Source organism: Candidatus Clostridium stratigraminis (genome assembly GCF_045310675.1).
Classification (GTDB): Bacteria; Bacillota; Clostridia; order Clostridiales; family Clostridiaceae; genus Clostridium_AT; species Clostridium_AT stratigraminis.
Genome location: NZ_JBJHZZ010000012.1, coordinates 1 through 57671 on the forward strand (window position 1 = coordinate 1; position 57671 = coordinate 57671).

Genomic DNA, 57671 nt, shown 5'->3' on the forward strand with positions numbered 1-57671 from the left:
CAGCAGCTTGAAGATGCTTTAAGAAAAACTGCATAAAAAATTCGAGTTTCTGTGTCTACTATATTGACTTAAATCCATATGCTTATAAAAGAGCAACACATAACACTATCAAGGCATCATAAACTCCATGTGCAAAAATTAGTGATAGTGTTGAACAACCTTTAATTTTATCCCTTAACAAGCAAAACATAACCCCCAACACCATAGTTGTAAATACTTGAATTATATTGCCTTGAAAAATATGAAACAAACCAAAAACAATTGAAGAAATGATTATTGCAAACCATTTTGAGTTTTTAATGTCCATCAATTTCTTAAACATATATCCTCGAAAAAAGAACTCCTCTGCTAAAGCAACTCCAAATATTGAATAAAAAAATTCAAATATGAATTGCCATGCCTTTGTATAATGCGTACTTGAAACCATATCTTTTAGCCCACATAAAATAGGAATAACAGTAAAAATAAGGCACATTGCAATTGCAATTCCTATACCACTTAAAATCTGTATAGAAATATTTATTCTTGTAAATCCAATGTCTTTTAATTTTTCCTTATTCTTTAACATAAAAAGCACAGGTATAATCAAAAAAATCCATTGTGTAGAAAACATCAAAAGCATTCTTTCAACAAGTGTAAAATTCATTAAAATATTTTGATTAAACAGAATAACCCCATATAAAATAACAAATTGAAAGACAGTGGCTATGGCCAATGTAAGTATACTTTTCTGTGTTTTTCCCAACATCGCTTCATCACTCCCCCTAAAATAAATAATGTTGTTTCATAATATTTTAATCTTGCTTAATAAATATAAAAATGTTAAGCAGCACGCTAACTATTAACTATACTAATGAATATTATTTTTATTAAGGTAATCAATCATTTCTTTATCTATTTTTTTCATTATTAGGTTGTTGGGTTTACTTAATTGATAATACTTAATAGCATTTGTCTTACAGTTTTCCCTAATATAATTAAGTTCGTTTTGTAAAATAGCCATTTTATCTAATGCCAATTGTTTAGTATCAAGTATCTCCTTTTCAGATTTTTTATTCTTCAAATCACTAGACATTCTAACTAAATCCATTCTTATCATATCTAAATAGGTTAATGGCATACCACTACTAAATATGATTCCATTTAGCAGTACTGTATCCTCAGAAAATTTTGCTGAAGTTTCATCAATATATTCTTTTTCTGGAATTTTCGTTGAAGAAAGGTCTTCTGAAACAATTTTAAGTTGAATTTGTAACCAGTCAATTTTATTTTCAGCAACTTCACCCTGTATAGTTTTAATTTTCGCATTATCTCTGTATTGCAGTGCTACGATAGCAATCAAAATAATAATGATAACTACCAAATATACAGACTTTTTTCCTTTCATACAATTATCCACCCCTTTTTAAGCAATATAAGAATATTCCTTATTGCTAATTCTTTTCAATTAATCTTATAAAACATCTCTCACAATTGTATTGATCAAAAGTTTTCTTTTGTCGTTATTTAAATTATGATATATTTCTTCTTCCTTGTAATCAGGTATAATAAAACTTTCACTAATATTCATTAGCCTTGCTAGAAATATGTTGAAATCATAATGATTTACTGGTCGTTCTCCCGATATATTTATTGTTCCTATAGTTTTGCTATATGCAAGTTCTATTATTGCATCTGCAAGGTCTTGTACATTAACAAAGCTAGAATACATATTTGCTGTTCTTGAATAATATTTACCTGTTTTGGAAATCTCAAGAAGTCCTTTCATTCTCGAATCCATTTTGCCATCATAATCATAACCATAGATGCTACCAGGTCTTACAATCACATAATTATCATGTTTCTGTGCAATAATTTCTCCTTCAATTTTGCCATTAATATATTTGGATAAATATTCGTCAGGCCTACGTCTATGCGGAATTACACTTTCATTCTGGTCTTTTCCTTTTCCTACTGTTGTAGAAACATAAATCAAGCGTACATCTTTTGAAATATTATTAACTATCTCATTCATACCTATTTGCGATAAAAGCATTTCTTGTTCCGTATCCATAATGCTCCAGATAATTGTATCTGGCTTAAATGAGAGCAATTTCTTTATATCTAATCTATTTAAAACATTAATTTGCAAGAATTCATGATTACTGGACCTACAGCAAGTTCCCCAAATTTCATCATTTGTGCACTCTTTAATTTTCTTATATATTGTATTTCCTAAATATCCACTTGCTCCTATTATCAATAATCTCATTATAATTACTCCTTTTTAAAAATGTACTCACTCTATGTTTCGTCATAATATATTCTAGTGGCAGAAATAAGCATATTCAGAATCTATTTAACTTTTTATTATTATAATTCTCTATAACTTTAAGATGTACTCTTTACCTATATATAGGTTTTTCCCTCTATTACATACATAAGGTATGTCCTTAATATATGTAAATCCTAACTTTTCTAAAACCCTGCCAGAGGCAAGGTTTTCTTTTGCATGCCTGCCAATTATCTCTTTTACATCCAATTTAACTTTAGCAAATTTTATAATTGCCTGCATTGCTTCTGATGTGTATCCGAATCCCCATGCTTTTTTCCCAAGATTATATGCTATTTCAAATTTTGTGTACTCTTCATCAACATAAATCAATCCAGTTCCAAGTAACTCTCCTGTTTCCCTTAATAAAATTGTCCACCTATACCATTCATCATCATCTATTTTGCTTAGTTCTTTTCTTACCCAGTCAATAGTTTTATTTATCTCATTATGACTTTCCCAAAACATATATTTTGCTACATCAGGGTCACTTTCCCAACACTCAAATACATCTTGTACATCTTCTATACAAAATGGTCGCAATACTAATCTATCTGTTTCTAATATTGGAGTTTTCATGCTATATTCCCCTTTGTTTTGAATCACATTTATGATATACCGTATTATACCAATTATAACATATATAGCATTTACATCATATGCTATGTCCCTACCTAATCTTAAATAAAAAACACCACAAACTTTTACTTGTGGCGTTCAGTAGACTATTGTGTATTATATTCTTTTTTTCATAAAATATCTTTTGTGTCCCTGAGGGCATTCTTCTAAAACTCCAAAGATTTCATATCCATGTTTGATATAAAAATCCTTTGCTTGAAAATCAAAGGTATCTAAATGAATTAAATAGCAACCTTTTTCTTTAGCGATTTTCTCAATTTCTCTTATAAGTTTTGTGCCTAACCCATCTTTTCTATACTCTTCTTTAACCCATAAAGAATCTATATATAAGCAATTCCAACAGTATATCTTACTCAGTATTCCAGCAATAATCTCACCATTAGTATCTTCAATGACTCTATTTATCCATAAAAATGTGACTACTTGCTTAGGAGGAACTTTAGATAAGTTGTATTCAACAATTCTATCAATAATAAAATCTGATTCCTTATTATTGCTTTCTGTGATAATGTAATTTTGCATATTTACACCTCATATTATTATTGCTTATTAATAAAGTAATAGTATCTAGTTGTTACTATTACTTTATAATAATAATAAATGATTTTCTTTTATTTAAGTAGTACCACAAAGGCATAAATATAATAAACAAGTGGTCTTATAACTATTTATGGTGAACTTAGAAATGGTCTTTTAATTTTTTCTATTTACTAAACCTGCTTGTACCCCATACACCAATTAATATCAAAGCTGAACCTACCAAATGATAAATACGAAAGCTTTCATTTAAAAATATAACCCCTGCTAATATAGATACTATTGTTGAAATATTTGAAAAGACTGTGGCTTTTGATGCTTGTAATTTAGCTAGGGAATAATTTAAAAGAAAATATGCAATTATAGATGACACAATTCCAAGATATATTACAGAAGTTAAAAATGTGAAACTAGTTAAAGGTTTAAAATAAGAACTTATATCTTTGTTTACTAGATGCATAATTATTGATAACCCATTAAAACTCACTGCCCCGGAAATCATCATAAAATAAGTTATTTCAAAAGCATTAAATTGTTTTGATATTTTTCTAGATATTATACTAAAGAAGGCGGCTGACATCACTGCACCGATCATTAATAACATTCCAAATAGTGAGCTTCCTGTATCCCCTGAACTATTCATCATTCCAATTATAGCTACACCAATGACAGAAGCAATAATAAATATTGTCTGTTTCATAGTTGGTTTTTCTTGTAAAAAGTATATACCTAATATAGTTACTGCTATAGGTATGAGTGAAATCATAAGGCCTCCTAAGGAAGAAGCAGTACGCTGAAGTCCATAGGTTTCGAAAATAAAATAAATTACAGGTTCAAAAAGTGAAAGTAACGCAATCAATCCTAAAGGCTTATTTTTATAGTTTACTTTAATTATCTTGAAAATAATCAATACTGACATAACTAGAAAAGCTATCAAAAATCTAAAAGCCACAATTGATATAGGAGTGGCAACACTCAATGCTCTTTTTGTAAATAGAAAACTTAATCCAAAAATCATAGAACTTATTATAGCAGCTAAATATGGAAGAATCTTTCCTTTGTTACTCATATAAATCCCCCTATGTCTATTTCTTATGCGTACAAGCTATTATAACATATGATATGAAAAAAAGCGTGGACTATCGGTCACATCATTAACTAACTCACTTTCAGTTGCCAGCCCCAATTTCTAATAAAGAGCTTTTGTTTACTGATTTTACATAACTACAAAATCGGGCTCTTTGCTCTATCTTCCACTCTTGCTTTTCAGATAAATTTCTTAGTTTAGCTTCTTGGTTATAATATTTTTTTGAATTTATTTTCACTTTGTTTAAACCTACTCATATCTCCTCCATAATTATAAAATATTTATATAACCGAGAATTTAACCCAGAGGGTTATTAAGCAGACATATGAGAAAAGGAGAAAAGGAGAATTAATTATATTTCTAATTCCATTATTTCGTTATTCCTTGAAAACCCTTGCCGTTCATAGAAGGCTACTGCTCTTTGGCTTGGCCAAACAAATAACAATTGAATTTTATTATTTATAGCCCATTGCTTTACTTTTTTCAAAAGTTCTGTTCCTACTCCTCTATTCCTAAATTCAGCCTTTGTGTGAACATTTGTTACATAACCTATTTCTGCAAATAGGTTTTGCGGCTTTGGTACCTTTCTTATTCTATTTATGTAAATGTTTGAGATAATTATATTATTTTCTTCTGCAATCCAATACTCCCAAGTGCTACTTTTAAGATCATTAACTAAAAATAAATTACACTCTTTAATAAAATCTTCTTTAGAAATATCAAATTGCCCTTCTTCTTCATATTCATGCTCCCATCTCATTTCTGAAAGCATTTGAATGTCACTTTCTTTTGCTAATCTGTATATCATATTACTATCTCCTTATGGCTATAATTTACGATTGTAAAATAAATTTTATTATTAATTTGAATGCCGTAAGATATGAAAAATATGAATTCACAATTTATAATTATATACTTTTAGTAAAAATTATCTCTAAAGGTTCATCATTCAATAGTATACTTCCAGAGTCTTTATATCCTAATTTTCTATAAAAATGCTGTGCTTGCTCATTAGATAAGGTCGAGGTCATAACCAATTCATAGCCTTTACTCTTCATTTTATTTTCCCAAAATTCAACTAATTCTTTTCCAATTCCCTGATTTCTATAGGTTTCATTCAAATAAAGCATATTCATAAATGGAGTGTTATCCCAAAAATAATTATATCTTAACCAACCTATAACTTTGTTATCTGGGTCTTTTGCTATCAAAATTTCTTTTTCTTTGAGTTTATTTTTTATTAATTGTTTTGATACATGTCTATCATTATCAAGTATAAATTGAAAATCTGATTCACTTGCATATTCAAATTTCATTATTGACACTCTCACTCTCTATATTTAAGTTTTAATTTCATCAATTACTTTGTCACATTTTCATACAACAGCGACACTTCTTAGATACTACTATCTTATAGTTTCCCATTATAGACATCAATTTCATAATATTAACTTAGTTTATATATTTATACACTATTATAATTCTACAATTCCTTAAAATTTTCCTCTTACTCAACAAAATTATAAATAAAAAGCACTAGATTTCTCCAGTGCCCGCAATTACTAGGACTTGCAATTTATAAATCAAAAGGAACCGTCCCTAATGATTACTTAATTTTTAGTTTAACTACTTGTTGTTGTAAGTATATGTATATAGTATCCTCTGTAATTGAGATTTTATCAATATCTTTTAAACTAATATAAATTCCGTGAAAGTCATAGTATGGCCTTTTTCCGTTTTTATTTATTAACCTAAGTCTTCTTCCATTCTGCTCCTCTAGCAGCTCATAATCAAACTCGTCAATACAGTATACTGTATCAAGTTCGTAGGCATTTACTATGGCTACTAAATTAGAATTTTTCATATCATCCAGCATCTTAAAAAGATCCTCTAAGGCAATTTGCTTCATAACTTCAATCCCCCCCATTCAAACATATCCCTTAATTGCTTACATTTTGTATTGTAATCATGAAGCTAGAAATACCATAACATTTATTTCAGAATAGTACAATATTTTGCTAATGTTTTAATTCTAGGTTAGTTAGTAAGCTAATAAAGTACTAAAGCAGCCTTATATGGCTGCTTTTAGAGAAAAACATAGCTTGGCTATTAAAATGTATACAAGCAATAATCACAATTTATATTAAACCTAATATCTTACTTAAGAAAATTATCTTTCTTTTCTATAATAGCCACTGCAGCTGCACAAGCAGGGCAATCACAATATTTTTCTCCGTAAGACTTTATTTCCTTTGCATGCGTCGCAATAGCCTTAGCTGTATCTGCTCCGAAAACCTGAATTCCATGATCAGATTCTGCAAAACTAATTAAATTGTCAATTGTTGTAACAGCTGCTTCAAGCTCTTCAATATACTTTTTTGTTTCTGCGGTTTCCTCTTCACTTCCGATAGCATCCAACCAGGTCTGAGCTGCTTTTTTTGCCTCACTGCTACATGAAGATGCACTCATTAATTCCTGTGTTTTTTCAATAACATAATTTAATATTTCTTTATCCATAATTTATATTCCTTCTTTTCAAATTTTTATATATTGTACCATAATTATTTAGCCTTTACAATTCAAATAACATGAATAGAGTTGACTAATCATTCCATTATTTACTGTCATTTTTATAGATTGATAAAATGGTTATTTTATCAATTATTTTGCTATTTACCTACACTATCAATTAATTCTTTAATAAAATCAATCACTACTTGAGGTTTATCATTCTGTATGAAATGTCCACTGTCTTTAACTAAAATATGTTTACTATTCTTAGACAAGCTTGACAAGTTATCTTGAAAAGCAGCCGGTTGTGTGGATGTGAGGACAGCTATTGGAATATTCCTTAATGCGTCCTTTTTTCTTATTTCATCTAATTGCTTGGCACTTTGCATAACATCAAACTTAGGTTCTGAACTATCTAAATTTCTATTTAATTGTTCTAAGTCAGTTGCGGTCAAACCATCAAATTGATATTCATGCGTACTATCAACAAATACAATACCCACCACTTCATTAGGATATGTACCAGCGAATAATCTTGCATTAAAGCCTCCAATTGAATGTGCTACTATAATATATGGGCCTTTAACTTTTGCATTAGTTAAAAGAGTATGCAGCTCATGAACTTGGTCTAAACTGGTTCTTGGTAATTTGCTTATATCGCTATTTCCAAGTCCTGCTCTATCATAAGAAAATGTTCTTGCAATTTTCGAGATTTCAGGTTGTACTAACGACCAGGTGCTGTTGGTGTAACCTAGTCCTGCTTCAAATATAACAGTTGGAGTTCCTTTTCCATAACAATTAACATTTAGACTATATCCTCCAATATCAACTTTTCCATTTATAGTTCTTGTAGCAAATGTATCTTCTCTATGTTTTAATACCCCTATTACTATACAGATTATTAGCAAAAGAATTACTATCAGTGTTAATTTTATTTTTTTACTTTTAATATCCATAATCAATCCCCCCTGTTTGCAATAATCATATTATATTGCGTATTGTTAAATATTGCAAACATGGTATTTTATTGAATTTGTCCAAACTAAGTGTGGTAGGATGAACAAACAAAAATGCTGCTTATTATCTTCTTTTTATATGCTTTTATGGAACTAGTCTTCTAACCTTTTATTATAAACCGATAATATTGTTTAAAGAACACTCCTTGCTGATTATTCAAATTTAGAACTTTTTACAAACTTTGAAATTTTATTAAGGTTATTAAAAAAAGCAGCCTAGATAAGTAAACTGCTCTTTCAAAAGAAGTAACTATGTTGTTATATTCTAAATAAATCTAATATTTCAATGAGTCCTTACATTTAGATAAAGTAGATACTAATGATCTATATGTTACATGAGAAAGCTGCGAACTAACTTAACTACAGAATTGCTTATTCTGCGAATTTGTTAATATTCATTTTGTTTGTTCTTGGATTTTTGCTCAAACTTCACATCTACCTAAATCATCCAACTGTAACGGCTTAAGTGTCCTTGTTAATTCTTCGTATATAACCCTTTTTCCCGAGTAGACATTATGGCGCTTGTCATTAGGAAATACTAAGAATATTGGAGTTAAAAAATAGTAAGGGTTCATGACTTTTTCTTCCTCTTTCAAAAATTAAATTTGTTACGCTTTTTTGTCAAATTGTCCGATGATTTGCAATAATCCATAAAACTATCTTCTAGTTAAGTTTAACATTTCCTTCTTTTATCAATAAATTCATCGAAGTGATATTATGAATATTAAGCGTATAGCTAAAAATGCTGCTAAGATATATATTTTTATTACCATTTGTAGTTGATTATTTTATTATTGTTAATGATTATATTATTTTTCGTATGTTTCAAACTTCCTTTAACAAACAAGAAAAGAGTCTTCTACGGCTGCCTTTACTTATATATTATTGTATAATAGTATATGAAAGTAGGTGGTAGGAATGAAAGTATTATTAATTAATGGTAGTCCAAAAGCTAACGGCTGTACTTATACAGCACTATGCGAAGTAGCAAAGGAACTTGAAAAAGAAAATATTGAAACTGAAATTTTTCACGTAGGAAAGAACCCTCTTCGTGGCTGCATGGCCTGCGGAGGCTGTTCTAGAGATAACTCTGGCAAATGCTCCTTTAATGATGACACAGTAAACATTGCTTTAGAAAAAGCAAAGGCAGCTGATGGTTTTGTATTTGGTTCACCAGTACACTATGCTGGTGCCTCAGGTCATATAACTTCCTTTTTAGATAGATTCTTTTATGCTGGATATGGCTTTGAGTATAAGCCTGGTGCTGCAGTAGTAAGTTGTCGTCGAGGGGGTTCCACAGCAGCCCTGGATCAGCTAAATAAATATTTTACAATTTCTAATATGCCAATAGTATCCTCTCAATATTGGAACATGGTACATGGAAATACTCCCGACGAGGTTAAACAAGATCTAGAAGGAATGCAAACCATGAGAACTCTAGGAAAAAACATGGCTTGGCTATTAAAATGTATACAAGCTGGGAAAGAAACTGGAGTTTTGATGCCAGAAAAGGAAACAAGAGCAGTAACTAATTTTATTCGTTAATAAAATTTAAAAGAGCAAATAACTCAAACCACCAATTTGTTTTCATTACTAATTGGTGGTTTATCAAACCCTAACTCACAACATAGAAAACCATAATTTCTTCTTAATAAAAACATTGATTTTTCGAAGGTGATATTTAAATGAGTTTACCAATAAATCTTTTTATGTGGACAATAGCTGTACTACCTATAGCAGTTCTTCTTATTTTAATGGTTCAGTTTAAATGTGGCGCGAATAAAGCTTCCCCAATTGGACTTATGATTGCTATAATAAGCAGCATTATATTTTTTAAAGCAGGAGTAAGCGTTATTTGTACTGAGCTTTTAAAAGCCCTATGGAATGCCCTTTCAGTCATAATTATTATGTTCACAGCCGTTTTAATCTATGAAGTTACCAATGAATCAAAGGCTTTTAATGTTTTAAAAAATGCTGTGGCAAAAATTGCACCAAATGAGCTTCTTAGAATTATTGGAATAGGAATTGTTTTTTCTAGCTTTCTTCAAGGAGTAACAGGCTTTGGAGTTCCGGTAGCAGTTACCGCCCCTCTTTTAATCGGTATAGGAGTAAGACCTATATGGGCTGTAATAATACCTTTAATAGGACATAGTTGGGGAGGAACTTTTGGCACACTTGCAATAGCTTGGCAATCTCTTATAGTACAAACAGGAATAAATGATATATCACTGATAAATCAAACTGCCATTTTTGCTGCTGGTTTTTTATTCCTTTTAAATTTTGTTTCAATTATATCTGTTTGCTTCTTTTATGGCGGGAAGAAAGCCTTAAAAAAGGGTTTCATTGCAATTTTATTAATCTCTTTAGCACAAGGCGGAGGGCAACTTTTATTTGGACAAATAAATCAAACTCTTGCTTGCTTTATTCCTAGCTTAATGGCACTTATTATTTTCTTTTTATTAAATAAATCTAAATATTATAAAAGTAAGTGGAATATTACTGACAGCCCTATAATGCAAAGAATTGAAAACAAAGCTGAAATAGCCTTAGATAATAAGGAAAATATGAATATTCATGAAGCTTTTTTACCTTACTATATAATGACAGGAATAACTTTAGCAGTGCTCTTAATTCCATCTATAAACCATTTTTTAGGGCACTTTAGTGTATCCCCTGCCTTCAATAAAACAGTAACTGGTTATGGCATCGTAAATGAAAAAGTTTCTTCTTATTCACCTATAAAACCCTTAGCTCATGCAGGAACCTTTCTATTTTTATCAGCTTTATGTGGGTTTGCATATTATTTTAAAAAAGGTTATCTCTTAAGTGGATCTTATAAAGTAATTTTACACAAGACACTAAAAAAAATGATACCTTCAAGCATAGCTGTGGTATCATTAATAATGATGTCTAGAATTATGTCAGGAACAGGACAAATTACAGTTCTTGCATTAGAAGTTTCCAAAATTCTTGGACCATACTATTCTATAATTGCCCCTTTTATAGGACTTATAGGTTCTTTTATTACAGGGAGCAACATGTCTTCAAATATTCTTTTTGGAGACTTTCAATTAGCAACTTCAAAGCTGCTTGTTCTTAACTCCTCAGCAATTTTAGGTGCTCACACTGCTGGAGGTGCCATAGGAACTGCAATTTCCCCTGGGAATATTGTACTTGGAACCACTACCGCAGATATTTTAGGCTGTGAAGGAAAGATTTTAAGAAAAATACTACCTATTGCTCTAATAATTGCTTTGATTTTAGGTCTAATTCTCTATATTTTAAATTAGTAAACTACCCCACTTATAGAAGTGGATGCTTCATGGTCAATACTACTTATGTAGTAAATTCACCCTAAATTTTTCGTGAGTTTTTAATAAGAACAAAAAAGACTGTCACACACATAAAAATAGTTATGTAACAGTCTTGAACTGTTAATGTTTTACAAATACGACATTAATGGCTTTTATAAGAGCCTCAACTTGATCTCCCTGTTTAAAACCTGCATCTTCTAAACTCTCTCTCGTCATCACGGACGTTACAATTGGGGAATTATTTCACCCATCAACAGTCATCTTGATTTGAGCCATAACATCGTCTGCCTTAATTTCCTCAACTTTTCCTACTAATTTATTTCTTACTCCAGCCTGCATTTTCTGTGCCTCCTATAATATTATTCCTATTATAGTTTTAATAATCACAATCTATTTCAAGCCTAACATCTTACTTAATGGCTTATCCTTAGTTACAATTGCACCTTGTGGACAGAGTTCCTGGCAGCAAAAGCATCTAATGCAATTATTGTAATTCCATTTTGGTATCATTTTGTTATTATGTTTTATAAAAGATATTACATTAGATCTTTCTGGACATACTTCATCACACTTTTTACAACCAATACATTTATCTTCAATTAAAACCGGATTAGGTGCCGTTAAGGAAGCTACAAAATTATTGAGGGACGGGGTCAGAAAATTAACAACCTTTGCACTTCGTGAAAGTTTGAAGTTCTTGCACTTCAATTCTTCAATTTTTTCACCCAATACATCTATATCTTCAGGAAGTACAGTTCCCCATTTTGTATCATGAGCCACCTTTAGAAATGGCACAGCTAAAACATTATCATATCCTATTAGCCTAACTGCTGTGGAATCAACTGCTGTAAGACTTTCCCCCATAATTATTGTGTCCATTTTCTTAGGAGTCCCATTTCTAGGCCCGTTTCCTGCCATTGCCACTATACCATCAAGAATTGCAAAGCTTGTTTTCACAACAGAATTTAGGTCAAATAGCATTTTACTAAAGTTTACTGCGTCAGGTAGTTTAGTATGCCATGATGCCTTTTTAGATCCAGGTACGCAGCCAAATTGATTCTTAACAGCCCCTGTATAATACATCATAGCATGGGTTTTAAGCTTTGGCAGTGTAATAACTACATCAGCCTCATAAGCTGCTTTGGCTACATTCCAATATTTATACATTAATGGATTATCAAGCTCCACATGTATTTCATCATTAAAATCAACAAACTCTACTCCGTATTTATTAGCAACTTCCATTAATCCGGATTTCTCAGCTGCTTTTCTAGTATCTCCAGACCCAGGTGAATCACCAAAAATTATATTGCTGGTATATTCCTTAACTATTCTGATAACGGCTTCAAACATTAGATAATGTGTAATGACTGGTGAGCCCTTTTCAATTACACTAAGGAAATTAGGTTTCAATAATACCTTGCTATTTTCAGGTATAAGTTTCCTCAAAAAAGAATTTCCACCTAAAAGCTCAAAGCCTTCTCTAAGCTTTTTTTCAATTTTATCAACATCATAATCAGTACATTTTAATAAAGCAACCTTCTCCATTTTATCCCCACCCTTATATTAGATACATCAATATATACATTGTACATATATTTTAGCCACCGAAGGCATTATAAAAAAATTAACTATTTAAAAACTTATAAATAGTACTATCATCTTTAAATAAGTTTTCTAAATCACAGCTATATTTTTGTTCTAAACTCTTTCTATCATATTTATAAGTTTTTACACCAATATTATCTACATGAAATTCTACAAAATCAGCATTTTGTAGAAGTGATAATAAGACTACAGCGTTCTTTTCCAAAAATTCATTAACTTTTTTACCATTCCAAAAATTATAATAATTATCTTCCCCTAAACCTTGATTTGCTTTATATTTTATAGTTATTCCATAGGGCTGTTTCTTAGTTTCTAAACTAAACCCTGCACCATACATATTAGCTGGTAGCTTTCCTATTACATTTCCTACAGAACTATTGTCTCCTACATAGGAACCTTTGTATTTCACTAAATCACTTGTCTTAACTTGGGAATTAATGTTTACAGCTTGATTTGATGTTTTAGAAGAATTACTTTCACAACCTATAAGGCTTAATGACAGAATTATTATTAGAGATACTAATATTTTAAATTGATTTTTCATATATCCTCCTATTTTATATAATATCATACGAACATATAGATTATATGATTTATATATAATAATTATAAGCTTTTATAAGAAATACCACTACCATTATAAATAAAAGTTCCTTTTATAGACCTAACAGAAAGAATAATGATACTTTTAAAAAAGTTGCTGATAAATCTAATCCTTTTAATAACATTTGGTTCTCAGAAGTTGCTTCTGCATCTCCTGTTAGAAGAAAAGATGTACTGCCATATGTAAGCTTAATTACTATAGAGAAATCATTAGCATCTTCATAACTACTGCCATTAGGTGCTAATATTGTAGCAATCACCTAGTTCAAAAGAACTACCTACCACTGGAGCAGTAAGCTGAAGTCCTTTATTTTTAACTGCTCATGTAATTTTAATAGGAATTGCTAATTATGAACGTAAAATGTTCCGTTCAGTTTTCAACCAGCTTATTAAAATTTTTACCAACGAAGCACATGTACTTTCTTTCAGCAAATGCGAAGCATACGATGAAATTATCAGTACAACAAAAGCTATATTGGAGGATATGTAAAAGAACCATTTCTTAAATGATTTTTTTCTTTCTCATCTATGTGGGTATGCATAAAAATAAAGCTAATTCTTATAAGCCCCTAGATTGATTTGGACAATTGACTATACATTTATAATTTAGAAAGTAATTGGTGGTAAGCCATGAGAGGAAAAACTTATACAAAAGAATTAAAAGAAGAAATATTAAGAAAGGCAAAAGGTGTAGGGAATGAATGTTTCGCAAGTATCAATTTGAATAATTCAAAATACCGGGAACATAAATAGATTTGTGTAAATCTAAATCTATTACGTTCCCAAATTTTTTCGAAAGTATATTCAGTAGAAAAGCAGAAACATTAATATCTTTAACTTACTATGTATCCACCTAGAAATTCTCAGTTGTTTTATTTATGGTAATTAAATATAAAATGTGTTGATTTATATTAAATTTACTTCATTACACGGCTAACAAAGATTCGAAATCAACTGCAGGCAATGGTTTGCTAAATAAATACCCTTGAACCTTATCACAGCCATAGTCCTTTAAAAGTTTTAATTGTTCATTATTTTCCACACCTTCAGCAACTATTTCTAGATTTATATTATGTGCAAGTCCTATTATAGCCTTTGTTACAGCCTGTTCATTGTATCCAGTATGAATCTTATCAATAAAAGATTTATCTATCTTAAGTGTATCAATCGGTAGATTCGTTAAATAATTTAATGATGAGTAGCCTGTACCAAAGTCATCCAATGCAATACAGATACCCATTTTCCTTAATGATTGAATTATTTCAAGCACTAGGTTCATGTCTTCAATAATCATGCTCTCAGTAATCTCAATTTCCAACCATTTTGGTTCAAGACCTGTTTCTTCAAGTATTTGTTTAATTGTATCTACAAAGTTTAAATCCTTAAGCTGCCTTGCTGAAATATTAACTGCAATACGCTTGCAGGGGTATCCTTTCTTCTGCCATAATTTATTTTGGAGACATGCCTTTCGCAGAACATATTCGCCTATCTGTACAATCAGTCCGGTTTCTTCAGCTAGAGGAATAAATTCAATTGGAGATATTACACCTGCTGTTGGATGTATCCACCTTACCAAAGCCTCCATACCCATTATGTCTCCTGTTTCTATGTTAATTTGAGGCTGATAGTATACAGCAAATCTATCGTTTTTTACTGCCTCTCTTAGTTTGTTTTCCAAACTTAGTTTTTGCATAATTTTATCATTCATATATGCACGGTAAAATTGATAATTACATCTTCCAAGTCTCTTAGCAAAATTTAACGCAGTGTGTGCATTTTTCAACAGTATCTTCTCGTTTTCTCCATCTTCTGGATATAAGGCTATACCCATGCTTATACTTACATTTAAAGAAAAGTTATCTATAATTATCTCTTCTTTAAATAAAGTCATTATCTTTTCTGCGGTATCTGGCACATCTTTAGCGTCGTGTAAGTGTTGCAATAATACTGCAAATTCGTTACCAGCAATTCTTGATAAAATACAATCATTATTCAAAACTCCTTGCAGCAATCCCGAAATTTTCTTAATCAGTTTATCTCCGAATCCGTGACCTTTTGCATCATTTATTGTGTTAAAATCGTCAATGCTGAAATATAATACTCCAGGTTTACAATCATTATCTTCAAAGGATAAACTAGCTAAACTAGAAGATAGTTTATATTCGAACATAATTCGATTTGGTAGTCCCGTTAATTTATCATAATAAGCAAGATAATTAACCATTTCTCCAGTTTTTTTATGCTCTGTTATATCTGTAATATAGCCATGCATACGCACCGGCTCTCCATTTTCATTCCAAGAAGCCCTACCTTTTATTAATAGCCACTTATATTCACCAGTTATTATTTTTATTCTATGTTCAAACTGAAAAATCGAACCTTTTTCATATAGATATTTATTCATTTCTTGAGATAAACTTCTGCGATCAGCTGGATGAACTAAACTTTTATAATACGTTAGGAGTGTCCTGCCCGATTTTCCATCATAACCTATCTTAGCTTTACATTCATCAGAAATATGCAGTGATCCAGATTCAATATCCCAGTTCCAAATTACATCTCCTATTCCTTCAATAATAAAGCCATACTCACTGTCAAATATATTTGACTTTATTACATCAATAGTTTCTTCCTTAAATACTTGTTTCTGATGAATTTTATCTTTATGGTCGCTAAAAGCGTCTTCGATTACATTTTCAATAGAATTTAGCTTGGATATTGAAATAAAACTATTTACCCCAATTTTATAGAATTTTACTATTTCTAATGCCTCAAGTTCCTTATAAACTATTATGATAGGTACTAATAAACAAAATTCATCTCTTAAGGTAATTACATCCTCACATTTTATATTTTCGGTTTCATAATCCAATAGAATCAGACTACAGTTAGCATTTGACAGTAGTCTTTTAACTTGTTCCTTTGAAACAGCATATTGTGTATTCAAATTAGAATCTTGTATTTCATCATGCACAAGCTTTATGTTATCTTCACGATCACTTATAAAAATAGCACTCATTTGCATTTTCTTTTACACCTTTTATTTTATTAAATCTAATTTTAACATAACCTCTATTAATTTTTCTTCATTAATCGGCTTTGCAGCATAAGCTTCACAGCCAAAGTCAAAGGATTTCTTAACAACATCAATATCATTTAGAGCTGTTGTCATAATAACCTTAACTCTTTTTTCATCTTCTATACCTCTTTGTTTTTCTATCTCTCTTATTGCCTTCAGTGCATGTGTTCCATCAACCTTAGGCATCATGATATCAAGACAAATTAGATCATAAGGTTTTTCTTCATCAAGAGCTATCATGAAAGCGTCGAGGGTTTCCATTCCATCTAAGGTTAAATCACAATGCCCGTATTTTGACAATAACTTATTAATATATCTTCTGCTAGCATAATCATCTTCTGCTATTAGTATTTTCATAAATTCCCCCCCATTTCAATAAAATTTTATTTTGTTCTAGTTTCAAATTCACTAATAAGCTTCATTATTAGTTGTTTACCCTCATCATAATCCCCTCGGCGTAAACTAAGCTCAATTTTAAAGGCTAATGTCTTCATATCAACTATACCCTTAGTATTAAATTTATCTTTTATATTGTGAATTAAACCCTTCAGATAATGCGTGTATGTATAGTCATTTAAAGTTTGACTCACAAAAATATCTTTAAGTAATTTAAAAGATTCAGCAATCTCTACATCATTTTGAATAATTGAATCATCAAGCTTCTTATTAACAATTTGTTTACAAATATTAAGGTTATTATTTGATTTCACATAAGGAACATCACTTTCTACAAGACTTTGATTATATACTTTTTCTATTACAGAATACAATTCTTCAATCTGAAAAGGTTTAGCTATATATTCATCCATACCTGAGCTTAGATATTTTTCCTTATCCCCAAAAATAGCATGTGCAGTTAATGCTATTATTGGAACGTGTTCACCTGTCTCTATTTCCTTATTACGAATTATCCCTGTTACCTCAACACCATTCATCTCCGGCATTTGATCATCCATAAGTATGACATCATATTGATTTTTTTCTAACTTATTTAATACTTCCCTTCCGGTATTAGCTACAGTTACATTATATCCCTTTCTTTGGAGCATCTTATAAGTAAATAACTGATTTACCTTATCATCCTCTGCAAGTAGAATGCATAGGCCTGAATTTCCCCTACTATTCCCATTATCTTTATTTAATTTATCATTATTTAAATTTCCTAACTTTATATTTATATAAAATTCAAAGATGCTGCCCTTACCTTTTTGGCTGCTAACCCTTACCTTACCACCCATCATTTCTATAAGTCTTTTTGAAATAGCAAGTCCAAGCCCTGTTCCTCCATATTTACTTTTGTTAGAACAGTCTAACTGGCTAAAGCTCATAAACAGCTTATTTATATCCTTTTCATCTATGCCAATACCTGTATCAGAAACTGAGAAACCCAATTCAATATTGTCATCACAAACCAGTTTACTTCTTACTGAAAGAACTATTTTACCATCTTCTGTGAATTTAATGGCGTTACCAAGTAAATTATTAAGTACTTGCTTAATCCTGTTGGGATCCCCATATAAGTTGACTGGAATATTCCCGTGGAATTGTTGAACAAGTTCAATACCCTTTTCGTTTGCCCTAAAATAATGAGGCTTTATTGTTTCTTCTATAAGCTGCCTTATATTGAAATTAACATTATCAATTGATAATTTTCCAGCCTCAACTTTAGAAAAATCAAGAATATCATTAATTACTGTTAAAAGAGAATCTGCAGATACCTTAGCAATATTTAAATTTTCTTGCTGTTCATGATCTAGTTGAGTCATAAGTGTCATATTTATCATACCAATAATACCATTAAGGGGAGTTCTTATTTCATGACTCATATTAGCTAAGAATTCACTTTTAGCCCTATTTGCTTCTTCTGCTGCATTTTTGGCCTTTTTGAGCTCTTCCTCCACCTTTTTCCTTTCAGTTATATCACGTGCTATTGATATAATAACTTCTTTGCCATTCATGTTAAAGTAATGCGAACTTACTTCTAGTGGTAACTCTATAGAGTTCTTGGTTAAATAGGTTGTCTCATAAGTGAAATGCTTGTTATTAATAATATTTCTTATAAGATTAGGTCTAGTTTCAATTAATTCCTTTGATAGTAAGTTTCTAGGCCCCATCTTAAGTAATTCTTCACGGGTATACCCTATCTTACTGCATGCTGAATTATTTACTTCAATATACTTTGTAATCATATGTTCTTTATCAATAATCTCATGTACCAGGATTGGATCATTTCCATTATTAAACAGAGCTTTATATCTTTCCTCACTTTCATGTAGAATTTGCTCATGTTTTTTTCTATCTCTTATATCCCGAATTATGCTCAAATGAAGCTTTTTACCCCCAATTTCCGCTAACTGAGAGCTCACTTCTACTGGAATAACGATTCCATCCTTTGTATAATGGACGGACTCAAACATAATACCCTCTTCTTCTTCTGCTTGCTTTAGTTCTTCCTTAATTTTTTTCATACTTTCAGCATCCTTGCCCCTAAGGTCAAAAATGGTTTTTTTAAGAATCTCTTCCGATGTGTATCCATATAGGTTCAAGGCTGATTTATTTGCCTCAACTATGTTCCCTTCAATGTCTATAAAAAGTATAGCATCATAAGCCTTTTCCGATAGTAATTGATATCTTTTCTTTTCTTCCTCTGCTAGCCTTTGTTCAGTTATATCAAGTAAAACACCAACATATCCCTCAAAATTTCCATCAATATTACTATAAGGCCTTCCCATTTCATGCACCCATCTAAATTCTCCCCTTGAATTCTTCAATCGGTAATACAAATCTATGGGTTCCTTTTTCTTGACTGAACTCATGTATAACATAACATATGAATCCTTATCTTCATTATGTATTCCATCCATCCAACCATAGTCTATTTCATGATAAGAAGATCTCCCCCTAAAAGATAACCAGGTTTTGTTGTAATAATTACGCTTTCCATTTTTATCTGATCTCCAAATTAGCATAGGATAATTTTCAAATATTGTAAGATAAAAATCTCTGGATTTAGCTATTCTCTTTTCAAGCAACTTTTTTTCTGTTATATCATCTAGTGATATTACAATGCATTTCTTTTTGTTCATAATCACTGGGTCAGCATTAACTCTGTACCAATTCTGCTTTTCCTTTTCGTCTACAATAATAGTATGCTGAACTTCTATACCGTGGTAAGCCACCCTTGTATTTGACACTTTTGTAAACATATTGCACATTGAGCACTCATTACAATGCTCACTGCTTCCACAGCCATCAGCACCCTTGACACTATTTAAACAACTAAGCGCATCCCCGAATTTACTACCTATGACTAAACTTCTGTCTTTATTGAATAGCTTAGAAGCAGCTAAGTTCACTCTAGTTATACTATTTGAATCGTCCATAATTATCATTCCAATAGGTGCATATTCAAATATTGCTCTGAAATTTTCTAATTCACTATTACTATTTAAGTTGCTATTTTCCATAAAATCCATCCCTAATACCAAATATTATTTAATTAAATTGAGTTCAGCTAAGGCTACAAATATTTCCTCTACTTCAAATGGCTTCGCAATATATTTATTGCAGCCATACAGCATACACTTTTCAATTAGATTTCTATCTGATAAAGCAGATGTTACAATGATTTTAGCTTTATCTTTATCTATAATTCCTTTTTGCCTTTCTAAATCCCTTACAATCTTAATAACTTTTGTACCATCTATCTTAGGCATCATAATATCTACACATAAAAGGTTGTAAGGTTCATTTTCGTCATGTGCTAGAAGAAATGCATCTATTGCCTCTATCCCATCCACTGTTAGGTCACATTTACCACAATTTGATAAAATTTTTTGTATATATCTTCTGCTATCTGCATCATCTTCTACTATTAAAATTTTCATCATTAATCTAACGCTCCTTAATTTATTTATTGCTAATTATAGCTTGTTTAAATTCTTCTTTAAGCAAACTATAGAGCCTTTCTATTTCTTGATAATCAGCTGACCTCGACGCGAGCTCCATTTTAAATGCTATATTTTTAAGTTTTTTTTGCCCTAAGCTAGATGAAGAAGTTTTAACATAATGTGCTAACTGTTCAACTATCCCTATATCCATTTTACTTATAAATCCATCTTTATTAAATAGTTCGGTAAGTTTTTCCATATTTAAGCTCAATTCTTTTTTCAGAGAATCCTTTTTATCACCTTTCTTATCATCTATAATATCACAAATAAGCAAATCATTAGGGTGTGAACTCTTAAGGATATTCTTCCTTCCACTCAAAATCCGAATTCCCATAGCCTTAGTTATTATTTGTTGCAAATCATTTAATTCAAAAGGTTTTGAAAGATATTCGTCAATACCAATTGACATAAACTTCTCCCTGTCACCTTTTAATGCATGTGCTGTAATGGCTATTATAGGCACTCGATAATCTATTCGATTCTCTAGCTTTCTTATCTCTTTAGTAGCTTCAATGCCATCCATCTCCGGCATCTGTATATCCATGAGTATTATGTCAAATTCTTTCTTTGCATATAAATTTATAGCTTCAATGCCGTTATTAGCAATTATAAAATTATATCCAAGATTCTTTAACATTTTACTTATAACTAGTTGATTCGTACTATCATCTTCAACTAGTAATATATTTAAGATATGCTTATTAGTTAGTGAATTAATAGAGTTATTTTGAACTGTGTTAGTAGTATCAACTATACCGGTTATTACAGTAAATGAAAATTTACTACCCTTCCCTTTTTCACTTTCAGCCCAAATATTACCATTCATCATTTCCACTAATTGCTTACTTATGGCTAATCCAAGACCTGTTCCACCATATTTTCTTGTATATGAAGCGTCAACTTGACTGAAACTTTTAAACAAAAGATTCATATTATTATTTTCTATTCCAATACCTGTATCTTCTACTATGAATTCTAATTCTGCCATTTCCTGTTCATATCTCACACATTTAACTAATACCGAAATCATGCCTCTTTCTGTAAACTTAATAGCATTTGCAATAAGATTATTAAGTACCTGTTTTATTTTGTTAGAATCACCTAAGACTTCTTCAGGGACATCATCAAATATATTATAATATATATTTAAATCCTTTTTATTTGCCAGTGCAGAATGCGGCTTAATTATCTCTCTTATGAGATCACGTAAATTAAACTTAATTTTTTCAAGGCTCATTTTACCTGCTTCAATTTTTGAGAAATCAAGTATGTCATTAATTACTTCTAAAAGAGAGCTTGCAGAAGACTTCACAATATTTAAATTCTCTCTCTGTTCCTCATCTAATTCAGTTAATAGTGTCAAATTAGTCATCCCAATTACACCATTTAAAGGAGTTCGTATCTCATGGCTCATGTTAGCTAAAAATTCACTTTTTGCACGATTGGCGGACTCCGCTTCAAGCTTAGCTCTTCTTAATTCATCAGCAGCCTTTCTTTGTTCAGTTATATCGTTAAAGATAGTAGCAGCATACCCTTTTTCTGGACTATACATTAAAACTGAAAACCATCTATTATCTATTGGGGAATAAACATCATCAAATTTTATACTTTGGCCACTTAAGGCTACCTCCCCCAAATAGGTAAGACTTTTTAAAAATACCCTATCGTTTTTAAACAATTCAAAGTGACGTTTGTCTAAAATATTCTCTCTCTTAAGCCCAATATGCTTAGCAAATGCATTATTTGCCTCAAGATAAATAGCATCAATGGGGATATTTCTCTCATCTAGAATAATCTTGTTATAACAAAACGGATTGTCCATATTCATAAATAAGGATTGGTACTTCTCCTGACTTTCATTTAACATACGCTGCATCTTTTTCTGCTCAGTTATATCTATTGCCACACCACCAATATATTTTTTCCCCTTTGAATCATAGAAAGTAAATTTAGCACTAAGCCATTCTTGAATACCATTTTTAGTGGAAGTTGTCTCCTCTAAAGTTAATGGCTCTTCGCTCTCTAGTATCTGAGTATCAATTTTTCTAAAACCTTCAGCAGTTTCCTTATCCCAAAGTTCAAATCCGTTCTTCCCTATACATTCGTCTTCACTTAGGTTTATTAACTTTTCAAAAGCATTGTTAACAAATACATACTTACCATTATTGTCTTTAATATAGGCTACAGCTGGAATATTCCTCATAAATGTATTGAAACGCTCTTCGCTTTCTTTAAGAAGCCGTTCTGTCTTTTTTAGCTCTGTTATATCTGCTCCTATGACGCCTACATACTTCTTTCCATTTGTATCACTAAAAAGAAACTTGGAACTTTGCCATTCATGAACGGTATTCCCTAAACTTGTTGTCTCTTCAATAGTTAATAATTGACCACTCCTTAGTACTTGAATATCCTCACTTATGTATCTTTCAGCGGTTTCCTTATCCCAAAGATCATAATCATTCTTCCCTATCCAATTGGTTTTAGAAGGCCCTAAAGCTTTTTCAAAAACAGGATTGCCATAGATATAATTTCCGTTTTCATCTTTAATAAAGGCTGATACAGGAATGTTATTCATAAAGGAGTCAAATCGCTCTTCACTTTCCTTAAGAAGTTTTTGACCCTTCTTTCTTTTAGAAATATCTCTTGCTACTGCTAATATTGTTTCTTTACCTTCTAGTATGAAGCAATGAGCACTTACTTCTGTAGGTATTTTCTCCCCATCTTTCGTTAAATGGGTGACTTCATAAGTTAAATTCTTTTTTTTCTTTAATGTTTCTAACACCGTCTTAACATCACTTATATTTATATCTGTAGGTGACATATTCATAAATTCTTCTCTAGAGTATTTAAGTCTTTCTATTGCTACATCGTTTACCTCAATAAATTTGGCAGATCTTGATTTATTGTCATCAGATAATTCGAAAACAAATGCAGCATCATTTATATTATTAAATAAATTACGAAACTTTTCCTCGCTTCGTCTAACAGCATCTTCAGCCTCTTTCTTATCATTTATATCATAACCTGTTCCTATATAACCTTCATATACTCCATAATCATTGTAATAAGGATTGCCTTTAAAAAGCAGCCATCTATAAACTCCATCGTTGCGCTTGAAACGTCCATATATTTCAAAAGGCTGCCTTTTACTGGTTAACTCTAAATAAGTTTTGAGGCAATTATCTCTGTCCTGCGAATGTATTCTATTCCAAAAATCAAGATGCACATCTTTTATTGAGACCATACCTGAAAATTCTAAAAATCTTTTATTTATATAACTTAGCTCTCCATTATTTCCTGCCATCCATATAAATGTCGGAAAGTTTTCCAATAAGGTTGTATAAAAGGTTACAGACTTGTCCAGCTTATCTTTAAGTTGCCTAATCTTGGTTATATCATCCTCTAACTTTTGCTTTATTCGTTTATTTTCTAATCTGATTTTTGTTTCTTTAAGCTCACGGCACACAACAAATTCTAGTCTTTTAATATTTGAAGTTTCAATATAGTCGCGGCATCCATTATTCATGAGCTTCATAGCATAGTCATCAAAATTTTTATCTGTTACCACTATAAAAGGAATATTGAGTTTATATTCGTTGAAGATTTTGAGCGCATCTAATGAGGTAAATTTATTGTCCGAATGATTGGAAATTATTATATCCCATTCTTCTTTTTCAAGTTTATTTCTCAGGGATGATTCACTTTCAGCAATATCCGCTGTCAAATTATACTTAAGACCTTCAAGATATTCGGTTGACATTTTAATTGTTGAATTTAATTTGCCTACAAATAATACTTTTAATTTCTTCAGAATCTCGCCCATACTAATCCCCTTATATTTCAATTTAATATAAAAAAGATATTATATTATTAACGGTTGTGTCATAGTCTTTATATTTCCTGTGCCTACCTCCATATATATTGTTCTGCTCTGAAATCCACCTACCTGTGTATATTTGTAGTTTAACCCTAGTCCCTCTAATACTTCCCTAACTGCTTCAATATTTCTCCTTCCTATATTAAAAACATCATTTTTCCTAATAGAGTCAGAACCCCCAAACAGCTGCACTTCCAATTCGCTCTTATAGCAACCAAATTTATAGCACATTTCATTTATAAGCAGTGGTACTCCCATAATTGCGTAATAACATGGTCGTTCATTATTTTCTTTACTTAAAGAAATTGGTGAAGGTAATGCAATATGCACCATACCAGCAACGAATCTTGACGGAGCATATACAGTCACCGCAACGCATGAACCAAGGGCAAAGGTTTTAATCATATCCTTTTTATCATTAGATATCACGTATTCTCCAATTCCAACAAACTTATCCATAAGGTTATCATTCCTTTAACATTGAATATATTAGGCTCGGTATATTCTCAAGATTAGTCTGCTTTTCTACAGCACCAATATTAAAAGCTACCTTTGGCATCCCATAAACCACGCTAGAATTTTCATTTTGCCCTATTGTCCTAGCCCCGTTATTTTTCATAGTCAGGAGCCCCTTTGCACCATCGTATCCCATCCCAGTAAGTATTACACCAACAGCATTTTTACCTGCCTCTTTTGCCACTGACTCAAAGAGAACATCTACAGAAGGGCAGTGTCCATTTACTTTATCTCCATTAAAGCACTCAACCTTGTACTTATCCCCAAACTTTTTAATCCTCATATGCTTATCTCCTGGAGCTATTAAAACACTTCCTCGCTCTACGACATCTCCTGTTATTGCTTCACGAACATTAAATGGAGTAAAATTATTAAGTCTTTCTGCAAACATTTTTGAAAACACTGGGGGTATATGCTGTACAATTACTATACCAGGTACATTATTAGGCAAGGACTTCAAAGTATTGAAAATGGCCTCTGTACCTCCTGTGGAGGCTCCTATGGCAATAATCTTGTTGCTAATAATTGAGTCTTTTTTAAGTATAGTTTCCACCTTTTGATTTTCTTCTCTTAATTTTATCACCTTAGATGTTGATGATATTTTAATCTTATAAATTAGCTCATCTATAAGTGTTTCTACACCTTTGACAGATTGAACATCAGGCTTAATAACAAAATCTACGGCACCTGCATTCAAGGCATCAAACACAGCATTACTTACAGTGCTAACTACAATAACTGGTAATGAATACTGAGGTAATAACCTTTTAATAAATTCAATTCCGTTCATTTTAGGCATTTCTATATCACAAGTCATAACATCGGGCCTAAATTTCAAAATTTTATCTCTTGCATCAAATGGATCAACCGCTTTTGCAACAACCTCGATTTCAGAATCAGAAGATATTCCCCTAGAAAGAACTTCCCTGAATACAAGACTATCATCTACAACTAGAACCTTAATCTTTTTACTTCTTATCATTTTATTTATTCCTTTCTGTAGACTGATGGCATAATATGTTTAAATCCAGTTTCATCACGATTGATGGATTCTGAATGACCAATGAAGAGATATCCTCCATATTCCAAAGCATCATAAAACTTATTAATTAATTCTTTCTTAGTTTCATTATCAAAATAGATCATTACATTTCTACAGAATATTGTATGAAACTTTTTTTTAAAAGGAAAAATTCTATCCATTAAATTAAACTTTCTATATATAATTTCATTCCTTATTTGATCAATAAGGACATTTTTTTCACTATCTATCTTTTTAAAATAATTAAATCTCCAATTAAGTGGGATTGATGCTATTTCTTCACTACTGTATTCACCTTTCATTGCAATATCTAGAACCTTACTTGAAATATCTGTGGCTAATATCTTAGTATTCCACCATTTTTTATCACAACCTAAAAATTCATCGATTATCATTGATAAAGTATATGGCTCCTCACCTGTTGAACAACCGGCACTCCAAACACGTAAATCTTTATCCTTAACAGTTTGCTTAATATAAGGTAAAACCTTATCCCTAAAAAAATAAAAATGATCGACTTCCCTCATAAAAAATGTATGATTTGTTGTTATCTTATCAATCAGAGTAGTTACAGCATCACCAGTTTTATCTGAAATTACATAATTGAAATACTCTGAAAAATTGTTAAAACCTTTTTGTGTAAGTACATTTTGAAGTCTTCCAGTTACAAGGGTCTGCTTACGTTCTCCTAAATTAATACCATATTGGCTTTTAATAAAACTTGCCAATTGCATATACTCTCTCTGTGTAATTTCTAACATTTAAAATCACCCTACGTGTTTATATTATCAAAGAGAGCCTTTTAAAGACTCTCTCCATTTTTAAATTAAACTTTAATATTTTCCAAATTCTGTATCACTTAGTACTATATTTGGCTTCGTTATTGCAGCTTCCAGCATGGACTCATCAATATCAGTAACTCTATTTTTCTTTCTTTCAGCCATGTTTTCAAGCATTCTAAGAACATCTGGATTTAATTCCTCAAGACTTTTTATTTTCGAACTATCTTTTTTTAGTTTGAACTTTCCCACTAATTGCTTTAAAGTTTCAGCTTGTCCAGATAGTTCCTCGCTTGCTGCCGCACATTCTTCAGAGGTTGCGGAGTTTGCCTGCACAACTTGTGATACTTGTGTTATGCCTTGGTTAATCTGTGCAATGCCTGCAGCCTGCTCGTTTGATGCAGCTGCAATTTCACCAACTAATGCTGCTACCTTTGTAACAGTATCAACAATTTCTCCTAATGCACTAGCAGTTTCATTTGCTATTTTTGTTCCACCGTCTGACTTCTTTATAGAATTTTCAATGAGCGCAGTTGTCTCTTTTGCAGCATCTGCTGAACGAGCTGCTAAATTTCTAACTTCTTCCGCTACAACAGCAAATCCTTTTCCATGTTGTCCTGCTCTTGCAGCTTCAACAGCAGCATTTAAGGCTAGAATATTGGTTTGGAAAGCTATATCATCAATTACCTTTATAATCTTTGATATATTACCTGATGATTCGTTAATTTCCTCCATAGCCTTTAGCATCTCTTTCATTTGATTATTCCCTAGGACTGCTTCATCCTTGGCACTCAATGAAAGCTCATTGGCCTGGTTTGCGTTTCCTGCATTTTGCTTAGTCTGAGCTGCAATTTCCTCTATGGAGGCAGTTAATTCCTCTATAGAGCTTGCCTGCTCTGTGGAGCCTTGTGACAATGTTTGTGCTGAATCAGATACCTGATTTGAACCAGATGCAACCTGCTGTGAAGCGTTGTTAATATTATTTAAAACTTCGTTAAAAGCTTTTATTGTTGCATTAATGTCGTTCTTTATCCTTGCATACTCTCCCTTATAGTCTCCTATCATACCAACAGTAAGGTTGCCATCAGCCATCTCTTTAAGTACTTCTGAAGCTTCTCTTATTGGTTCTACTACTGCATTAATAGTATTGTTAAACCCTTCAAGTATTTCTTTGAATCCTCCATTAAACTTATTAGAGTTTCCTCTTAAGCTTAAATCTCCATTTACCGCTGCACTTGATACTGTCTCTACTTCACTTATAAGATCCTTGATATTTTGCATCATTACAATTATAGCAGGCATAATTTTATCATTATCACTTCTCTTGCCTACCTTTCTCAATTCCTCCAAGCTGCTTGTATCTCCCTGCGATACATCAACAACGATATCTTGAATATGAAGTAATCGAGATTGGACTGCATTTATTGCGTCAGAAAATTCTCTTAGCATTCCTTTATGTCCTTCGGTCATTTTTAAAGAATAATCATTCACTGACATTTTTCCAATTACTTGCATAGCTTCATTTATTGGATTAACAACAACATCTAATAAATTGTTTGTTCCGCCTATGATATCACGATAACCACCTTGAAATCTTTCCTCGTCTCCTCTAGCATTTAGATTACCCTTAGAAGCTTCATCTAAAAGTTTTCCCTGCTCACTTACCAAATTATGCAAGGTTTCTATCATCTTATCAAAGGCTGACATAAGTACTCCAACTTCATCCTTTGTATTGGCTTCTATCTTCATATCAAGATTACCTGATGCCACTTCTTCTGCAAAGCTAACCATTTTTTTGATAGGATTACCTATAATTTTTGATATAAATATTCCGAGGAAAATTGCTATAGCAACACCTATTGCTATTATGATAATCATTGTTATTACTGCTTGATTTGCTGATGATTGATTAGCATCTGCATCTTGCTTAGCAAGGCTAACCTTACCATCTAACAAATTATTAATTGCATTTTCCATTGCACTTGCAATGCTTGCGCCATCACTATATAAGCTTGAGATTGCTTGTTCACTTTGATTTGAATTTGCAAGGCTTATTTCTTTATCTCTATAAGCCTTATAATCCTCTAATGCTTTTTGCAAAGTATTAAAATCTTTGAGGGTTTTATCATCTTTTATTCCCACTTGAAAACTAGAAAGACTTGTAGATATTTTTTTGTCAAGATCGCTAAACTGACTAATTGACTTTTGTCTCTGAGCAGCATCCTTTGTATAGATAGCATCTCTTAAGTTAACACGTTCCAATTGATAATATTCCATTGCCTTTGCCATATCATCTAGTGTTGACGTGTGCCAAGAATACATCTCCTCATCCATAACTTGAATCTTTTTTATATTTATAACGCCTACAACACCAACTGTACCTGCAATTACAGCTATAATTATAAAACCTATTAAAAGCTTTGATGCAATTTTTAAATTATAAAACCATTTCATCCTTTAAATCCCCCTATTTTTTTTCTAAAGTGTTTCACTCAAATTTTCGATTTCATCTTCTGTAAGAAGTTTTTCACAATCTAAGATTAGTTTTACATCATTTCCAACCTTGCCAATTCCCTTTATGTACTTGTTTTGTTGTCCTTTGCTTACCGATGGAGGAGGGACAATATTTTGTTCCTGTATAGAGAGTACTTCTGAGACACTATCTACAATAAGCCCAATGGATAAATCCTTTATATCAATTACAATTACACAGGTTCTTTCATTGTATGCCCTGGGCTCCTTTTTGAATCTTAGTCTAACATCCATTACAGGAATAATTTTTCCTCTTAAATTAACAATTCCTTTAACATAATTAGGTAACTGTGGAACCTCAGTAATTGGCTGTATTCCAATAATTTCTGTGACATATTTAATTTCGATACCATAGAATTCAGTACCTAAGGAAAATGTTAAAAACTTCCCTCTTTGGGTATCTTCCTCCTGTTCTAGTATTTCCAGTTCTTTTGACTTTTCCATCTTATTCACCTCTTTCCTTCATTCATGCCATTTAGTCATTATTAGGCAACTGTATTTGTATTTTAGTATATTTAACTATTTGTAGATCAAGTTTTTCACTAATGTCCAAAGTTTTTATAGAATTTCCTTCTTCTATGGCTTCATGAAGTTTACCCCTAAGGCCGTCTATATTATTGCAAATTATTTCTATATTATTCATATAATCCGGTTTAGTACTTCTTTAATAATATAGGTTAGCAGATTATTATAGGTTAATTATTCATTAATACTGCTGTATCTAATATTAGACTAATGCTGCCATCTCCTAGCAAAGTACAACCTGCCACCCCCTTAACTTTCTTTATATATTTTGGTAGTGGCTTTACTACCACTTCTTGTTCTCCAAGAAGAAAGTCACAGAATAGACATAATAGCCTTGATTCAGATTCAACCATCACTATAATCCCATCCTGTAATTTCTTAATCTGAGTATTAACACCAAAATGACTATGCAGCCTTAGAATTGGATAACATTCTCCTCTAACCATAATCATTTCATTGCCATCAGGATCAGTTATTATATCTTTTTCCTTTACTCTAAAAAATTCCTTTATAGTTGGCGTAGGTACAGTATATCTGGCTTTACCAACAGATATGTTAATTCCATCTATAATAGCCATAGTAAGCGGTATTTTTAATGTTATTGTTGTTCCATATCCCTGTAGGCTTTCAATAAGTATGCTGCCACCTATACTATCAATGTTCTTGGATACAACATCCATACCTACACCTCGGCCTGAATATTCAGTTACTTGTTCATTTGTCGAAAAACCTGGAAGTAAAATAAGAGAGTAAATTTCCTTATCACTCATTTCATCAATGGATTTATTTATAATCCCATGTTCTTTTGCCTTATCGTATATCTTTGTCTTATCAAGTCCATTGCCATCATCCTTGACACTTATGAGTACATCTCCACCTGCATTTTTTGCTTCTAATGTTAACTTTGCTTTTTCATTCTTATTTAATAAAATTCGCTCTGCTTTTGACTCTATTCCATGGTCAATAGCATTTCGAACAAGGTGCATTAAGGGATCGGATATTTGTTCAATAATATTTTTATCAACTTCAGTTTCTTCTCCAATCAATTGTAGTTCAACTTCTTTTTCAAGTTTTTTACTCATATCCCTTACAATCCTGTTCATCTTTTGAAAAGTATTTGTTAATGGTATCATCCTTATTGCCATAACAATGTCCTGAAGTTCACTAGTAATTTTATTTAGCTGTCTTGCAGCCTTGTAAAAATTATCTAACTCAAGATTTTTAAGCTCAGGATTTTGAGTTACCATTGCTTCAGAAATTACTAATTCTCCTACGAGATCCATAAGCTTGTCTAGTTTATCAACGCTAACATTAATCATACTTTGAGATGCATGTCCGTATAATTCTTGTTTATCTATCCCAGGCTTGTTTGTTCCGCTTGATTCATTATTATTACTATTAGAACTTTCTTTATTTGGGCCCTCATTAATATTACTTAATTCCGTATTAAGACTACCTTTAGATGCTTTAGCCCTTAATCTATTTTGCACCTCATGGATTTCAATATTATTATCAAAATGCTCTAACTTCAATTCCTTAAGAAAAATTGTTTTCGCAAAGAAGTCTTCCAATTCCTTAATGTTCTTATCTGATTCAAATATAATATTAAAGCCTTCCTCACGGATTATCTTATCAGTATCATCATTTTCAACAATATCCTCTGGGTAATATTCTATATTTCTTGCTATCTGCTTTAGGTTATGTATAATTGTAAAAGCCCTTATATTTTCCATAGCACAGTCATCTACAAAATATACCAATGCATGATAATTGCAATTATTTTTATTTTTTGTCTGAACTTTATCCTTAGCTATATAATACCTTTGCTGTTCCTTTTCCTCTACTTTCTCACTAATAGATGAATTTGCGTTGTCATTTATGTTTTCTAAACCTTTTATTCCGTATAAATAGTTCTTTATTTCAGCAGTTAGATCAGATGAATTTCCATCCGCATCCTGACCATTATCAAGTTTTCCTACTTCATATCTGATGAAATCTACAAACTTTAATACTATATCAGCTAGCCTAGAGTAATCTACACATATTTCTTTAGTTTCTCTGATATAAAAAAATAAGTCCTCGATAGAATGTGCTAGGCCTGAAATATCATTTAAAAGCATCATTGCTGAAGAACCTTTAATAGTGTGCATTATCCTAAAGATTTCATTTACGGTTTCCTCGGAAAACTTTTGAGCTTTCTCACTGTTTAATATTGCTAACTCAAGCTGCTCTATTAATTGAAAGGTTTCAAATATGAACATATCAAGCATTGGTTCCCTGCCCTCATTGCTGCTCAATTAAATCACTCCTCCGTATTTACCATTACCTAAACTTGACTTAATACCTTAACTAAATGTTCCTCCTTATATGGCTTGACCACAAAGCTCTTAGCCCCATTAAGTATTGCGGTTTTAACTTTGCTTTCTTGGCCTAATGCAGATAACATAACTACTTTAGCATTAGGATCAAATTGCAAAATTAATGCAAGTGCATCTAAGCCTTCCATTTCAGGCATTGTTATATCCATAGTAACTATATCTGGATGAAGCTCCTTATACTTATTTACTGCCTCTAATCCATTTACAGCTTCACCAACCACCTCAAATTCGTTTTTCTCCAGTGACATTTTTATAGATAACCTCATAAAAGATGAGTCATCAACTACCAATACTTTTTTCATATTCATCCCCCTAATATTAGTAATTTAATAGCCTTATTTTATATAAACATTAGTAAGTTATCGTTCGCTAACTAAATAATAAGCTAAAAGTTAACAACTTGTCAATATTTGTATTGGTTTTTTGTAAAATTATTAGCATATTTGTAAACCCATGTTAAATTCTGTAATAATAATTTACATATTTATCGAATTATGTAAATCATAATTAACTTTAAAATATAAAAAGCATATAGAATTTAAAATAAATTCTATATGCCTCAATGTAAGCCAAAATTGTTATATATATTATAAATTATTTAAGACCATTTCCATAGATTCAATAATCTTTTCTTTAAGAGGAAAGCTGCAACCATTAATTCTCCAATTTAAAGTGATATCGTTAAATGTGCCTTGTAATATATGACAAAGAATATCAACAGTAATTTTCTTATTAATTGAATTCTCTATTTGTCCGCTTGATATTAATTTTTGTAAAAACTTTGATCTCGTATCTAAAATGTGATTAAATTTATTAGATAGCAATTTATCATAAAGAAAGACACTGTGGGATAACCCAACTGCAATTATTGCAGGATAATTTTCATAATACTCTGCATAGGATTTAAAAAATTGAATAATCTTCTCTTTAAATGGTGTATTTTTCTGCTCTATTGTATTGATTATAAATGTATCATAATTTGAATAATAATCTAGTACTTCTAAAAGAATATCCTGTTTACTATTAAAGTGTCTATACAATGATGCATCAGATACACCCTGTCTTCTAGCTATTTCTCTTGTTGATAGTTCGTGTATTCCTAATTCATCTATAATCTCTATTGCAGTTATAACAATACTTTCTTTTCTTGGTATATAAGACTTATTCATTAAGTTACCCACCTATCCCAATCTTAATAATCATTATATATTATAATAGAATACTTAGAATATCTTAGTAAACCAAAAGGGATTGTCCCTAGTGATTCATATATTCTCCTTGCATAGTGTATCCTCATACGAACATATAAATTTTATTATTTATATATAATAATTATAAGCTTTTATAAGAAATATCACTACCATTATAAATAAAAGTTCCTTACCCTCTTTTACTAATTTCATCTTCAATAAGGGATTTAGCAATGGTAGACGATACAACTTGTAATGCATCTGAAAATTCATCTCCTGAATATTTTTCCATACCATTTCACCTCCTCTCTGTCTCATTTGCAGACTTTCAATTCAATTATCAGTGAAGTCATTTTGCTTTTTACTCAAGCTGACTTCAGGTTTCTTTAACTAAATTAAGTATGTTTATTTGCTGGGCAGCTTAATGCCATGCCAGCCACTTACATCGCATTGACCATATTCATTGTCACCTACAGCAACCACCCTGCCGTCAGATTTAAGGCCGATGGTATGAGCGCAGCCTGCCGCAACTGCAACAATATCGCACCAGTCACTTACATTGCATTGCCCGTAGTCATTTAAGCCCACAGCTGTCACCGTACCGTCAGACTTAAGGCCGATGGTATGATAACTACCTACCGCTATGGCCACAATGCCGCACCAGCCACTGACATCACATTGTCCTTCTCTGTTAAAGCCTACAGCCATCACAGAACCATCCGATTTAAGCCCAACGGTATGAAGGTAACCAGCAGCTACCGCCGCAATTTCCTGCCAGCTGCTTACATTGCACTGGCCGTAACGGTTGATACCCACACTCGTCACCCTGCCGTCCACTTTAAGTCCGACGGTATGCCAATCACCCGACGCAACAGCCATTATTTCACACCAGCCATCTACATTGCATTCGCCGTAAGTGCTGCGTCCCACAGCAATCACCCTGCCGTCCGATTTAACTCCCAGGGTACGACGCCAACCCGCCGCAACTGCTACTATACCGCGCCAGTCCTTTACATCACACTGTCCATGCTTATTCCACCCCACAGCCACCACAGTACCGTCAGATTTAAGACCGATTGTATGAGCATTACCCGTGTTGTTCGCCATATGAACATTTCCAGCTGCTACCGCCATAATATCACGCCAGATAGTTACATCACATTGGCCATATTTATTATCACCTACAGCCGTAACTGTTCCATCGGAATTAAGACCAACGGTATGACGACGTCCCGCCGCTATTGTATTTTCAGGAATAGCTATTCGCAGGCTGTCATTATTATTCTTCATAATTGCACCGCCTTGAAATTCTGTTTTTTATTTATTAACTCACCTATATAATCAATCAATTCCTTTACTTCAGACTCCACCTCAGACAGAGGAGATAACAGCCCGTCATTCGATTCCTCTGCTTCTTTGGATAAAAACATTTTATTCTCCTTACTTATAGTTTTCAGCTTTTTAAGCATCCTGACTATGCACTGTGTACTGTAGTTTTCCTGCCTTAAAGCTTTAATGACTTTAAGCAGCTTTATTTCATCTTCTCCATAGACGCGATAGCCATTTTTGCTTCTTGGAACGTGAACTATACAGCCCCATTTTTCATATAACATAACCGTGTTGGGATGAATCCATATTATTCTAGCAATTTCAGAAGTACTATAGGTTCTCATTGAACACCTCCCATTTGGTTACCAAATTGCATCTTTATAATAACATACAACTTAAACCCTGATAGGACAGTGGAGGGTTTATATATTATTTGCTAAGAAAAACTCTTATATCATCGATAGAACGCCACAAAAATTCCGATTTATCGCACAAAACAGTTCAATTATACCGATATCCATGTTGGTGTAATTGAACTGCTCATATTTCTCTGTAATCATTTTTGGAATCAGAAGGAACCGTCCCTACTGATCTATCCAGTTTATTTCATATGACTATATAGAAGCTTCCATTCTAATTCTAAGTCTTCATCAATAGCTGAAATGTCTAAAGCATTTTGATTGTAAATAATACGTATTTCTTGTAATCCTGCAAATGAAAATCTTGACCATGCTACTATATTTAAATGAAGTGCAAAATTTAATATATTCCCCCGGGAACGCAAGCCCGCATCAATTCCATCAGCTAGACATAAAGACCCATGGCCTATTAATAACATACGTCTAAGTTCAGGTTTACTACCAAATGGCATAGATTCAAGCCAACTTCTCTTATGGTAAAATCTACTCTTAATTGCCCATAGAAATCTAATCATAATCTCATTAATTGCAACCGGGATCGCCATGGCTACTCCATGTCTTGCATCATAACCAGATTCAAATACTTTAACAGATAATTCAGCTAAACTCTTCTTTTCTCCATTTACATTAAAAGAACCAAAATTACAGAATTGAAACATTTCAAAGAAAGGAATAGGTACACCTGCTCCCTTTCCATTTTCACTATGTCCTCTAGTGCCACTGGAACCGGCAATATCTGACATAATATGCCCTATCCAATTGCAGAACCCAGAGAAAAGTTTGGCAAAGAAACTTTTTCCTTTTAATTCAAAACCATTTTTTACTGATTCTACTCTAATAATTTTACCATCTGAAACAAAACTATTTTCCCCGGTAAACTGATCTAAAATTGAAAAAAACAATCCAATTAAGTCCGGTGAATGTGCTAAAGATTTTATATGATGATTTGAGGGACTCATTTTAAATTCAATATCACCTAATTTTAAATCCGATGCATATCTAGCATCATAGTTAACTTTAAACCTACGTTCAAGATATCCAATCGCACTTGCAATACCCTCTGGTGCTGATTTTGAATTATTTATTCCTTTATTTTTATCAGATTTCCATACCCCTTGTGCAAATTTCTCAACTATATTGTCAACTTTATCATCCGTCCATTTTCCTAGTTTACCTTCATGTGGTATACCAACAAAGAATGCATCAATTAGACCAGTTGCAACACCACAAAATCCTGCAATAAGATAATCATACTTATCACAATTTGCTTTCTTCATTGTGTAATCTTCTCTTATTCTCTGGCCTAACTCCAGTCTTTCTGATTCAGTCATTAAGTCATCAAACGGATCTTTTGAAAAATCAATTTTATTTGCCTCTGCATATTTTTCAATTCTTGTCATATAATCTTGCCAACTAATATTATCGCTATTTCCAACAATACTAAGCATCTCAAGATTTTCAACTTGAATCTGTGATTTTTCTTCTTCCGATAATGTTACAATTTCCTCAATATAGCTCTCATAGTTATTTGTATCTATACCATTTTGCTCACATAAGAATTCAGCCTGCTGAATCAATAAATCAAGATTATCTAAATTGTCCATGTTAATTTCTGATAAACTATTAATTGCTGATTGAATTTTAGATACTTGATTTCCTATTGCTTGTCCTTGATGCTTTTGTACTAGCATTGCTTTTCCTGATTGTTCTATTAATTCCTCACTAATATCTTTCTTTGGCATAATACATCACCTAATAATTTATCCTTTAATTTTCTTTTTCAAAAACACTTTTAGCTAAACTTTTTGCCATTCCTTTTGCCGACGCTAATGCTGCATCTTTTAAATTTGTATACCCTATAGCTTCAAAAACTGAATATAATTGTTCGAGTTGATTTAATGAAAGCTTATCATTTAATATAAATTCAGTCTTAGTAATTTTTTCATCTTCATCATTAACTTCTTGCTTAATATAACAAGATAATATATAGCCTTGTAGTTTCTCCTTAGTTTTTTCATTCGTTAACTCATTAAGTCTATTTATATCTAATGTCTTTGGCAAATGGGAAATTACAGTCTCACTTTCTGCATAATTTATTTTTCTTGTTGCTTCCTTAGCACCTTTACTCATCATTGATAATAAGGCTGATAATTTTTCGATTTTCTTAGTAGTCACTATACCATTTTTTATTTCTTCCATAAGAATTCTTGAAATTTCATTAACATCTTCAATCAAATAATCAAGTGATTTTTGTGAATTTTTAATTATAGCTTGTAACATCATTTCTCTTTGCTTATTGTTTTCTAGCTCTTCGATACCTGTAAGTTTTTTAACCCCCTTATATGTTCCTACCCCAAGTAAGACTACTACTCCAATACCAGTTGCCATTCCTGAAAGTCCTAAAATTCCACCCATTCCAAGAGTAGCTAATCCTGACGTAATACCAGTAGCACCTATACCTAATACAGAACCTGAGAAATATATAGCTGCTAATGGAACGCCAACTGCTCCTGCTTTTGCTGCTAAATCTTTCATAGATTTTGTTATTTCCGTATCATTTTTTCTTAAAAATAAAATTTCTTCATCATTGTTAATAGCAGCAACTATTAAATCAATCTGATTGTCATTAATATCGAATTTATTTTGCAATGAAACAATAAATTTATTTTCATTCCAATTATTTATGTCATTTTTAATTTTATATATATATATAATATCTTTTAAAAGTGATTTCTTTATAACACCTAAACTTCCTTCTGGAACATTATCACTAATACATTGAATCAAGTCATTTGTTTCTTCAATTTCTGAATTAGAACACATATAGTTTCTAATTTCTAAGCGATTTTCACTATTATAGTCAGTTCTAACTATTAACGATATTATTTCAGCATATTCTTTAGAATCAATCACTCCATAATTTGAATATGCAAAATTACATATTATTTTTATGTATGCCTTCTTTATTTCATCATTCATTGATGTTAGTGGTAATGTTTCTTCTATAGCTGTATATGCCCCTTCGTTACTTTTACCATTAGCTTGTGTTATTTTATCTTTTATTTCTGATATTTTGTCGTCGATTCCTAACTCTGACATTTTAATCTCAGCTTCATATTTCAAATCAGAGATTTTATCAACTACATTATCTTTTAACTCTGATATTTTATCATCTATTCCTAGTTCAGACATTTTTATTTCAGTTTCATATTTTAAATCTTCAAGTTTATCTTTTGCAGCAGATCCTAATGACCTAATTCCATCTATTATTCCCATATTATACTCCTCCATATATAACCAATAACTACTTAATTCTTCAAATATATACAATTTTCCTTCTTTTCTCTAAATGATATACTTTAATCCTTATTTTATCACATTTATACAACTTGAAAAACCCCGACAGAATCTAATATCATCTGTGGATGGGTTCACAATGAAACATTTCTGAAATATGCATTAATAAATGATCGTCTTCTTCATACATGGCGCAGATGGGAATTAGGTTATAAACCTAACAGAAAGAATAATGAAATACTTAAAAAGGAGCTTTTAAAGCTCCTTAATCAATTCCACAAGTCTTTAGTTAATTCTTTAATTATTTTCTTTCGCTTTTCTGTTTCTATAATATCAATAGTAATTACATCATCTAAAATGGATAGTACATCTCCCTCTTTAGCCTCTGGAGGTAGTTTAGATTTCTCTATATCAATCATAGTTCTGTCTTCTTCTTCACATACAGCATAATTTCCTTCAAACCTATCAATTATTACTCTCATTTATATCACTCCTTATTGAGGTGGGTGGCAGACACTACAAGGTCCATAACCACCAGCTTTTGCATCATCTAAACTTATGGAAATTTTACTTTTACTCAAATATTTACAACCAGCTGCATGATATTTTTTCCCTGAATTTGTTATATATACTGTAACACTTTTGTTTTGACTTGGAGCAGGTTTTGGAGCCGGAGTTGGTTTTACAACTACTGGAGTTTGATTATTACTAGAGTTTGAGGTAGAACTTGATGCAATGCCATTATAGCTTCCTGGCTGAGTATTGAAACTTACATTTTTCCCGTCACTTGTCGCAACAACAGTTCCATTTTCATCTGTTCTATATACAACTACACCTTTGTTTTTTAATCTATTTAGAGTCTCTTGAGTAGGATGCCCATAACTATTACCTTTACCAACACTTATTACAGCATACTTTGGGCTTACTTTGTCTAAAAAGGTTTGGCTAGTAGAAGTTTTACTGCCATGATGTCCTACTTTTAAAACAGTTGCTGATAAATCTAATCCTTTAGATAACATTTGACTCTCAGAAGTTGCTTCAGCATCTCCTGTTAGAAGAAAAGATGTACTGCCATATGTAAGCTTAATTACTATAGAGTAATCATTAGCATCTTCATAGGCACTTCCGTTGGGTGCCAAAATAGTAGCCGTTGCATCACCAATTTTAAAAGAACTACCTACTACCGGAGCAGTAAGCTGAAGTCCTTTATTTTTAACGGCGCTTATAAAATCTTGAAAAGTCTTTGTATTTGCAGTCTGCTTTGGGAAGTATACTTTTCCAACTTTAAATGAATTTATTATATAATCCATACTTCCAATATGATCTTCATGTGCATGAGTGCCTACAACAACATCTAAAGCTTTTACTCCTTGACTATCTAAATAAGTCTTAATAGTTTGAGCATCTCCGGTATTACCAGCATCTATAAGCATAGATGAATTACCCTGCTGTACCAATATACTATCTGCTTGTCCTACATTAATAAAATGTACTTTGAGTTGTCCATTAACTAATGTTGTGTTATTTGAGGATTCATTAGAAACAGGCTTAGAATCGTTGTTTGTCTTAGCATCTGCAGCTGATGAATTTTTTGTTTCATTACTCTTTGAATTCTCTACATTAGATCCAGTTGCATTTTTACCAGCTGAGGTTTGAATAGAATTATTATTTGAGCAGCTAACTCCTGAGACTATAATAAAAAACAACAAGGCAAATATTCCAGAAGGTATTGCTCTAATTTTTTTAGTAAATTTATGATTTTTCCGCATTAAAAAAATACCTAAAGGTGCAAACAAGATTAAAGCTGTCCAAATAAACCAATTACTATTATAAAACTTTTGTTTATCGCTCATTATTATCCTCCTAACCTATAAATTATCAAATAATTTACTATTTCAACAAAAAAATTGAAATTCCTTCTTTTTACAGAAAAAAAGAGCTTAACGCTCTATTTAAGCCTTATATTATTATCTATTTACATCTTCCAAAACTAAAAGTTGCGAGATAAACCACTGTAGCTATCAACTTTTTAAACTCATAACAAATTTAGAATGTGGTAGAAATTTAATATGGTATCTTTTACCTATAATCATTAATTGTGGTAAAGCCACGTACTACGCTACTTTTTACAAGTTAGCATTACATTTATACAACTTAAGGAATAAAAACGCCAATAAAATGCCCGTGATCATAATGGTCACAGGCTACTTAACAATGGATTATATTTGACTATCTATTTTTCTTTTTAGCCTTGTCAATTAGTGGTCGTAAGAGGTAAAAATTAATAACTTCAATAACAATTCCTCCACCAATTGAAATAACTAACATTACTAAAAATATAGCAACAATGTCCATATAATTTTTCACAGATAAAGAGTATGAAAAATAAATCGTAAACGCTATGCTAAAAAAAATCCAATAAACAATGCTTTTTTTAATGAAAGACATAAATTTACTATTCATAAATCCACCTCATATAATACTGTAATGTGATTAATAATAATACGGTTCTCCTTATCATTACCAAGATCAATTTTTTGTTTACATGCTTCGAAAAGATTATTGTGCAAAATAAAATTTTCATGCAAATTTTTATATAAGAAAGCTAGTTGAACTATATTATATTATCGAGCCACTACATTACTTCATCAAGTTCTCAATCTTCTAAAAGGAAAAATCTTTCTTTCCCCTATTTCGGGATGCCTGCTGAGAAAAATAAAAAACCAACTTGTTAGTATGATACCTTTCATTACACTGCTGAGGCTTATGCTCCACCAAACCCCGGACAAACCCATTCCTGCTGATAATAATAATGCACCTGGAATTCTCAAGGTATTAAAAACAATACCATTTAGTGAAGGCGGTACTGTTATTCCAAGTCCATTAAAAGCTCCTGCAGTGGTTATTTCTATGCACATAAAAAATTGTGAAACCCCAAGTATTCTAAGATATACTATTCCTTCTTTTACAACATTCTTCTCCCGTATAAAAATGGAGAAAATTGGTCCAGGTAAGAATATTAAGAGGCTTGACGTTATTAATCCTATAACAGAAATAATGCCTATGGCTGTAAAATATCCCTTATAAATTCTATCCCACTTTTTCGCACCAAAGTTTTGACCCACAAAAGCGGCTAAAGCTGTTTGAAAGCCTCCAGCGGTCATCCAGGATATGGACTCTATTTGTGAACCCACACTTTGCACTGCAATAGGTGTAGGCCCCCAATTGGAAAGTATTCTCGCAATTATCATAGCTATTAACGTAAAGGCTCCACTTTGCAGCGATACAGGCAATCCAAATGTTACTATCTTGTTCATATGTTTCCAGTCTGGTATTTGTAGAAAATTAATTCCTTTAAAGTAATTAGTTCTTTTCAATATAACAAAAATATAGATTGATGTTGCAACAAATTGGGCAAATATAGTTGCAATAGCTGCTCCGGCAACCTCAAGCCTTGGGAAAGGCCCTATTCCTAATATTAGGAAGGGGTCCAGCGTTATTGCAATTGCCAGCCCTATAGTGTTGATTAAAAAAGGCGTCCTGCTGTCTCCATGTCCATTAAAAATAGCTGTAAGTACAGGAGGCAAAAAGAAAAACACCATACCAAGTGATATTATCCCTAGAAAACTTGATGCATTGTTTATAATATCATCGCTCTTAAGATTAAAAAAACCTATAAACTGTCTTCTAAATATGAATATAGAAACACCATAAAGCAGTGCTAAAATCACAGTAAGCTGCAATGAATGTCTTATATAGCTTTTAGTTTCCTCTGCATCCTTCTTTCCTACTGATTGTGCTATTCCAACTGCAGCACCTATTTGCGGAATGGTTATGAAAGCAAAGGCAAACCAGGTAAAAAATCCCGCAGTTCCAACAGCTGTAACAGCTCTTGAGCCTAAAATTCCAACCCATAGCATGTCCGCCAAATTGTAGGCCATTTGTATAAATGATGTTCCCATAATAGGCAGTGCTAAAATTATTAATTTCTTTAAAATCTTTCCCTCTGTCAAATTCGTATTCAAAATTTAATATCTCCCTTAAGTACACTGAAAATTAATTCAGCTTAAAATGCTTATTCAATTATAGCATACTTAATAATATATACCTATTTTTTCAAATAAAAATCTTATTACCTTAAGATAAGAACCCTTAGCGAGACGCCGCTTATGGTCACATGGGTGCTTTAGCTCTCTTCTTAAGCCAAAGCGAACTGGAGTAGTTTGTTCGAAGGTTACTGTAATCTCAACTATAATATTTAAAACTCATTCTATTTTACAAAATTATATTAAAAAGTTATGATAACATTCCCTATTTTTTGACCAGTTGCAACATAATTATATGCCTCATGGATTTTATCCAACGGATATCTTCTATCTATCACTGGCTTGAATCTTTGTTTTTCAATTAAGTCTTTAATAAAAAGTATAGTCCCCTTTATATCTGTTGGAACTGGAAATATGACTTTTTTACTACAAATTTTAGACGTAATGAATGCTAAGAAAAGATTCTGTGCCATATAACCTAATTCTGTTGATATATAAACGCCATCTGGCTGCAACAATGGTTTGCATTTAGCAAATGAGCTTTTTCCGACTGAATCAAAAATGAAATGATATTCTTGAGTATCTTGAGTAAAATCTTCTTTTGTATAATCAATTACTTTATCAGCACCTAAAGATTTTACTAATTCTATGTTCTCTGTACTACTTACAGCAGTAACATAAGTATCAAAGTATTTTAGAAATTGTACAAGTGATGAACCAATTGCTCCCGTTCCGCCATTAACGAGAACCTTTTGGCCGCTTCTAAGGTTCACTTTATTGATACAGTTATAAGCATAATGAGCACCTTCAAGACTAGCTGCAGCCTCCTCATAGGTTAATTCATTCGGTATTATAGCTACTGCTTTATCTTCAGATACCGTCATATATTGTGCATGAGATCCTAACCCAGTATCATTAAATCCAAAAACCCTATCACCGATTTTAAAATTTGTTACACTTTTGCCCACAAATTCAATTTGCCCGGCAAAATCCGTTCCCGTAATTGTAGAATCTGGCTTTAACAACCCAGTAAAAAATCTCATTATGAATGGTTTTCCCGAAAGTATTGCGCAATCTGTTCTATTTACAGTTGTTGCATATACTCTTATTAAAATCTCATTATCCTTAGGAGAAGGCACGTCAACTTCTTTCAGTTTAAATACATCAGATGACCCGTATTCTGTCCGTGTAATTGCTTTCATTTTATTTAATTTCATCTTTTTCTACCTCTCTTTTATTTTAATGATTTTTTCCATTTTTCCATCTCCTTAAAATAACTTTGAATTATCCTTTGAAACTATTAAAATCATTATATAATTTAAAGAAAATATAATCAGTGTTTGTGAGAAAATTTTACAAATGCTTAACCGGAATTTAACCAAAGGTAAATTTCTGTTAAGCTTATATCTCCAACCCCTCTAAAAATAAAAACTCCCGCTTATACACTCAATACAAGCAAGAGTTTTTCTATAAGAATAATATATATTTAAATTATTTTTATACATCTTTTTCTATAAAATGTATTCTATATTTCTTTCGATTCTAGTTAGAGCCACTAGACCCAGCTTATTACCGTCCACCTAATTTCTTAACTGCAATAGCAGCCTCGCAAATGAAACTACCCTGGGGTGCTAGGAAGCAGCTGGAAGTATGCTCTTTACTAATAACTTATTAAATGCAAATGGTACTTTTAATAGAGAACAATCATAATCTGATAAGTAGTATAAAAGGAGGCCTTTATAATGTATTGCCCATTCCTTAATTACAGAACATTATGTCCTATTAAATACCATAGGCTTGATCCCATGTATAAAGCCGATAATAGCTTTAGAAAACTAGATCCCCCAGTGTCAGTTACAACAACGAATATACAAAATTCAAGTAGTGAAATAAATGAAAATCTTTTAATACCCGTGTTTCATGGCTCAGCAAATCCTCAAATCCTATCGTATATCAACAATAATGTAAAAAATGATATTCTAGAATTTAAAAATCAGATGGAAGCCGCTGCAAAAGAGCATGCAAGAGTTTTAAAATTACAGGGAAAGCAACCTGATCCCTTCCAAATTGCCACAACCTATTCAGTAACTTATAATAAAAACTACATCTTAAGTTTCTCAATTTTTTTTCAGGAATACTTTAGTGGAAAACATAATGATATAAGAACCTCATACAACTATGATCTTAGAACTGGTAACTCTATTAGCCTAGGAGATTTGTTCAGGCAAGGAGTTGATTATTTAGCCACATTAAATAAAATTGCTAAGCAGCAGCTTCAAACAAATTATCCGAGTATCGCAGCCAATTTTAAAGGAATTGCAAAAGATCAACCCTTCTATTTAGATAATAATGCTCTGGTTATATATCCTAGATTCAACGAAATTGCTCCTGTGGTGTCTGCTATACCTCTTATAAGGATTCCCTTCACAAATATTAGCAATATTTTAAAACCTCATTTTGTATAACCAAACTATAAAGCCTCAAATTATAGAGAACTAAATAATTTAAAATAAAAATAAGTATACAATATTTAAACATTTATTTACTATCATTGCTGCCTATGACATATTTAAAAGCCCTTAATGCAATTAATTGCAATAGGGGCTTTTAAAGTGGATACTTATTTTAATAGAGCTTTAGTAAATAGTAGGAACGGGATTCGCTTCATTTTGTTGCCTTGGTTCAGTTAATAGTACAGCTTCTAAAGGTGGAGATTGTCCAAATAGGCCTACAGCGTAAATAGTGTAAAAGGTATCCTCGTTCAGTCTAACATTTGGAACTGTCAAAGCTGTATTATCGGTTCCGGCAACATTTACTTTAAAGGTATAGGTTCCTGCTGGAATACATGCATAGTCAGTAATCCCTTTATAAGAAACATTATTAAACACTTTAGTACCATCTGCTAGTAAAATATCAACTGCCGGTGCGTTTGGAGAAAGATGAACAAATCTTACGCAAGGTCTACCAAATTTTTGACCCATTATAGGTTCAGGGATAGGATATAAGCTAATATTAGGCAGTGTTCCTATTACAGCCACATTAAATATGCTATTTTCTGGAATACTTACAGTTGTATTGATAACAGGGTTCGTCATATTTCCTGAAGGGTAAACCTTTATATTATAGGTGCCTGCAGAAACCGGCAAATATTCGGATACTTTCTTATAAGAAAGATTCTTTACAAGCATGTTTCCATTAGCATAAACATCTACAGCAGGAGCATTAGGAGAAGCATGGAATATTCTAATGTAGGAATTCATTTGTTGAGCTCTGTAATTTTCGTCAATCCTTTTATTATAGTATGGACTGTAGTACATAACCTTTCTCCTTTTTATTTTTAACCAATACCATACTATGAAACAGGTCTCTTAATGTTGATTAGTAAATGGATAATATAAGGAATATAAAACTTGAAAAATTAAGCCCTCCCAGAAATTAGGAAAGGCAAAAATAGTTAGATATTAAATTATTTGTATAAACCTTAAGGCACCTCTACATTTCTTGCTTAAGAAGGTCAACCTTCTTTTCTATGATTGCTGCTGCAGCTGCACAAGCTGCGATGCAGGTCGAAGTGTTTATGATAATAGAGGAATTTTGGTGCTTTAGTAATCTTATTATATTAACCTTACCTGGATATACTAATATCCGAGGAGCGTGATGAATATGAATGGAAATACCGAATTATTAAACTTCGTTTTTCAAAACTCACAAATGGGAGTGGACACAATCAAACAATTGATGGATATAGTTAAAGATGAGAACTTTAAAAAGTATTTAGAGTCTCAATTTAACGAATATAAGCAAATACATTTAGCCGCCCAAAAAGCACTTAATGAAAATGGGCAAGATGAAAAAGGTATTAACGCATTGGATAAAATAAAAACTTATTTGATGATTAATATGCAAACTATGACCGATAAAACACCCTCACATATTTCCGAAATGCTAATCATTGGAAGTAACATGGGTATTATTGATGCAGTTAAAAAGCTTAAAAAGTATAAGGACGCAGAAGAAGATATTATAAAACTGATGGAAAAATTGCTTAAGTTTGAAGAGGATAATGTTCAGCAATTAAAACAGTTTCTCTAATATTCACCGTGGAATTCAAGCCCGGCGTATCGGTGGCTGCGGAAGGATAACCACAAAAAACGAGTAAGGCACTCTATTAAATTGACGTAGGGTGCCATTTTGCATTAGTTCAATATTGCAATTCCAATATTCAAATATGTAGCAAAAAGAATCCAAAGCAGATAAGGAATCAACAGATATCCAGCCACTTTATTAATCTTGTAAAACTTTATGGTAGTCATGAAAACCAAAACATCCAGTATAAGAATAACTAAGACAGATATCCAATGCCACCCTAAGCGGAAAAATACTACCGGCCAGAGGAAATTAACAAACAACTGTACCCAATATAAAGTGATTGCTTCTTTGCGATCAAGTGTATCTGGCGATTGATAAATCATATATACTGCAATCCCCATCAGTAGATAAAGTATGGGCCAAATGACGCCGAAAATCCATCCCGGCGGCGATAAGGTAGGTTTCACTAGCGATGTATAGATTTGCCCTGTGTTGCCTGAAAACAAGCTGCTTAGAACACCTATTAGCTCTGTAATAAGTACAATAACAAGAAGTTGGAACCAGTTTATCTTTTTCATTTAAAACATTCACCCCCGTATTATTATATGCGGGTTGTGCTTCGCTTATTTGTTTGGTTATTAGGTCTCTATTTCTAAATCAGCCTGTTCTTGCGCAAGCCTGCAGTCATAAACCGCCATGCCGCCTTTCTATTTGTTAACCAAGCTATTTGAGCGTCATTTTTGGTGTTCCTAAGTATTCTTGGTATGAAGAATTTTGCAACCGTTTCAGGTTTGTCTGCCAATATATTAAACAATTTTTTAAACTTTTCATCCGAGATGACTTCTGACTGTTCTCCGTCCGGTGTTTTTGTGATGAAATCAGTGAGCATCATGCCCGGAGATAAACGCCCAGCTATTACACCTGTTCCATCCAGTTCCTTTGCAAGCCCTTTCATAAAGTACGTTAATGCATGCTTGGTAGTACCGTATAGTATTGTTTTGAGCTGTATCATGTTGTTTGAGCCAAGGCCCTCCATGCTGTATATCGCACCATGCCCCTGTTTTAGCATTCCCGTTGCAGCAATCTGTGAACCGTAAATCATGCCGATAATATTGGTTTGAATAATGTTCTCAGTGTAAGTTTCACCCGTTTCCCAAGAAAACTTGTGTGGCGTGTTTTGCCCGGCGTTATTAATCCATATATCTATTGAGTTCCACTGCACCAAAGAAGCGTTCCATAGATTTTGCAGGCTTCCCTTTTTCTGGACGTTGCATGGAACATAGATATATTTTCCCTTATAAAGAGACAGTGAAGCGCTGGTGTCCTTAGGTAATGCTTCACCCCTGCCTGCTAGCGTAACATTACACCCGGCTCTCAGAAACTCCATTGCCATAGAAAGCCCAATACCACGTGTACTACCAGTTATTACTACATTTTTCATAAAAAGACCTCCTTTACCTTGTGTTCAGCCATTCCAGAACAGACTTGAGATTTTCCCCTTTCACTCCGTCAAAACCATTTTCAATAATAGAGATGGCTTCTTCGAGCTTTTCATCTTTGTCCTTGCGGCTTTAAGCATCTTTAAAAACATGGACAGCATGATTTTATTCATACCTTTTAACTCTTTTAAAGGGAAACATCCGCCACGCAGATAGAAAAATGGTATGACCTTAATCCTATTCTTTGCGATAACCGCTTCGGTATTGGGCTCAGCGGTTCGTCCGGTGCCCGATCCACATATAGCTTTAACGTTATATTTTCGCAGTTTATCAAGACCCTGTATCTTCCCGACTTTCATCCAGCCGAGAAAAATAATTTCTTCGTCTTGACTAACCTTTGATAATTCTTTTACCCTAAAAACCTTTAGTCCCGTCTTTGCAGCGAGCATATCGGCATACCTCTTTGTAAAACCTGTTTTTGATTCATAAACAATTAACATTTTATCTTAGACCTCCTTTAATTAAAATTATTCGCTACATCCAATCTGCTCTCTCGCCGCAAAAAACAATAAGAAAATTACAAACTAACTTAAATTTAAGTATTTTCTATTGTATATACTGACATTTTAACTACCTTATTAAGCATTTCAATTAATTTTTCTTTTTCACCACTCTCATTGGTAGCTATTCTTAATATGGGTAAATTTACTTTCTCTAATATTTCATCCTTTAATTTATCTCTAACTAACTGTTTCTCATTATTTCTATGAAATTCATGACCATCAACCTCAACTGCAAGCACTGGTTCCTTATCTTGTTTATTGAATATTAGAAAATCCACGTGTGACCAAGGATTTTGTGCAAAGTTACATTCATCACTGCTTAATCTTGAAGTGTCCTTAACTATTGAGTTTAAAGGTACATGTATAACACATTTAAATGAGCTGAATTCAGAAAGACTCAACGCATCATCTATAACTCTGTACATTAAATTTTCAGACTGATATTCAGAAACATGCTTTTTTGAGTTCATATATTTTAAAAGTTTCCCAGAGTATTCACTATAGAGTAAATCAAATACGGATATTTTTTGGCTTTCAATTATTGCATTATCAAAGGAATTATATTCTATATATCTAATAAGATCTCCAATATTAGTCCCATGCTGCTTAAATACCTTATTAGAAGTTACTACAATAAATTCTTTAACAGCACGAGAAACTGCTACATTTATAAGATTTGCATCATCAATAAAAGGATTAATATCATTTGCCACAGTTGTAAAAATAATAGTATCTTTTTCCCTACCCTGAAATTTATGAACTGTATCTACTTCTAATTCTTCCTTTCCTATAAGTCTATTAGTTTCATTAACCTGATTTCTGTAAGGGCAAATAATACCAATCTTACTTGGATCCTTATATGTATTCTTGTTTTTGCTTAAAATCTCATCTTTAATGACTTCTATTTGCCTTAGATTATACCAACCCTTTTGATTACCAATATCTATTCTGCGAGCATGATTTCCTGGAGCAGTTTTATAAAGTTTTAAAGGAGTATCTTCTGGAGTTTCCTCTGTCATAACAATAAGTTCATTGTTATAAAACTTCTCGTTACAAAAGCCTATTATTTTGGGATGGCATCTATAATGCTCACTAAGCAAAGTTTTCGGCAATGCTTCCTTATATAGCTTCATTAGGGAAGCTATTATGCTGTGCTCACTATAATTATATACATTAGGTATATTAGCTTTATAAAAATGCTCATCACTTATCTTTTCAAGTTCTGAGGGCACAATTTGAGGCAGCTGCTTTACATCGCCAACTATAACAACATTTTTACAGCAGGCTAGTGCTAAAGAGGCAGTAACCAAATCTACCTGTGAGGACTCATCAATTATTATATAATCAAACAAGTAGTTTTCTGTAACACTATTTAGTATTGAATGAGTAGTACTTAATATAACTGGATACTCATTTATAAATTCTTTAAACCTAGCTTTATAGCTTTTGATTGTAAAATTCTCTCTATTTTTTATTGAATATTTGTTAAATAAGGCTGCTTTAAAAAGCTTTGCCGATATATCTGTATACTTTTCCATAAGTTCTTTAAAACTTTTACCCTCAAGTCTTAATTCTAAAAGTGCTATTCTCTTCTTTCTTTCATCAATGGCACTTATATAATAATCTCTTTTAAGTGAGGAAATTATATTTGTCATATTATTTTCATAAAGCTTAAATTTATAAATACCATACTTATAAATCAAGTAAACCCTAGTTAATATCTTTCTATTACTATTTATATCTATAGTTTTTTCTAAGTATGTAAGAAATTCCAATATTGACTGAGTAGTCCACCTTCTATGAAAAGAAAACCGTGAAGCTGGAATGTAACTATCATTAAAATTATTTTCAAAATAGCTTTGTTCTACTTCTAGTTTTGAAAGTTCTTCTTTAAGCTTTGCAATTTCGTTTTGTTTTTCTAAAAGATCATTTAAAGTCATTGAAGTAGTATTAAGTTGCTCTGATAGAGTTTTTACTTTCTCCTTCTCTATATACCAGTTTTCAATATTAGGAATTTTACTTTGTTTATTTTCAAAAAAGTCAGCTTTATTTTTTGTATTACCAAGTAAGGAAGTTATAAAGCCATAGCCATTCTTCTCCAGCTTCTCCTGGACATTGGAGGTTGCAGAATTATTACCCGATACTATACCAACAGTTTTTCCTTTAGCTACAGCATTTGCAATAATGTTTAATATAGTTTGTGTCTTACCTGTTCCCGGCGGTCCTTCTATGATACTTATTGAATTCTCTAAGGCAGTTATTACAGCTTTCTTTTGACTAAGGTTGAATCCAAAAGGAAATATAAGGGTATCCTTAAAGCTTTTCTTTCTAATATCCTCTCTTGATAAGTAAGCAGCAAGCACACTTTTTTCACTTATTTTAGATATTTTTCCATACTGCTCAGCAAGCATGGTTCTGCCATCTTCCATAACACTTACATATGAAGACAGCTCTTTTAAATAGTTAAATATAATCTTAGGCTGTTTATCATTAAGACAGGAATTTTCAAAACTTACCTTTGATTTATGATAAGCTTCTGATCTACCGCTTTCCTCAATTACTTTTATATACTCTCCAAAATCAAGTACTTTTGAAGAACTCTTTATTGGAAAACCCTCTATCAATAAAATCCTTTGTTCTAAGTTAATTAATTTGGGATCTTTAAGAATACGTATATTTACAGATTTGTAGTTATAGGTTTTATTTGAAGATGTGAAAGTTACTGCTACTTGAGAATTTAAAAAATTAAGATTTCCTATTTCAGAGGTCTTATCTTCAAATTGGTTGGTTTTATTGTTTTTTATTAGGATTAAAGTGTTTTCAGTGTTCATTTTTGGCTCCTAATTATACATAATTAATATTATATATTTATATTCTTCACATATATGTAATTTCCTTCAATTAAATACAAAGTTATGTAAGTTACCGCTGTTTATGTTAATTAAAACACTTTTGAGGTTAGATAATTAAAAGGGGTATCTATCGAACTTAAGTGTCAAAAAATCTCCGAGTAGGCCTTAAAAGTTTTATCTAAAAAGTAATTCCCACTATAAAATAAATTTTAATTATTAAATCTATGGTAAAAATTACTAGTATTTTAAAATTCATATTGTTTAAGATAATATCAGAAAGTAAATAAAGATTATAACAAAATATATAAATGCTCCTGGAGCTTTTATATGTGGGAGCATATGTATCAATAATTCTTAGGAATAAGAATATTTATACATATGTTAAGATTCTATATAGTTAGGAAAAGTATTATTATGGTCGAAGCTAAAGCTTTTATCATAATAATATTCCAACTTATTATATTGGGTCGAAATAACATCATATAAGGTGTTGTAATGATGTATTATAGCCGTGAGGTTATAACATGTCGTGTAAATATGTTATATGGTGGAGCAAACCATTATTATAGGTAGTGATTTGTGTGTATATAGTCGAAAGATTATATACATATGATAAATTATTTATATTAGTGCTAGCATAATCTTTACTTACTTTTTTTATAATGCAATTAATGAAAGCACTACTCTATGTTTCGAAAAACTAGAATACTTAATAACGCCAATAATTTCAAGAAAAATCATTGGCGTTTTCTATACAATAAAATACCTATACATATTTAGATTAATCTATACGTTTTTATTCTCCGCCTCCTGGAAACTTATATTCATAAACTACTTTATTATCTTTGTCCATTCCAATAATTTTAGTAAAAGTAGATTGCCCACTATTACTATCAAACCAAGAGAATATAAACATATTATTCTTATCTAGCTGATATTCAAGGGATTCTGTCGTATTGCCTTTCTTAACTTGAAGGCTAACTTTAGTAATATTTATATCATTGACATATCCATATAAGTTCCATAGAAATTTATTGTCTTTTACTGCAGCACCGCTCCAAGTGTAAGTAATCTTTTCATTAAAATTAATAGGAGTTCCTGCAACACTACCTCCTGCAAATTTCCATGTAATTAAATTTCGTTCAAAAGCCTGAGCGGAAAACCAATTTTTATATTTAGCTAAATAAATTTTTACATTGTCTTTATTTAATTCTTTAATTATTTCAGAAGGTCCATAATTCATTGTTCTTTCAGAGTTTTTAAAAGCCTGAAGAGGAGTAAAACTTTTATAGTTTAGTACATAATAATAACAACAGGCCACTACTAAAATGACTGCTACTATCCATTCAATTATAGCTTTGGACTTTTCATTTAATTTCATTATTTGCTACCCCCTTTATCAACAGGGATAACTACCTCTCCAACCCTATCATACCATTCTAATCTAATGGTTATTTCTTTTGTCGCCTTGCTTATTCTCTCATAGTTAATAATTCCATCTTCTCCCCAAAATTTTCCACTTGATGAACCACCACCTTGGTGTTTATTTCCTGCATCAGCATATAATAGCAATACGTTGCTTGGGAAACTCCACCCAGGTTCTTCTACAATCTTATACCTTAAAATTGTTTGAGTATCTGTATTAATAATTCTTTCAATATAGATAGTATCATTATCTATGGGAATTTTCTTATTAACCTCTATTACTTCTGCTTTTCCGTTCTTAACTAATGTTTTTAATTCATCATTAAAGTACTTTCCCTTTGGAAAGCCTGTAATTATCAAAGGGATTAATAAAAGAGAGCAAATTACCATAATACCTCTTCTTAATGATTTCAAATACTTCACTCCTGATACTTTATTACTCATAATATAATACATCCTCATATCTTATTTTCTAGTTTTATCTCTTTATTCCGTAATTTTGAAATGTATCCATATATATATTATATCATATATATATTGTTAAACTACCTTTGGCAATCATGGTTTCGCAAGAGGTTCTATATTTGAAGTGGCTTAAGGCTGTAAAATCTAGCTTTAAAGGTTTCCCTTACCTTGGCATATGGACAAAATACCCAAATGGATCTTTCCTATGCATAGAGCCTTGGTTTGGACATGGAGATTATGAAGATGTAATTTATTCAAAAAACTTCTGATTTAAACACTGGGAAGGTGTTCTATCTTTAGCAGAAGGCATTAACTTTGAACACCCATATGAAATAGAGATTCTATAATGTAGAAACCGTAACCTTTGATAATATAACTATTAAAAGCATATAGAAATGACCAGTCAAAAGTCTATATTAATACTTTGCTGGCCAATCTAGAGCCTACTTGCTTATTTTATAAAACTTGTTCCCAGATCAATACAGTGCCGTTATTTATTTTATTTATTTTCACATTCGGTATTGCTGCTATAACTGCGCAAATTGCTGAAGCTCCCCTTCTTCTATAGTCATCGCTTACTTCAGCGCTAGAAATACTACCGTTGTTTTTTAGCTTTATTAAAATTTCTCTAAATCTTTCAATATCAAAGTGTCTTTCTTTCCCGTTAGAGTTAATTATGGTAATTCCCTCTCTATTTACATCGATTATTCTTATTATTGATTTCCTACTAATATGTGGTAAGTCTCTTCCTTTAAGATTCATAATATAATTTTCCCAAATATCATCAAACCAATCTAATTTCTCGTATTTTAACTTATTCCTTTCAAGGTCCACCTTACTTAATAGTGATTCATCACAATTTAAAACAAATTCCTTACCCCATATTTCAACTTCAAGCTTTTCTGCAGCCTTACTTGCGTTTTCTGTTAATTCACCCAAAGTCACAATAGCGGAGTTAGTACAGTCATAAAATGCTGCAGCTCCATATGTATGATAAATAGTCTCTAAATTGACCTTTCGTTTTATATATTTTTTTACTTGTATTCCTAACTTTATACTACCTTTGTTCGCTATAATATCTATTCCAACATCTTCTCCTAATTCAATAGGATTTACAATATACCCTTGTTGTAAAAGCACTTGGCATATCAGTTTTTCAAACTGACTAGACGAAAGATCATAAATATCTTTAAAATTCATGATAGCCCTCCTTAACTTAATTCTCTTTTAACCATTCACCCACCTATTCATGAACTCCCAGTCTCTAACTGTCCCGTCATCATTTAATATTCTTAGATAAACTCCATCACCTTTACCCACCATATAAATAGCATTTGCTGAGTTATAAGTACCAGCCATTCCATTGTTTAAACAATATTCAATAAATGCATCTCGACCAGTATCAATGTTTTCAGATACATAAGCCACTATGTATATATCAAATGGACTGGCTCCAAGCTTATCAAAGCTGCTATTTAAGATGTGCTCTCGTAATATTTGAATTCTTTTTCGTTCATCTGCAGTTAACATTTCCTTATGTATTTTTTCAAAGTTATAGTGCTTATAGGATCTTTGTTCCCATGGCTTAAGCTTACTATAATCGCCACCATTTTCATCTAGCTTCCCTATCATATTTTTCACATTATATACTGTTGGTATAATCTTTTCAGACTTTATTTTCTTACCTCTAAGCTCGAAAGGTAATTCAAAAGGCTTGTCAAACATAATTTAACTCCTTTATTAAATATTTTGATTAAATAGATTTAATAGTTTATCCTTAATAATATCTCTGCTTTTAATCCCTTCATTTATTAAGTTTAAATAATCATTTATATTGATTGCTCTTACATTAATACAAGGCTTGACTATATTGCACTCTAGAGTATTGATAAATATTTTCTGGAAAATGTCATCATTATTTTCATATTGAGGATAAATAATAAATATATTTGCTTTACTTTTAAACATATTATAAAAATATAATCCGTAAAAGGTCAACTGATAGATATCCTCATTGTATACATGATGATAGCCGTAAGCTTTATTTTTAGTATCTATAACTATTACTTCTTCATCATTTTTACTTCTTAGTATAATGTCAGGCTTTATTTTTCTATAAGTACCATTTTTATAATTTAATATAGCATTTCCTACTTCAAACTGAGGTTTTACTTCATAGCTGCTCACTAGATATTTAGCAGTTAAAGCAGCAACAAAGCCTTCAAATAGTTCATTCATATCAATAAGCAAGGAATATCTGCTATTATGCTCACCAGCCTTATATAAGTCTCCAATTCCAATACTTTCAATTAACAGCTTGGAATAATAATGAACTTCTTTATACTCCGAGTTTAATCTATTATAGCTTATTTCTGGAACCTTCTCCCCTCTATATTCCTCACAAATCTCTTTAAACAAGCTAGCATAATTCTTTATTTTCTTCCTATTATTATTATCTGTAGTTATTTTAGCAGCAATATTAAGTGCTTTGTGTATTATTTGATTCTCTAATACATTTGTATTTAGTTCCTCATAATTACAAAAGATGCTATCTCCTCTTAAGAAATTTTTAGTAAGCTGGTTTTTAAAATCTATTCTCCCTCTTATAACCTTTAGGTTCTCATTGAAACTCACATATTCTCTAAAGATACCGCCTTTAATTATATTGAAAACTTCTTCTAGTAACAGGCTAATAATTATTTCATATAAATCTTCTTTTGATTTATTAATGCTTAAATTTTGCTTAAAGCTCTTATACTTAACATCTTTTGTAAAAAGAATTAACTGTATTAGCCTTGAGAAATCATGGTCAAATCTGGGGTAAATATTAATTCTTTCTTTACTTAATTGAATAGTTCCAATATAGTTTAGTGGTTTTATATAAATCCCATTATAATCTTCTCTAAGGTAATACCTGCATTCACCTTTTTTAATATCTTCATACTGTAGTCTGCTGAGATGCATGCGATCCTCATCATCAAGATATTGCTTTTCAATTAAACCTTCCTGACCATACTCGATTAGATTAATCATTTTTCCCACCAAACTTATTAACTATTTCAGATGTGAAGTAATCATCATTACCATACAGCAATTCATATTTTAATTCTTCACTATCTTCATCTATGAATTTTTCTCCAATAATTTCACTCATGCTGCTGTAATTGTTGAAGCAGTACTCTGATATTAGTGGAATTATATCATAAATGAAAACTTCTTTAAGCTCACTTAAACTTTCTATTTGATTTCCTTTTTTCATAAAATATGCGTGGCCAATCTGCTTCTCCCTGTCTTCTAGTTCCCTAAGCCTAGTATTAATTTTCATAAGTATGTCCTTAGGTGACAAACCCAAACTATCAATAGGCTTATTTATTAATTCATAGTCAGGCATACATTCTATAAAGGCAAAACGCCTTCTTAGAGCTGCATCGAGCATTTTTATACTTCTGTCTGTAGTATTCATAGTTCCAATGATATAAACATTTGTAGGCACACTAAAAGACTCTCCGCTTTGAGAAAGTGTTAGATTCATACCCCTTTTATCTCCCTCTATTAAGGTAATCATTTCACCAAATACCTTCTCAACATTGCCTCTATTTATTTCATCAATGATTAAATAATAATCGCATTCTTGATTATTATTAGCCCTAAGACATAGCTCTTTAAATATACCGTTTTTAAGCTTAAAGCTCATTTCACCCTTACTATTGTTAGTAGGCTTGTATCCCTCAATAAAGTCCTCGTAATTAAAGGAAGGGTGAAAGGTGCACATTTCCTTTTCAGTCTTTCTGCCTGTATTATGGCTTTTCCATCTTAAATACTTACTACTTAAAAAGGTTTTACCAGTTCCAGGAGGCCCATAAAGTATTATATTTCCCTTTCTTAGAAGGTTTTTATCTATCTGTAGAAAGAACCTCTCTTCAGCCTCTGTAAAAATTTCTTTTTCTGGTTTCTTGTCAATTATAACCGGTGGAGTAGGTATTTGTGGTTCCGTTTCAGTTATATTATCTTCATCAATAATATCTTTATAAAGCTTATCGCTGATATTATATACTGTTCTGAAGGCCCAGTAGCTCTGAGGTGATATTTCTTTTGGTTTAAAATCCTTTCTCCAATTCACATACACTATATGTTTAAATTCATTTCTAGCTGCATCATACACATATCCCTTTTCACTAACCTCACCAACACCTTCAACATAACTTGTACCTCTATTTGCAACAATAATATCGCCTGCATTTAAGTTAAAGAAG

General features: G+C 31.7%; 54 protein-coding genes (1 of these 54 running past the window's edge). 7 read left to right on the forward strand and 47 right to left on the reverse strand.

The genetic code is table 11. The annotated features are described in order from the left end of the window. Positions 1–82: 82 nt before the first annotated feature. From ACJDUG_RS13830 to ACJDUG_RS13880, 11 genes are all read right to left on the reverse strand, one after another. Entirely contained in the window at positions 83–748 is a 666-nt protein-coding gene (locus ACJDUG_RS13830) for a CPBP family intramembrane glutamic endopeptidase (RefSeq protein ID WP_406770467.1), read from the reverse strand. Between the two features lie 102 nt (positions 749–850). Further along, positions 851–1387, reverse strand: coding sequence for a hypothetical protein (locus tag ACJDUG_RS13835; RefSeq protein ID WP_406770468.1), 537 nt, complete (start codon positions 1385–1387; stop codon positions 851–853). A 66-nt stretch (positions 1388–1453) separates the two neighbouring features. Beyond that, positions 1454–2251, reverse strand: a complete 798-nt coding sequence (locus tag ACJDUG_RS13840; protein ID WP_406770469.1) for an NAD-dependent epimerase/dehydratase family protein — start codon at positions 2249–2251, stop codon at positions 1454–1456. Positions 2252–2362: 111 nt separating this feature from the next. Then, on the reverse strand, positions 2363–2890 hold the full coding sequence (locus ACJDUG_RS13845) for a GNAT family N-acetyltransferase (protein ID WP_406770470.1): 528 nt from the start codon (positions 2888–2890) through the stop codon (positions 2363–2365). Between the two features lie 156 nt (positions 2891–3046). Beyond that, complete coding sequence (locus ACJDUG_RS13850; RefSeq protein ID WP_406770471.1) at positions 3047–3472, reverse strand: GNAT family N-acetyltransferase; 426 nt, start codon at positions 3470–3472, stop codon at positions 3047–3049. A gap of 181 nt (positions 3473–3653) precedes the next feature. Beyond that, on the reverse strand, positions 3654–4556 hold the full coding sequence (locus tag ACJDUG_RS13855; protein ID WP_406770472.1) for a DMT family transporter: 903 nt from the start codon (positions 4554–4556) through the stop codon (positions 3654–3656). A gap of 370 nt (positions 4557–4926) precedes the next feature. Beyond that, positions 4927–5382, reverse strand: coding sequence for a GNAT family N-acetyltransferase (locus tag ACJDUG_RS13860; protein ID WP_406770473.1), 456 nt, complete (start codon positions 5380–5382; stop codon positions 4927–4929). A 100-nt stretch (positions 5383–5482) separates the two neighbouring features. Continuing rightward, positions 5483–5890, reverse strand: coding sequence for a GNAT family N-acetyltransferase (locus tag ACJDUG_RS13865; protein WP_406770474.1), 408 nt, complete (start codon positions 5888–5890; stop codon positions 5483–5485). A gap of 290 nt (positions 5891–6180) precedes the next feature. Then, the gene (locus ACJDUG_RS13870; RefSeq protein ID WP_406770475.1) at positions 6181–6483 is read right to left on the reverse strand and encodes a hypothetical protein; all 303 of its coding nucleotides are present in this window, start codon (positions 6481–6483) and stop codon (positions 6181–6183) included. 248 nt (positions 6484–6731) lie between these two features. Continuing rightward, complete coding sequence (locus tag ACJDUG_RS13875; protein ID WP_406770476.1) at positions 6732–7091, reverse strand: molecular chaperone Hsp90; 360 nt, start codon at positions 7089–7091, stop codon at positions 6732–6734. A 152-nt stretch (positions 7092–7243) separates the two neighbouring features. Then, positions 7244–8041, reverse strand: a complete 798-nt coding sequence (locus ACJDUG_RS13880; protein WP_406770477.1) for an alpha/beta fold hydrolase — start codon at positions 8039–8041, stop codon at positions 7244–7246. A gap of 978 nt (positions 8042–9019) precedes the next feature. Between ACJDUG_RS13880 and ACJDUG_RS13885 the strand changes: the two genes are divergently transcribed. Together ACJDUG_RS13885 and ACJDUG_RS13890 are read left to right on the forward strand one after the other, a co-directional pair. Then, positions 9020–9646, forward strand: a complete 627-nt coding sequence (locus ACJDUG_RS13885; RefSeq protein WP_406770478.1) for a flavodoxin family protein — start codon at positions 9020–9022, stop codon at positions 9644–9646. A gap of 140 nt (positions 9647–9786) precedes the next feature. Beyond that, complete coding sequence (locus tag ACJDUG_RS13890) at positions 9787–11391, forward strand: L-lactate permease (protein WP_406770479.1); 1605 nt, start codon at positions 9787–9789, stop codon at positions 11389–11391. 414 nt (positions 11392–11805) lie between these two features. On the opposite strand, the gene ACJDUG_RS13895 is transcribed toward ACJDUG_RS13890, so the two are convergent. The 3 genes from ACJDUG_RS13895 to ACJDUG_RS13905 all read right to left on the reverse strand — a co-directional run bounded on the left by ACJDUG_RS13895 (position 11806) and on the right by ACJDUG_RS13905 (position 13886). Beyond that, positions 11806–12963 carry a DUF362 domain-containing protein gene (locus ACJDUG_RS13895; protein WP_406770480.1) on the reverse strand — a complete coding sequence of 386 codons (1158 nt, stop codon included), beginning with the start codon at positions 12961–12963 and terminating at the stop codon, positions 11806–11808. Positions 12964–13042: 79 nt separating this feature from the next. Continuing rightward, positions 13043–13567 carry a DUF4825 domain-containing protein gene (locus ACJDUG_RS13900; RefSeq protein WP_406770481.1) on the reverse strand — a complete coding sequence of 175 codons (525 nt, stop codon included), beginning with the start codon at positions 13565–13567 and terminating at the stop codon, positions 13043–13045. A 112-nt stretch (positions 13568–13679) separates the two neighbouring features. Then, complete coding sequence (locus tag ACJDUG_RS13905; RefSeq protein WP_406770482.1) at positions 13680–13886, reverse strand: MBL fold metallo-hydrolase; 207 nt, start codon at positions 13884–13886, stop codon at positions 13680–13682. A 101-nt stretch (positions 13887–13987) separates the two neighbouring features. Between ACJDUG_RS13905 and ACJDUG_RS13910 the strand changes: the two genes are divergently transcribed. Together ACJDUG_RS13910 and ACJDUG_RS13915 are read left to right on the forward strand one after the other, a co-directional pair. Beyond that, a complete protein-coding gene (locus ACJDUG_RS13910; protein ID WP_406770483.1) occupies positions 13988–14116 on the forward strand; it encodes a hypothetical protein in 129 nt (42 codons plus the stop codon). Positions 14117–14256: 140 nt separating this feature from the next. Continuing rightward, positions 14257–14379: a hypothetical protein gene (locus tag ACJDUG_RS13915; protein WP_406770484.1), complete on the forward strand. Its 123-nt coding sequence runs from the start codon at positions 14257–14259 to the stop codon at positions 14377–14379. 172 nt (positions 14380–14551) lie between these two features. Here ACJDUG_RS13915 and ACJDUG_RS13920 read toward each other — a convergent pair whose 3' ends face one another. From ACJDUG_RS13920 to ACJDUG_RS14025, 22 genes are all read right to left on the reverse strand, one after another. Next, positions 14552–16645, reverse strand: coding sequence for a bifunctional diguanylate cyclase/phosphodiesterase (locus tag ACJDUG_RS13920; RefSeq protein ID WP_406770485.1), 2094 nt, complete (start codon positions 16643–16645; stop codon positions 14552–14554). Between the two features lie 21 nt (positions 16646–16666). Next, positions 16667–17062 carry a response regulator gene (locus ACJDUG_RS13925; RefSeq protein WP_406770486.1) on the reverse strand — a complete coding sequence of 132 codons (396 nt, stop codon included), beginning with the start codon at positions 17060–17062 and terminating at the stop codon, positions 16667–16669. Positions 17063–17088: 26 nt separating this feature from the next. Beyond that, the gene (locus ACJDUG_RS13930; protein WP_406770487.1) at positions 17089–20172 is read right to left on the reverse strand and encodes a PAS domain-containing hybrid sensor histidine kinase/response regulator; all 3084 of its coding nucleotides are present in this window, start codon (positions 20170–20172) and stop codon (positions 17089–17091) included. Positions 20173–20196: 24 nt separating this feature from the next. Further along, entirely contained in the window at positions 20197–20595 is a 399-nt protein-coding gene (locus ACJDUG_RS13935; protein ID WP_406770488.1) for a response regulator, read from the reverse strand. Between the two features lie 19 nt (positions 20596–20614). Then, a complete protein-coding gene (locus ACJDUG_RS13940) occupies positions 20615–24478 on the reverse strand; it encodes a PAS domain S-box protein (RefSeq protein WP_406770489.1) in 3864 nt (1287 codons plus the stop codon). A gap of 39 nt (positions 24479–24517) precedes the next feature. Next, positions 24518–24991: a chemotaxis protein CheD gene (locus tag ACJDUG_RS13945; RefSeq protein ID WP_406770490.1), complete on the reverse strand. Its 474-nt coding sequence runs from the start codon at positions 24989–24991 to the stop codon at positions 24518–24520. 7 nt (positions 24992–24998) lie between these two features. Next, positions 24999–26030, reverse strand: coding sequence for a protein-glutamate methylesterase/protein-glutamine glutaminase (locus ACJDUG_RS13950; RefSeq protein WP_406770491.1), 1032 nt, complete (start codon positions 26028–26030; stop codon positions 24999–25001). Positions 26031–26035: 5 nt separating this feature from the next. After that, entirely contained in the window at positions 26036–26851 is an 816-nt protein-coding gene (locus tag ACJDUG_RS13955; protein WP_406770492.1) for a CheR family methyltransferase, read from the reverse strand. A 72-nt stretch (positions 26852–26923) separates the two neighbouring features. Next, complete coding sequence (locus ACJDUG_RS13960) at positions 26924–29323, reverse strand: methyl-accepting chemotaxis protein (RefSeq protein WP_406770493.1); 2400 nt, start codon at positions 29321–29323, stop codon at positions 26924–26926. Positions 29324–29347: 24 nt separating this feature from the next. Next, positions 29348–29845: a chemotaxis protein CheW gene (locus ACJDUG_RS13965; RefSeq protein ID WP_406770494.1), complete on the reverse strand. Its 498-nt coding sequence runs from the start codon at positions 29843–29845 to the stop codon at positions 29348–29350. Positions 29846–29876: 31 nt separating this feature from the next. After that, positions 29877–30044, reverse strand: coding sequence for a Spo0E family sporulation regulatory protein-aspartic acid phosphatase (locus tag ACJDUG_RS13970; protein WP_406770495.1), 168 nt, complete (start codon positions 30042–30044; stop codon positions 29877–29879). Between the two features lie 52 nt (positions 30045–30096). Then, positions 30097–32223: a chemotaxis protein CheW gene (locus ACJDUG_RS13975; RefSeq protein WP_406770496.1), complete on the reverse strand. Its 2127-nt coding sequence runs from the start codon at positions 32221–32223 to the stop codon at positions 30097–30099. A 29-nt stretch (positions 32224–32252) separates the two neighbouring features. Beyond that, complete coding sequence (locus ACJDUG_RS13980; protein WP_406770497.1) at positions 32253–32606, reverse strand: response regulator; 354 nt, start codon at positions 32604–32606, stop codon at positions 32253–32255. Positions 32607–32891: 285 nt separating this feature from the next. Beyond that, positions 32892–33473: a TetR/AcrR family transcriptional regulator gene (locus tag ACJDUG_RS13985; protein WP_406770498.1), complete on the reverse strand. Its 582-nt coding sequence runs from the start codon at positions 33471–33473 to the stop codon at positions 32892–32894. Between the two features lie 426 nt (positions 33474–33899). Next, positions 33900–34784: an RCC1 domain-containing protein gene (locus ACJDUG_RS13990; protein ID WP_406770499.1), complete on the reverse strand. Its 885-nt coding sequence runs from the start codon at positions 34782–34784 to the stop codon at positions 33900–33902. Next, on the reverse strand, positions 34781–35167 hold the full coding sequence (locus ACJDUG_RS13995; RefSeq protein WP_406770500.1) for a MerR family transcriptional regulator: 387 nt from the start codon (positions 35165–35167) through the stop codon (positions 34781–34783). The genes ACJDUG_RS13990 and ACJDUG_RS13995 overlap by 4 nt, the downstream gene beginning before the upstream one ends. Before the next feature lie 257 nt (positions 35168–35424). After that, positions 35425–36984, reverse strand: coding sequence for a hypothetical protein (locus tag ACJDUG_RS14000; protein ID WP_406770501.1), 1560 nt, complete (start codon positions 36982–36984; stop codon positions 35425–35427). Between the two features lie 25 nt (positions 36985–37009). After that, positions 37010–38518, reverse strand: coding sequence for a hypothetical protein (locus tag ACJDUG_RS14005; protein ID WP_406770502.1), 1509 nt, complete (start codon positions 38516–38518; stop codon positions 37010–37012). A gap of 290 nt (positions 38519–38808) precedes the next feature. Further along, on the reverse strand, positions 38809–39021 hold the full coding sequence (locus tag ACJDUG_RS14010; RefSeq protein ID WP_406770503.1) for a DUF3006 domain-containing protein: 213 nt from the start codon (positions 39019–39021) through the stop codon (positions 38809–38811). A gap of 12 nt (positions 39022–39033) precedes the next feature. Beyond that, a complete protein-coding gene (locus tag ACJDUG_RS14015) occupies positions 39034–40392 on the reverse strand; it encodes a ComEC/Rec2 family competence protein (protein ID WP_406770504.1) in 1359 nt (452 codons plus the stop codon). 795 nt (positions 40393–41187) lie between these two features. After that, complete coding sequence (locus ACJDUG_RS14020; protein WP_406770505.1) at positions 41188–42564, reverse strand: MATE family efflux transporter; 1377 nt, start codon at positions 42562–42564, stop codon at positions 41188–41190. A gap of 263 nt (positions 42565–42827) precedes the next feature. Next, positions 42828–43802, reverse strand: coding sequence for an NAD(P)-dependent alcohol dehydrogenase (locus tag ACJDUG_RS14025; protein WP_406770506.1), 975 nt, complete (start codon positions 43800–43802; stop codon positions 42828–42830). A gap of 525 nt (positions 43803–44327) precedes the next feature. Between ACJDUG_RS14025 and ACJDUG_RS14030 the strand changes: the two genes are divergently transcribed. After that, positions 44328–45050, forward strand: coding sequence for a DUF3298 and DUF4163 domain-containing protein (locus tag ACJDUG_RS14030; RefSeq protein WP_406770507.1), 723 nt, complete (start codon positions 44328–44330; stop codon positions 45048–45050). A 171-nt stretch (positions 45051–45221) separates the two neighbouring features. Here ACJDUG_RS14030 and ACJDUG_RS14035 read toward each other — a convergent pair whose 3' ends face one another. Then, complete coding sequence (locus ACJDUG_RS14035; RefSeq protein ID WP_406770508.1) at positions 45222–45902, reverse strand: DUF4397 domain-containing protein; 681 nt, start codon at positions 45900–45902, stop codon at positions 45222–45224. Between the two features lie 346 nt (positions 45903–46248). Here ACJDUG_RS14035 and ACJDUG_RS14040 point away from each other — a divergent pair, with 346 nt between their 5' ends. Next, on the forward strand, positions 46249–46677 hold the full coding sequence (locus tag ACJDUG_RS14040; RefSeq protein ID WP_406770509.1) for a hypothetical protein: 429 nt from the start codon (positions 46249–46251) through the stop codon (positions 46675–46677). A 104-nt stretch (positions 46678–46781) separates the two neighbouring features. Here ACJDUG_RS14040 and ACJDUG_RS14045 read toward each other — a convergent pair whose 3' ends face one another. The 6 genes from ACJDUG_RS14045 to ACJDUG_RS14070 form a co-directional block, all read right to left on the reverse strand. Beyond that, positions 46782–47252: a TspO/MBR family protein gene (locus ACJDUG_RS14045; RefSeq protein WP_406770510.1), complete on the reverse strand. Its 471-nt coding sequence runs from the start codon at positions 47250–47252 to the stop codon at positions 46782–46784. A gap of 74 nt (positions 47253–47326) precedes the next feature. Then, on the reverse strand, positions 47327–48115 hold the full coding sequence (locus tag ACJDUG_RS14050; protein WP_406770511.1) for an SDR family NAD(P)-dependent oxidoreductase: 789 nt from the start codon (positions 48113–48115) through the stop codon (positions 47327–47329). A gap of 60 nt (positions 48116–48175) precedes the next feature. After that, entirely contained in the window at positions 48176–48613 is a 438-nt protein-coding gene (locus tag ACJDUG_RS14055; protein ID WP_406770512.1) for a flavodoxin domain-containing protein, read from the reverse strand. Positions 48614–48708: 95 nt separating this feature from the next. Beyond that, complete coding sequence (locus tag ACJDUG_RS14060) at positions 48709–51507, reverse strand: AAA domain-containing protein (protein ID WP_406770513.1); 2799 nt, start codon at positions 51505–51507, stop codon at positions 48709–48711. Between the two features lie 817 nt (positions 51508–52324). Further along, the gene (locus tag ACJDUG_RS14065) at positions 52325–52909 is read right to left on the reverse strand and encodes a hypothetical protein (protein WP_406770514.1); all 585 of its coding nucleotides are present in this window, start codon (positions 52907–52909) and stop codon (positions 52325–52327) included. Continuing rightward, positions 52909–53397: a hypothetical protein gene (locus tag ACJDUG_RS14070; RefSeq protein WP_406770515.1), complete on the reverse strand. Its 489-nt coding sequence runs from the start codon at positions 53395–53397 to the stop codon at positions 52909–52911. The genes ACJDUG_RS14065 and ACJDUG_RS14070 overlap by 1 nt, the downstream gene beginning before the upstream one ends. Positions 53398–53537: 140 nt before the next feature. On the opposite strand from ACJDUG_RS14070, the gene ACJDUG_RS14075 reads away from it, so the two are divergent. Next, positions 53538–53687, forward strand: coding sequence for a hypothetical protein (locus ACJDUG_RS14075; protein ID WP_406770516.1), 150 nt, complete (start codon positions 53538–53540; stop codon positions 53685–53687). Between the two features lie 187 nt (positions 53688–53874). On the opposite strand, the gene ACJDUG_RS14080 is transcribed toward ACJDUG_RS14075, so the two are convergent. The 4 genes in view from ACJDUG_RS14080 to ACJDUG_RS14095 are tightly spaced (at most 27 nt apart) and all read right to left on the reverse strand, a layout consistent with a single transcriptional unit that may run on beyond the window. Then, the gene (locus ACJDUG_RS14080) at positions 53875–54618 is read right to left on the reverse strand and encodes a restriction endonuclease (protein WP_406770517.1); all 744 of its coding nucleotides are present in this window, start codon (positions 54616–54618) and stop codon (positions 53875–53877) included. A gap of 27 nt (positions 54619–54645) precedes the next feature. Then, positions 54646–55143: a hypothetical protein gene (locus ACJDUG_RS14085; RefSeq protein WP_406770518.1), complete on the reverse strand. Its 498-nt coding sequence runs from the start codon at positions 55141–55143 to the stop codon at positions 54646–54648. A gap of 15 nt (positions 55144–55158) precedes the next feature. Further along, on the reverse strand, positions 55159–56451 hold the full coding sequence (locus ACJDUG_RS14090) for an McrC family protein (protein ID WP_406770519.1): 1293 nt from the start codon (positions 56449–56451) through the stop codon (positions 55159–55161). Next, positions 56444–57671 carry the 3' portion of an McrB family protein gene (locus ACJDUG_RS14095; RefSeq protein WP_406770520.1) on the reverse strand. The gene runs 839 nt beyond the window's last position, so 1228 of the gene's 2067 nt are visible here — the last part of the coding sequence; its start codon lies beyond the right edge, outside the window; the stop codon is at positions 56444–56446. Before ACJDUG_RS14095 ends, ACJDUG_RS14090 begins: the two co-directional genes overlap by 8 nt.

What these genes read in the sequence shown, in the direction of transcription:
- ACJDUG_RS13830 (WP_406770467.1), bottom strand. Translation starts at nt 748, where the DNA reads ATGTTGGGAAAAACACAGAAAAGTATACTTACATTGGCCATAGCCACT.
- ACJDUG_RS13835 (WP_406770468.1), bottom strand. Translation starts at nt 1,387, where the DNA reads ATGAAAGGAAAAAAGTCTGTATATTTGGTAGTTATCATTATTATTTTG.
- ACJDUG_RS13840 (WP_406770469.1), bottom strand. Translation starts at nt 2,251, where the DNA reads ATGAGATTATTGATAATAGGAGCAAGTGGATATTTAGGAAATACAATA.
- ACJDUG_RS13845 (WP_406770470.1), bottom strand. Translation starts at nt 2,890, where the DNA reads ATGAAAACTCCAATATTAGAAACAGATAGATTAGTATTGCGACCATTT.
- ACJDUG_RS13850 (WP_406770471.1), bottom strand. Translation starts at nt 3,472, where the DNA reads ATGCAAAATTACATTATCACAGAAAGCAATAATAAGGAATCAGATTTT.
- ACJDUG_RS13855 (WP_406770472.1), bottom strand. Translation starts at nt 4,556, where the DNA reads ATGAGTAACAAAGGAAAGATTCTTCCATATTTAGCTGCTATAATAAGT.
- ACJDUG_RS13860 (WP_406770473.1), bottom strand. Translation starts at nt 5,382, where the DNA reads ATGATATACAGATTAGCAAAAGAAAGTGACATTCAAATGCTTTCAGAA.
- ACJDUG_RS13865 (WP_406770474.1), bottom strand. Translation starts at nt 5,890, where the DNA reads ATGAAATTTGAATATGCAAGTGAATCAGATTTTCAATTTATACTTGAT.
- ACJDUG_RS13870 (WP_406770475.1), bottom strand. Translation starts at nt 6,483, where the DNA reads ATGAAGCAAATTGCCTTAGAGGATCTTTTTAAGATGCTGGATGATATG.
- ACJDUG_RS13875 (WP_406770476.1), bottom strand. Translation starts at nt 7,091, where the DNA reads ATGGATAAAGAAATATTAAATTATGTTATTGAAAAAACACAGGAATTA.
- ACJDUG_RS13880 (WP_406770477.1), bottom strand. Translation starts at nt 8,041, where the DNA reads ATGGATATTAAAAGTAAAAAAATAAAATTAACACTGATAGTAATTCTT.
- ACJDUG_RS13885 (WP_406770478.1), top strand. Translation starts at nt 9,020, where the DNA reads ATGAAAGTATTATTAATTAATGGTAGTCCAAAAGCTAACGGCTGTACT.
- ACJDUG_RS13890 (WP_406770479.1), top strand. Translation starts at nt 9,787, where the DNA reads ATGAGTTTACCAATAAATCTTTTTATGTGGACAATAGCTGTACTACCT.
- ACJDUG_RS13895 (WP_406770480.1), bottom strand. Translation starts at nt 12,963, where the DNA reads ATGGAGAAGGTTGCTTTATTAAAATGTACTGATTATGATGTTGATAAA.
- ACJDUG_RS13900 (WP_406770481.1), bottom strand. Translation starts at nt 13,567, where the DNA reads ATGAAAAATCAATTTAAAATATTAGTATCTCTAATAATAATTCTGTCA.
- ACJDUG_RS13910 (WP_406770483.1), top strand. Translation starts at nt 13,988, where the DNA reads ATGTTCCGTTCAGTTTTCAACCAGCTTATTAAAATTTTTACCAACGAA.
- ACJDUG_RS13915 (WP_406770484.1), top strand. Translation starts at nt 14,257, where the DNA reads ATGAGAGGAAAAACTTATACAAAAGAATTAAAAGAAGAAATATTAAGA.
- ACJDUG_RS13920 (WP_406770485.1), bottom strand. Translation starts at nt 16,645, where the DNA reads ATGAGTGCTATTTTTATAAGTGATCGTGAAGATAACATAAAGCTTGTG.
- ACJDUG_RS13925 (WP_406770486.1), bottom strand. Translation starts at nt 17,062, where the DNA reads ATGAAAATACTAATAGCAGAAGATGATTATGCTAGCAGAAGATATATT.
- ACJDUG_RS13930 (WP_406770487.1), bottom strand. Translation starts at nt 20,172, where the DNA reads ATGGAAAATAGCAACTTAAATAGTAATAGTGAATTAGAAAATTTCAGA.
- ACJDUG_RS13935 (WP_406770488.1), bottom strand. Translation starts at nt 20,595, where the DNA reads ATGATGAAAATTTTAATAGTAGAAGATGATGCAGATAGCAGAAGATAT.
- ACJDUG_RS13940 (WP_406770489.1), bottom strand. Translation starts at nt 24,478, where the DNA reads ATGGGCGAGATTCTGAAGAAATTAAAAGTATTATTTGTAGGCAAATTA.
- ACJDUG_RS13945 (WP_406770490.1), bottom strand. Translation starts at nt 24,991, where the DNA reads ATGGATAAGTTTGTTGGAATTGGAGAATACGTGATATCTAATGATAAA.
- ACJDUG_RS13950 (WP_406770491.1), bottom strand. Translation starts at nt 26,030, where the DNA reads ATGATAAGAAGTAAAAAGATTAAGGTTCTAGTTGTAGATGATAGTCTT.
- ACJDUG_RS13955 (WP_406770492.1), bottom strand. Translation starts at nt 26,851, where the DNA reads ATGTTAGAAATTACACAGAGAGAGTATATGCAATTGGCAAGTTTTATT.
- ACJDUG_RS13960 (WP_406770493.1), bottom strand. Translation starts at nt 29,323, where the DNA reads ATGAAATGGTTTTATAATTTAAAAATTGCATCAAAGCTTTTAATAGGT.
- ACJDUG_RS13965 (WP_406770494.1), bottom strand. Translation starts at nt 29,845, where the DNA reads ATGGAAAAGTCAAAAGAACTGGAAATACTAGAACAGGAGGAAGATACC.
- ACJDUG_RS13970 (WP_406770495.1), bottom strand. Translation starts at nt 30,044, where the DNA reads ATGAATAATATAGAAATAATTTGCAATAATATAGACGGCCTTAGGGGT.
- ACJDUG_RS13980 (WP_406770497.1), bottom strand. Translation starts at nt 32,606, where the DNA reads ATGAAAAAAGTATTGGTAGTTGATGACTCATCTTTTATGAGGTTATCT.
- ACJDUG_RS13985 (WP_406770498.1), bottom strand. Translation starts at nt 33,473, where the DNA reads ATGAATAAGTCTTATATACCAAGAAAAGAAAGTATTGTTATAACTGCA.
- ACJDUG_RS13990 (WP_406770499.1), bottom strand. Translation starts at nt 34,784, where the DNA reads ATGAAGAATAATAATGACAGCCTGCGAATAGCTATTCCTGAAAATACA.
- ACJDUG_RS13995 (WP_406770500.1), bottom strand. Translation starts at nt 35,167, where the DNA reads ATGAGAACCTATAGTACTTCTGAAATTGCTAGAATAATATGGATTCAT.
- ACJDUG_RS14000 (WP_406770501.1), bottom strand. Translation starts at nt 36,984, where the DNA reads ATGCCAAAGAAAGATATTAGTGAGGAATTAATAGAACAATCAGGAAAA.
- ACJDUG_RS14005 (WP_406770502.1), bottom strand. Translation starts at nt 38,518, where the DNA reads ATGGGAATAATAGATGGAATTAGGTCATTAGGATCTGCTGCAAAAGAT.
- ACJDUG_RS14010 (WP_406770503.1), bottom strand. Translation starts at nt 39,021, where the DNA reads ATGAGAGTAATAATTGATAGGTTTGAAGGAAATTATGCTGTATGTGAA.
- ACJDUG_RS14015 (WP_406770504.1), bottom strand. Translation starts at nt 40,392, where the DNA reads ATGAGCGATAAACAAAAGTTTTATAATAGTAATTGGTTTATTTGGACA.
- ACJDUG_RS14025 (WP_406770506.1), bottom strand. Translation starts at nt 43,802, where the DNA reads ATGAAATTAAATAAAATGAAAGCAATTACACGGACAGAATACGGGTCA.
- ACJDUG_RS14030 (WP_406770507.1), top strand. Translation starts at nt 44,328, where the DNA reads ATGTATTGCCCATTCCTTAATTACAGAACATTATGTCCTATTAAATAC.
- ACJDUG_RS14035 (WP_406770508.1), bottom strand. Translation starts at nt 45,902, where the DNA reads ATGTACTACAGTCCATACTATAATAAAAGGATTGACGAAAATTACAGA.
- ACJDUG_RS14040 (WP_406770509.1), top strand. Translation starts at nt 46,249, where the DNA reads ATGAATGGAAATACCGAATTATTAAACTTCGTTTTTCAAAACTCACAA.
- ACJDUG_RS14045 (WP_406770510.1), bottom strand. Translation starts at nt 47,252, where the DNA reads ATGAAAAAGATAAACTGGTTCCAACTTCTTGTTATTGTACTTATTACA.
- ACJDUG_RS14050 (WP_406770511.1), bottom strand. Translation starts at nt 48,115, where the DNA reads ATGAAAAATGTAGTAATAACTGGTAGTACACGTGGTATTGGGCTTTCT.
- ACJDUG_RS14055 (WP_406770512.1), bottom strand. Translation starts at nt 48,613, where the DNA reads ATGTTAATTGTTTATGAATCAAAAACAGGTTTTACAAAGAGGTATGCC.
- ACJDUG_RS14060 (WP_406770513.1), bottom strand. Translation starts at nt 51,507, where the DNA reads ATGAACACTGAAAACACTTTAATCCTAATAAAAAACAATAAAACCAAC.
- ACJDUG_RS14065 (WP_406770514.1), bottom strand. Translation starts at nt 52,909, where the DNA reads ATGAAATTAAATGAAAAGTCCAAAGCTATAATTGAATGGATAGTAGCA.
- ACJDUG_RS14070 (WP_406770515.1), bottom strand. Translation starts at nt 53,397, where the DNA reads ATGAGTAATAAAGTATCAGGAGTGAAGTATTTGAAATCATTAAGAAGA.
- ACJDUG_RS14080 (WP_406770517.1), bottom strand. Translation starts at nt 54,618, where the DNA reads ATGAATTTTAAAGATATTTATGATCTTTCGTCTAGTCAGTTTGAAAAA.
- ACJDUG_RS14085 (WP_406770518.1), bottom strand. Translation starts at nt 55,143, where the DNA reads ATGTTTGACAAGCCTTTTGAATTACCTTTCGAGCTTAGAGGTAAGAAA.
- ACJDUG_RS14090 (WP_406770519.1), bottom strand. Translation starts at nt 56,451, where the DNA reads ATGATTAATCTAATCGAGTATGGTCAGGAAGGTTTAATTGAAAAGCAA.